The sequence below is a fragment of the Microbispora sp. NPDC049633 genome (assembly GCF_040675265.1).
GTDB classification, from domain to species: Bacteria; Actinomycetota; Actinomycetes; order Streptosporangiales; family Streptosporangiaceae; genus Microbispora; species Microbispora maris.
In genome coordinates this window covers 1-54,119 of record NZ_JBFAOO010000029.1, presented here as the reverse complement: position 1 = coordinate 54,119, position 54,119 = coordinate 1, and the positions used below count along the sequence as shown (strand labels likewise).

The following is a 54,119-nucleotide window of genomic DNA, read 5'->3' as shown; positions in this document are numbered from 1 at the left end:
AGCGGCCCTCCGCGACCAGGGCGAGCACCTCCCGCTCGCGCGCAGTGAGCCGGGCGAGCGGGTCGGCGCGCCCGCGCAGCAGCTGCCTGACCACCTCCGGGTCGATCACGGTGCCGCCGCCCGCGACCGTCGTCACCGCGCCGGCGAACTGCGCGACGTCGCCGATCCGGTCCTTCAGCAGGTAGCCGACGCCGCCGGCGCCCGCCTCGTCGAGCAGCTCGGCCGCGTAGGTCTGCTCGACGTACTGGCTGAGCACGAGCACCGGAAGGGACGGCCGCGCCGCCCGCAGCTCCAGCACGGCCCGCAGCCCCTCGTCGCTGAAGCCGGGGGGCATGCGCACATCCGCGATCACGACGTCCGGGTCCCGCTCGGCGACGGCCGCGATCAGCGCGGGCGCGTCGCCCACCGCGGCCACGACGTCGTGCCCGAAGCGCTCCAGCAGACCGGCCAGCCCTTCCCGGAGCAGCACCGAGTCTTCGGCGATCACCGCGCGCACGGGATCTCCGCTCTGACCGTGGTCGGGCCGCCGTGTGGGCTCTCGACTCCGAGCGTGCCCTCGACGGCCGCCACCCGGTCGGCGAGCCCGGTCAGGCCCGTGCCGCGCGCGGGGTCCGCTCCCCCGCGCCCGTCGTCGGCGACCTCCAGCACGAGCACGCCCCGGCGCAGCCGGCCGCGCACCACGCAGGAACCCGCGCCGCTGTGCTTGGCCACGTTCGCCAGCGTCTCGCAGACGACGTAGTAGGCCGCCGCCTCCACCCTGGCGGGCAGCCGCCCGTCCAGCGCGATGTCCACCCGGGCGGGCACCGGCGATCTTCCGGCGACTTCGCGCACGGCGGCCGGCAGCCCGCGGTCGGCGAGCACCTGCGGATGGACCCCGCGGATCAGCTCGCGCAGCTCCGCGAGCGCCTGTCCCGCCAGCTCGCGGGCCTCCTCCAGCCGCAGGGCCGCGGGCGAGCCCGGCGGAAGGTCGAGCCCGGCCAGGCCCAGCTTCATCGACAGGGCTACCAGCCGCTGCTGCGCGCCGTCGTGCAGGTCGCGCTCGATGCGGCGGCGCTCGGCCTCGAAGGCGTCCACGAGGCGCGCCCGGGACCGCGCGACCTCGCGCGTCTCGGCCTCCTGCGGCACGAGCATGGCCCGCGCCATCGCCGCCCGGGCGCCCGCCCAGGCGCTGACCGTGTACGCGGCCACGGGCACCAGCAGCAGTCCGGCCGCCGAGCCGATGAAGGTCTCCCCCAGCGTGGCCTCACCCTCGGGGCTGATCGGCTGCACGACCGGGGAAAGGATCAGCACGGCCGGTCCGGCGATCGCGACCACCGCCACCAGCAGGTCCACCCAGCCGAGCACGACCAGCGCCACGAGGGCGTGCCCCGCCTCCCGCCATCCCGGCCGGCGGCCGCCCGGCAGCCCGCGCACCGGCTGCCGGTCCGCGAGCCGCAGCCGCCACCGCTCGAACCAGGCCACGGGCACCAGCAGCGCGGCGACCACCAGGACGGCCACCAGCACGGCGGTCGTCGCGCCCGCGGCGCCGTCCACCGCCCGCGCCGACGACAGCACGGTGGCGAACGCGAACCCCGGAACGGCACCGGTCAGCAGGTACGCCAGGGAGCGCCAGGGCCAGACGGAGGTCAGGAAGCGGCCCGGCGGCCCGGCGAGCGCCTCCAGCGCGGTCCGGGGCGCGAGGGCGGCGGGGGCGACGGCGGGAACGGCGGGAACGAGGATGGGGGCGGCCACGGCACCGACGTTAACCGCTCGACGCGCCGGTGTCGGTAGTGCTGGGAATACCTCCGGTTCTCGCCCCAGCGCCAATGCCCGGCGGGCCCGCCGCCGGTTGGCTGAGCGACATGACACCACCCGACTTGACACCGCCCGGCATGACACCGCCCGGCGAGACACGGACAACCGGGCACGTGGTCCTGCTCGACTCGGTCCGCGTGGTTCACGGCACCGGGCCGGGCGCGGTGACCGCTCTCGACGGCGTGACCCTCGGCTTCGGCCGGGGGACCTTCACGGCCGTGATGGGGCCGTCGGGCTCCGGCAAGTCCACGCTGCTGCACTGCGCCGCCGGGCTCGACCGTCCGGCGGCCGGAACCGTGCTGATCGACGGCACCGACCTCGGCCCACTGGACGAGAGGGCGCTCACCCTGCTGCGCCGGGACCGGGTCGGCTTCGTCTTCCAGGAGTACAACCTGGTCGACGCGCTCACCGCCGAGGAGAACGTGGCGCTGCCCCTGCGCCTGGCCGGCCGCCGCCCCGCCCCCGCCTCGGTGCGCGCCGCGCTGGGTGAGGTCGGCCTGGCCCATCGGGCCGGGCATCGGCCCGCCGAGCTGTCCGGCGGCGAGCGGCAGCGGGTCGCCATCGCCCGCACGCTGATCGCCCGGTCGCCAGGAACAGAGCCCGTCGTGCTCTTCGCCGACGAGCCGACCGGCGCGCTCGACAGCGCCGCGTCGCGTGCGGTCATGGAACTCCTGCGCGGGCTCGTGGACACCCGCGGGCAGACCGTCGTCATGGTCACCCACGACCCCGCCGCCGCGGCGTACGCGGACCGGGTCGTGCTGCTGGCGGACGGCAGGCTCGCCGGGGAGCTGGGCCGGTCGAGCGCCGCCGAGATCGCCGCGCGCACGACCCTGCTGGAGGAGGCGTGCTGAGCCTCGACCTGCTGCGCTCCCTGCTGCGTGGCCGGTGGACGGGGCTCGTGGGCAGTCTCGTCGCGCTGTGCCTCGGCACCGTGATCCTCTCCGCGACCACGCTGCTGCTGGCCTCCGCCGGCCCGCGCGTGCCCGAGCGGTACGCCGCCGCGCCTCTGCTCGTACGCGTTCCCGGCACGCCCGGCGAGGAGAACGCCTTCAGGGAGAGCCGGCCCTGGTCCCCCGAGGCCGCCGGGTCGCTGGTCCGCGCGCTGACGTCCGTGCCCGGCGTCGCGGCGGCCGTGCCCGACCGCGCCTTCTACGCCCAGGCCGTCGTCGGCGGCAGGCCGACGGGCGGGCACGAGGCCCGGAGCTGGAGCGTCGCCGCGCTGGCGCCGTACCGGCTGGTGACCGGCCGGGCGCCGGTCCGCGCCGGAGAGGTGGTGCTCGACCGCGCGCTCGGGCTCGCACCGGGCTCGCCCGTCACACTGCTGACGGCGGGCGGACCGGCGCCGTACACGGTCACGGGCCTCACCGACGGTCCCGGGCCGTACGTGTCGGAGGGCGAGGCCGAACGGCTCGGGGGCGGTGTCCGGGTCGTCGGGCTGCTCGTCCGGCCGGGGGCCGATCTCGCCGTGGTGCGGGCCGCCGTGTCGCGTGCCGTACGCGGGGTCGCCGGCGAATCCGGCCAGGTGCTCGCGGGACCGGACCGGGCGGCGGCCGAATCCGCCGCCGACGCCCGGACGCGCTGGATCGGCATGCAGGTGCTCACCGCGATGGCGGTTCTCGGCGGTTTCGTGTCCGTGTTCCTGGTGGCGTCCACCTTCGCGTTCCGGGTGAACCAGCGGCGCCGTGAGTTCGGTCTGCTGCGGGCGGCCGGCGCGACCCCGCGTCAGATCCGCCTGGTCGTGTACGCCGAGGCGCTCGCCGTCGGCGTGGTCGCGGCCACGGCCGGGACCCTGCTGGGCGCGGCCGTCGCGCCCGCGGTGGGCGAGATGCTCGTCACGGCGGGCGTCGAGCCCTCCTCGTTCGGCGTGCGGTTCACGCCGTGGCCGCCCGCGGGGGCGGTCGCGGCCGGGATCGCGGCGGCCCTGCTCGGCGCGTGGTCGGCGGCACGCCGGGCCGCCCGGGTCCGGCCCCTGGAGGCGCTGCGCGAGCACGCGGCGGGCGGCGGGCCGATGACGCGGACGCGGTGGATCGCGGGGACGGTGGCCGTGGCCGGGGGCCTGGCCATGGCGGTGGCGAGCGGTTCCGCCCGGGAGGACGCGCTGGTGAACGACGTCCTGCTCGCCGCGATGGCGCTGATCGCCGGGCTCACGCTGCTCGCGCCGGTCGTCCTCCCGCCGCTCGTGCGGGCCCTCGCGTGGCCGATGGCCAGGTCGGCGGTGGGCCTGCTGGCGGGGCGCGGCGCGGCGACGGCCGTGCGGCGCACCGCCGCCACCGCGGCCCCGGTGCTGCTGACGGTCGGCTTCGCCGTGCTCGTCACCGGCATGGTGCGCACGACCGCCGCGGCGTACACCGTGGAGGGGGCCGCGGGCGGCGGTGCGACGGCGGTGCTCGTGCCCGACGCCGCTCCGGGCCTCCCGGACGCGGCGCTGCGGGCCGCCTCGGCCGCCTCGGCCCCGCTTCCCGCCACCGTGTGGGGCGACAGGCCGCTCGCCGCGCTGGGCGGCCTTGATCTGGGCGGCCTTGATCTGGGCGGCGACCTCGGTGGCCTCGACGGCGACGTGATGGCGGTCGCCGGGTGGGCCGCGCGGGAGCACGGCTGGCGGGCGGGAGACCGCGTGCCGATCACCTTCGAGGACGGCCGGACCGTGCACCTGCGGGTCGCGGCGGTCCTGGCCGAAGCTCCGGCGGAGGTGCTGGTCTCGCGGGACACGGTCCGCGCCCACGACCCGTCGGCGCTGACTCCCGAGGCGTACGTGTCCGGGCCGCCCGGGCGCGCCTTCCCCGGCCTGGGGGCGAAGACGGTGAGCGTCGCCGAACGCGCGGCCGGCGAGCAGGCGGAGGAGGACCGGCTCGTCTGGCTGTTCACGCTCCTGCTGGTCGGGGTCTCGGCCGGCTACGCCGGTCTCGCGATCGTCAACACGCAGGTCATGGCGGCGTCGGCGCGGGTCCGCGACGTCGTGGTCCTGCGCCTGACCGGCGCGACACGGCGGCAGGCGATCGCGGCGACCGCCGCCGAGGCGGCTCTGGTCACCGGGACGGGCACCGTGCTCGGCTTCGCGGTGGCCTTTCCCGCACTGCTGGGAATGCGCGCCGGACTGGCGGAGATGGCCGGGGGCGAGGTTCCCCTGGTCGTCCCCTGGCCGGCCGTGGCGGCGATCGTCGCCCTATGTCTCATCTTGGCGACCACATCCAGCACGATTTTCACATTTAGCACTTATGCCACTGAACGTAAAACGCAGGCAAGAGCGGATCAAAGGCCGTCTACCAGGGCAGATGCATGATCAGGCAAAGAGACCGTCAACCCTTCACCGGGAAATCGCAAGGGTTGTGATCCAAAGCGCCATGGTGACCCCAATTCCGGATATCGCTTATTAACCTTTTTTTCCTCAGCATTGCATTACGGACGACATGGGAGGGTTCATGGGGGGCGGGCGCATGCCCAACTTTTTACGCCCACGCTCGATCCAGGCGCGGACCGCCCTGATGAGCGCGATCGTCTCCCTGGTCGTCCTGACGGTGATCGGGACCGGTCTGGACATCGCCATCCGGAACCGGATCCACAGCCACCTCTTCATGGACACGCAGCGGGTGGCCACCGACTGGATCGCCTCGATGGGTCCCAACGGCATCCCCGCACCGTCGGCGACGCACGACGATCTCGTCCAGCTCGTCGACTCCGGCAACCGGGTGATCACCGCCAGCCGGGCGGCGAGTGGCAGGCCCCCGCTGACCTCCCCCTTCCCCACGGGGGAGGACCGCCTGCAGTACCGCATCGAGTGCCCGGACAAGGGGCGGTGCGTCGCGCTCACCGCCGTGCGGGTTCTGCCGGTGCAGTCCCGGCTGTTCTGGAACGGCGAGCCGCACGCCGTGTACGCGGGCAGGGCCGAGCCCGGTCTCCTGGCCACGCGGCGGCTGGAACTGTTCACCGCGATCGGAGTGCTGTTGATGGCCGCCGGATGGACCTGGGCGAGCTGGCGTGCCGCGGGGCGCACGCTGCGCCCGGTCAGAGAGATTCGCGAGAGGGTGACGGAAATCAGCGTGCGCGACCTCAGCCTGCGGGTCCCCCAGCCGCCCGGGCGTGACGAGATAGCCGAGCTCGCCCGGGCCTCCAACAACTTCCTCGAACGCCTCGACACCTCCGTGCGCCAGCAGCGGCACTTCGCCTCGATGGTCTCCCACGAGCTGCGGACCCCGCTCGCCGGGCTGCGCACGCAACTGGAGGAGGCCCTGCTCTACCGCGAGGAGACCGATCCGTACGAGACGATCCGGACTGCGGTGCGCACCACCGAGCGGTGCCAGGCGATCATCGACGAGATGCTCACGGTCGCCCGCGTCCGCACGGCCGCGACCGCCGAACCCGAGCCGATCGACCTCGGGGCGCTCGTGCGGGAGGAGGCCGCCGCCCGCACCGGCGGCGTGCCCGTGCGGACCGAGGTCAAGGACGAGGTGACCGTGCTCGGCAACCGGGTCCAGCTGTGCGGCGTGCTGACCAACCTGCTGGTCAACGGCCAGCGGCACGCGGACAGCGAGGTGGAGGTCACGGTCGAGCGGGCCGGCGACGAGGCGGTCGTCACCGTGCTCGACGACGGCGACGGCATCGCGCCGGAGGACCGCGAGCGGGTCTTCGAACCGTTCGTCCGGCTGAAGGACGGGCGCCGCCGCGACCCGAAGGGCACCGGGCTGGGCCTCGCCCTGTGCCGCGTCACGGCGGACGCCCATCACGGGACGCTGCGGGTCGAGGACTCCCCGCGCGGCGCCCGCTTCGTCCTGCGCCTGCCGCTGCCCGCGGGCTCCTGACCCCGGCCCCCTGACCCCGGCCCGGCGGGCCGGGCGTCGTCAGCCGGCGAGCCTCCCCGCCACCGGCACGGCGGCGAGGGTCAGCGCGAAGTCGCCGGCGCTGTCGGTGTACCAGCGGCAGACCGTGAAACCGGCCCGGGACAGCTCGTCGAGCACTCCCTCCCTGCGGAACTTGGCGCTGATCTCCGTCCGCATCTCCTCGCCCTCGGCGAAGGCCACCGTGAGGCCGAGCGCCCTGATCGGGACCTCCATCGGCCGGGTGGCCCGCAGCCGCATCTCGATCCAGTCGTGGTCCTCGTCCCACAGCGCGACGTGCTCGAACGCCTCCGGCTCGAAGCCGGCGTCCAGCTCCCGGTTGAGCACGTGCAGCACGTTGCGGTTGAAGGCGGCCGTCACCGCCTGCGGGTCGTCGTACGCCCTGACCAGGCGGACGGGGTCCTTCACCAGGTCGGTGCCGAGCAGCAGGGTGTCGCCCGGCCGCAGCGTGGCGCGCAGCTCCTTCAGGAACACCTCCCGCGCGGCGGGCGGGAGGTTGCCGATCGTGCCGCCGAGGAAGGCCACCAGCCGCCTGCCCGTCCTGGGCAGCAGCGCCAGGTGCTGCTCGAAGTCGGCGCGCACCGGCCGCACGTCCAGGCCCGGATAGCGTACGGCGAGCCGCTCGGCCGCGGCCGCCAGCGTGACGGCGTCGACGTCGACCGGCGTGTAGGCCCGCAGCGTCCCGGCGTTGGCCATCGCGTCGAGCAGGAGCACGGTCTTCTCGCTGGTGCCCGAACCCAGCTCGACGAGCGTGTCGGCGCGGCTGAGGCCCGCGACGTCGACGGCGCGGCGGCGCAGGATCTCCAGCTCCCGCCGGGTGGGGTAGTACTCCGCCAGCCGGGTGATCCGGGAGAACAGCTCGCTGCCCGCCTCGTCGTAGAACCACTTGGGGGGCAGCCACTTGGGTGACGAGGTGAGCCCGGCGCGTACGTCGTTCTCCAGAGCCTGGCGCAGGTAGTCGCCGCCGAGATGATCGGTAACCATGGTCGCCTCTCAATCGATGGGTGTCACCGAGACGCCGTCGGGGGACGCGAGCAGCAGGCTCCGGTCGGGCACGGCCCGCCAGCCCGGCCGGTCGTCCAGCGGTTCGCTGGCGACGAGCACCCCCTGCTCCAGGTGCGTGAACAACGTGTCGCCCCACGCGACGGCGGCCAGATGCGAACCTCCCGTGACGAGCAGGTTCAGCCGGGCCTCGCCGTCGCCCTCCGCCGCCGCGCGGACGACGTCGGCCAGGACGCCGGCGAGCGGCAGGCCGTCCCGCAACCGGGTGAACACGGCCGCGGCGAGCCACGCCGAGTCGCACACGCTCTCCGCGTCGGCCGCGAGGGGCCTGACCGCCTCGCGCCGGACCCGGCCGTTGTGGCTGAGCAGCCAGGGCCCGTCGGCGAACGGCGCGGTGGCGCTCTCCTCGATCGGCATGCCGGCCGTGGCCGACCTGACCGCCGCGATGATGCAGGACGACCGCGCCACCGCGGCGAGGCCGGGCATGTTGGCGTCCGCCCAGATGGGCACCGTACGGCGGTACCGCACGGGCCTGGGGCCGTCGTACCAGCCGAAGCCGAACCCGTCGGCGTTCACCGTGCCGTACTTCTGCATGCGCGGCGCGTACGACTGGCGCAGCAGCCCGTGCCCGGGGTCGCTGATCAACGAGGTCACCGGCCGCGCCGGGCCCAGCCACGCCGCGTGGCGGCACATCCCCTCAGTCCTCCGAGCGCGCGCAGCGGAACCCGGCGAAGATCTGCCGCCGGATCGGGTAGTCCCAGTTGCGGAAGGTCGTGCGCACCGCGGAGGGGTGGGTGGCCCACGACCCGCCGCGCAGCACCCGGTAGGTCTCCCCGAAGAAGACCTTGCTGTACTCCTCGTAGGGGAAGCAGCGGTAGCCGGGATAGGGCTGGAACCAGGAGTCCGTCCACTCCCACACGTCCCCCACCAGCTGCTCCACGCCATATGGACTCGCGCCGTCCGGGAACGCCCCGGCGGGCGCGGGCCGGGCGGCGCGGTGGCCGAGGTTGGCCCAGCGCCCGAGGTGGCCGGGGTCGGCCTCGCCCCAGGGGTACGTGCGGCCCCCGCACGCCTTCTCCCACTCGGCCTCGGTCGGCAGGCGCTTGCCCGCCCACCGGGCGTACGCGTCGGCCTCGTACCACGAGACGTGCTGCACCGGCTCGTCCGCCGGCACGGGCTCCTCCCGGCCGAAGCGGATCCGCCACCAGGTGTCCCCGTCCCGGGTCCAGAACAGCGGGGCCTCCACACCGGTCCGCTGGGCCCACTCCCAGCCCTGCGGCAGCCACCAGCGCGGGTCGCGGTAGCCGCCGTCCTCGACGAACTCCATGTACGCCCCGTTGGTGACGGGATGGCGATCGATCCAGTAGCCCGGCAGGTAGATCCGGTGAGCCGGCCGCTCGTTGTCGTACGCCCAGGCCACGGTGTCGGTGCCCATCGTGAAGACCCCGGCGGGGATGTGCACCTCAGGGTCACCGGCGGGCCGGCCCGGCGGCAGTTCCCCGTCGCGGACCAGGCCCGGCCGCCGGGACAGCTGGAGCGTGGCGAGCATCGTCTCGTCGTGTTGATGCTCGTGTTGGAGCACCAGCCCGAAGACGTAGCCGCCGGCCCGCAACGGGGCGGGATCGGTCAGGTCCACCAGGTCGAGGACGTCGAGCACCCGGCCGCGTACGCCGGAGATGTACTTCCTGGCCTCGGCCGGGCCGAGCAGCGGCAGCGAGGGCCGGTCCTTGCGCGGGTACTTGAACGCGTCGTAGAGATGGTCGATCTCCGGGCGCAGCGGCTCGATGCCGCCCACCTCCCGCAGCACCCACAGCTCCTCGTAGTTCCCGACGTGCGCGAGGTCCCAGACCAGCGGTGACATCAGGGGCGAGTGCTGGCGCACGAGCATGTCGTCGTCGGTGTCGGTGTAGGCGAGCGACCGCTCGCGTACGGCCTCGAGCTCGGCCGCGATCCGCTCCTTCAGGCCGGTCGGGCCGGCGTTGCCCAGGACGGCGTCGAGATCGGTCACGCGTACATCTCCTCCATCTGGTCGGCGGCCGGCGATCGGCCGGATTCGATGTGCCGGGAGGCGAACGCACGGACCCGGGCGACCAGCCGGGGCTCGGCCCCGAGGCGGGGCAGGGCCTCGGCGGCGGCGCGGAAGCAGACGGAGGCGGACCGGCGCAGCTCCGGGTCGGCGAGACCGAGCCGGGCGGCCTCCATCCACCGGTGCGCCACCGGCCGGGCCGCTTCGAGGGCGGCCCCGGCGGCCCGGTCGTCGATGACGAGCGCGTGGACGACGGCCACGCACACGGGCCACTCCGCGGCCCCCTGCGCGTCGAGGTAGCGCACCTCCAGCCAGCCCCGCGGGCGCACGGGCGGGAAGAGCGTGGTGGCGTGGTAGGCGAGATCGTCCTCACCGGGGGGACGCCCGGCCACGCGGGCGAAGTCGCGGAACGCCGAGCCGTCGAGGACCGGCACGAAGCCGCCGTCTTCCCGGACCAGCATGAGCCGGGCGTCGAGGAGATAACGCGCCCAGTCGTCCACCGGATCGCCTCCGCGCGGGACCGGCGCGGTCCTGCTCGGGTCGAGCCTGCTCCACACGGCCTGGCGGCCCGAGGCCCATCCGCCCGCGGGCGAGTTGGCGAAGGCCGCCACCAGCACCGGGCCGAGCACGTGGGCGCGTTCCCAGCGGACCCGGGGATCGTCGCCGAAGTCCAGGTTGATCTGGACGGACGCGGTCGAGCACATCATCGTGAGGCCGTGCGGGCGGCCGAGGAAGGCGGCCATCGCCTCATACCGGGGCTCTCGTAACTGCCGTAGGGGCGGACGGAGCGTGTCCAGGCCCCGGCCGCCCAGCCGCAGCCCGGCCCGGGCGAGCGCGAGCCGTACGGCGCCGACGTCGGCGGTGAGCTTCGCGATCGCGGCGGGCAGGACGTCCGGCGGGGCGGACAGTTCGAGCTGCCCGCCCGGTTCGAACGTCACCCGGCTGCCGCCGGGGAGCGTGGGGAGCGCGTCCGCGATCCGGGCGACGGGGACGTGGAGCGCGGGGTCCGCGGCGTCGAAAACCAGGAACTCCAGCTCGACGCCCAGCCGGTCGGAGGTGACTCCGCGGAAGCAGTCCCGGGCGTAGTTCTGCACGTCGGTCATTCGCCCCCCATCGGGCCGAGGTTTGCCGACTCGGTGATGCCGAGTCAACTTTCCCCGTAATCACCCCTTTCAACCTGAAACCCACTGAAACAGGGCGTTCACCCAGGTCACGCGGCGGTGGCCCAGTCCTCGTCACGCATTCGGATCACCGAGACGCCGACGATGCCGAAGACCACGAGCAGGATGACGGGGCCGCCGAGGCCCAGCACGAGGTTCCACGCGCTCGCGCCGAACAGCCAGACGAGGATGCCGACGAGCACGCCGGCCGGGAACCACCATCCGGCCCGGCCTCCCCAGGCGTACGCGACGGCCACGAGCACGAGGCCGAGGAACGACCCGATCATCCCGGGCATCTGCCAGGCGATGATCATCGCGGGCTGCGCCGCGTCCTGCATGAGCTTCTCCGCCTGGTCGACCGGCAGCATCCGGAACGCCACGATGTCGAAGAAGTCCGAGATCATCAGTGCCGAGAAGTTGATGAGGCCGAGGACCGCGACCACGCCCGCGATGTTGGCCAGCACCACGCCCTTCTTGCGGACGAGGTGGACGAGGCCGATCACACCGGGGACCCACAGGATCCACGCGTAGTGGAGGAGCGTCGCGCTGACGCCCACGGCGCCCGGGTTGTGCGCGTACACGAGAGGGTCCTCGACCCCGGGCTCGGACGGGTCGGCGGCCATGCCGAGGAGCAGGCAGAGCGGGGCGAGGATGAGGCTCGTGCCCGCCGCGACGCGGCGGAAGGAGTTCGCGTTGGCAATCATGCGGAGGACCGTACGGACCGGTCCCCCGCGGTGTCGTCAAAGCACGTTTTGACGACATGTCCGCCTACAGGTGGATATGTAGAACTAGATTTATGGAACGGTGCATTCCGGACGACCGTTACCCTCTGCGTCATGCTCCACCACCGTCCCCCCACTCTCGTCGACTGGCTCGTCGCGGTGGCCGTGGGCCTGTTCGCGATCGCCGAGGAGATCGGCGGGCGCTCCATGGGCCCCTCCCGCGAGGACCTCCCCATCTGGATCGCCGCCGGGGTCGTCACAGCCGCCGGCGTGCTGTTCCGGCGCCGCGTCCCCTTCGCGATCCTGTGCGTCTACTCCCTCGTCAACGTCCTGCTGTTCGCCCTCGCCCCCCAGATGGCGGCGGCCTGGCAGTTCTACACCGAGCTCGTGCTGCTGTTCACCCTGCTGTCGGAGGTGCGGCCGGACAGTGTGAAGGCCGTGACCGGCCTGGTCGCGAGTGGTGCGTACGTCGTCTCCATGCTGGCGGCCTCGTCCCCGCCGGCCGGGTGGGGCGACATCGCCGTGGCGGTGGTGATGTCCGCGATCGCGGCCGGAGCCGGTCTGGCCGTGCGGCGGCATCGCGCGCTCGCCGCGCAGGCCGCCGAACGCGGCGAACTGCTGGCCCGCGAGGCGGTGTCGGAGGAGCGCGCCCGCATCGCCCGCGAACTGCACGACATCGTCGCCCACAGCGTCAGCGTGATGACCATGCAGACCGGCGGCGTACGGCTCATGCTGCGCGAGGACCAGGAACGCGAGCGGCAGGTGCTCGCGTCGATCGAGGAGACGGGCCGCGGCGCGGTGGAGGAGCTGCGCCGGATGCTCGGCCTGCTGCGCGGGCCGCAGGCGGACGCGGGCCACCAGGCCGGCCTCGACCGGCTCGACGACCTGCTCGACCAGGTCAGGGCGGCGGGGCTCGAGGTGGCTCTGGAGACGCGGGGAGACCCGGTGCCGCTGCCCGCCGGGCTCGACCTCTCGGCCTACCGCATCGTGCAGGAGGCGCTGACCAACGCGCTCAAGCACGCGGGCCCGACCCGGGCGGCGGTCACGGTGGACTACCGCCCCGGGGAGCTGCACCTGGAGGTCGTCGACCACGGCCCACGCCAGGGCAGGACGCGGGCGCGCGGCCCCAGGCAGGAAAGCGGGCCGGAGGGCGGGCACGGGCTCATCGGCATGCGGGAGCGGGCCGCGCTGTTCCACGGCACGCTCACCGCGGGACCGCTCGCCTCGGGCGGGTTCGGCGTCCGGGCGGTGCTGCCCCTGTGAGTCACATCGGCATTCTCATCGCCGACGACCAGGCTATGGTCCGGGCCGGGCTGCGGCTGGTCATCGGCACCCAGCCGGACCTCGCCGTGCTGGGCGAGGCGTCCGACGGCGAACGCGCCGTGGAACTGGCCCGCAGCCTGCGGCCCGAGGTCGTGCTGCTCGACATCGCGATGCCCCGCCTCGACGGCCTGGAGGCCGCCCGGCGGATCCTGTCCGCGCCCGAGCCGCCGCGTGTGATCATGCTGACGACCTACGACACCGACGAGAACCTCGACCACGCCCTGCACGCCGGGGTCAGCGGCTTCCTGCTCAAGGTCTCGCCGCCCGAGCACCTGTTCGCGGCGATCCGCAGCGCCGCGCGCGGCGAGCTGCTGCTCGACCCCGCCGTCACGGGCAGGGTCGTGGACGCCTACCGCCGCGCGCAACCCGCCGCGCCGCCGCCGGAGACCGGGCTGACGCCCCGGGAGGAGGAGGTGCTGCGCCTGGTCGCGCGGGGGCTGTCGAACGGCGAGATCGCCGGCACACTGTCGATCAGCGAGGCGACGGTGAGCACGCACATGAACCGCCTGCTGGCCAAGCTCGGCCTGCGCGACCGCGCCCAGGCCGTGCGGTACGCCTACGAGTCGGGCATGGTCCGCCCAGGAGACCCCTCGTCCTGAACCGGTAGCGTTGGTGCACATGACAGCTATCGACTCCACCACCTCGGGTGCGTACGGGATCGGCCTCGCCACGATCGCCGCGGACGGCACCGTGCTGGACACCTGGTTCCCCTTCCCGGCGCTGGGCGAGCCCCCGGCCGTGGGCACCGAGCCGATCGCGGTCGAGGACCTCGGCGAGCACATGGCGGACCTGGTCGGCCCCGACCCCGCCCGGGGCGTCGAGGTCGTGGCCGTGCGCACCGGCATCGCCGACCTGTCTGCCCCGCCGGCCGACGCGCACGACGTGTACCTGCGACTGCACCTGCTATCCCACCGCCTGGTCCGGCCGCGTTCGATCAACCTCGACGGGGTCTTCGGGCTGCTCGCCAACGTGGTGTGGACCAACCACGGCCCGTGCAAGGTGGAGGACTTCGAGGAGGTGCGGCTGCGCCTGCGGGCCCGGGGCCCGGTGACCGTCTACGGCGTGGACAAGTTCCCCCGGATGGTCGACTACGTGCTGCCCTCCGGCGTGCGGGTCGCCGACGCCGACCGCGTACGGCTCGGCGCCCACCTCGCGAGCGGCACCACCGTCATGCACGAGGGCTTCGTCAACTACAACGCCGGCACGCTCGGCGCCTCGATGGTGGAGGGCCGCATCTCCGCCGGGGTGATCGTGGGCGACGGGTCCGACGTGGGCGGCGGCGCCTCGATCATGGGCACGCTGTCCGGCGGCGGCAAGGAGGTCATCTCGATCGGCGAGCGCTGCCTGCTCGGGGCCAACGCCGGCGTCGGCATCTCTCTGGGCGACGACTGCGTGGTGGAGGCCGGGCTGTACGTCACGGCGGGCACCAAGGTCAGGCTGCCGGACGGGACGGTCGCGAAGGCCAGGGAGCTGTCGGGCAAGTCGGGTCTGCTGCTGCGCCGCAACTCGACGACCGGCGCGGTCGAGGCGGTGTCCCGCGACAGCAGAGGCATCGAGCTCAACGCCGCTCTGCACGCCAACGACTAGGCCGCGACCAGACCCTGAATTGACCCTGAGTCTGCCCTGAACTTGGCCTTCGGCCCTGTAACCGGCGGGAGGGCGGCCCGTACGGTGAAGGCATGGGACGCATTCTCCTCATCGCCGCAGCCGTCATCGTCGGGTTCTTCCTTCTCGGTTCCGTCATCGGGCTCATCTTCGGCGCGCTGAAGTGGGTTCTGATCATCGGCGCGATCGCGCTGATCGTGTCGGTCGTGCTGAAGCTCACCCGGAGCAGCAGGTCCGGTCACTACAGCTGACCGGTCTCGTGACCGTAGGAAAAAAGGGGCGGGCCCCGCCGCGGATGCGGCGGGGCCCGCTGTCACTCGCGCCTCGTGTTACGAGAGGGGCGGGTAGGCGTTCTGCATGAGCTGCTGGAACTGGGCCGAGAACCAGTGGCCCGAGAGCGGGGCGCCGGCGAGAGCACCGGACGGGTTGTTGCCGTTCAGGTTGTTACCGCCGTAGGTCGGGTCACACATCCGGTCGAAGCCCTTGCCCTCGTCGTTCGGGATCTGAGAGCTGGAGCCGTCGGACTCACCCGGAGGCTTGATCCAGACGTAGGCGTCGAGACCGGCGGCGGGGGCGGCCTTCGGCCGCTCACCCATACCGGCGCCGGACTGGTTACACCAGTTGCCGGCATGGATGCGGCGGTCGACACGGGACTGGTTGATGAACGTGTCCACGTTGGTGGACGTGCTCGGCCCGGTCGGCCGGGCCGAGCCGCCCCAGCCGTTGCGGGAGGTGTCGATCAGCATGCCCAGCGTGTTCGGGAAGCCCTTCGCCACCAGAGCGTTGCGGAGAGCGACCGCGAAGCCCTGCTCGTCCACGTACCAGTTCCAGTCGAGCCACTTGGACTGGCGCACCGACTGGCCGTTCACCGAGGTGTTGATGGTGAAGTACGGCTCGATCGTCGCGCCGAAGTTGGCGGTGTTCACGATGAAACCGTCAATGCTGTTCACGCCGGCGGTGGTGCCGGTGGCGACCTGGTGGAAGAGGTTCACCATCGGCTGGAAGTTGTTGTCCCAGCCGAGCCAGGCGTGGTGCGCCGCGTCCACGTAGGTGTAGACGTTCTTGATCGCGTGCAGCTTGTTCAGCGCGTACTGCACACCCTGGACGTAGGCGCCCGAGGACTCGGCCTCCTGACACGCCTGGAACGCGCTCACGTTGGTGATCAGGTTCGGCAGCGAGTCGGGCTCGATGATCGTCACGATGCGGAGGTTGGAGTACTTCGAGTCCGCCATGATCCCGGCGATCACGTCGATGTACTCGCTCTTGTACCGCGCGAGACCGTTCTGTGCGATCTTCAGCTCGCCGTTGGAGGCCAGCGCCGAGCAGTCGCGGTTCGGCAGGTCGTAGATGACGACCTGGATCGTGAGAGGCGTGTCGCCGTTGGCCGCGTCCTGCTTGAGCGCCTCATCGAGGTGGTCACGCAGGCCCTTGCTGTTGTTGCCGGCCGAGCCGGAGGTGATCGCGGCGATGCGGTCCAGCCAGACCGCCGTGGAGATGTTGGCCACGCGCGAACCGCCCGGCTCGGACTTCGCGCTCGCCGACCAGTCGGGGTTCACGTACCCCGTGGCGCCGACGTACGGGTTGTCCACATGGGTCCCGGGCGGCGGCGGCGAGGTCGACGGAGAGGCCGACGGCGACACCTGCGGACTCGGCGACACCTGCGGGGAGGGGGAGACCTGCGGGCTCGGCGACACCTGCGGGGAGGGGGAGACCGGCGGAGTCGGCGACTGCTGGGGGCCGTTGCAGCTGACGCCGTTGATCTTGAAGTCGGTCGGCGTCGGGTTGCTGCCGGTCCAGGTGCCGTTGAAGCCGATGCTCGTCGAGCCGCCGCTGGACAGCTGCTTGTTCCAGTCCATCGGCGTCACCGTCACGGTGCTGCCCGACTGGGTCCAGTTGCCGGACCAGCCCTGGCCGACCTTCTGGCCGCTGTTGGGGAAGGTGAAGGTGAGCGTCCATCCGTTGAGCGCGTCGCCCAGGTTCTGGATGCTCAGGTTGGCGGACATGCCGCCCTGCCACTGACTGGCCGTGTAGTTGACCTTGCACGCGACCGCGGCACTCGCCGATGTGGCGGTGGCTACGGCCGCCGTGGAACCGAGGGCGAGCACGGCCGCCGCGACCAGGCCGCGGCGCACCGTGGAGCCCACGGCTCCCGGTCGGGGGGTGGATCTCATTGGGAAGGTCCTCCTGGCGATGATTGCTGCGCTTGGGAGCGCTCCCACGAACCATAGGCACCACCTCCGGCGCCGTACAGAGACCCGTCAAGGGCTGCCGGGTGGCGAGGTCGCGGCCCGCTGCGTGCCCTACGTCCGAGCAGGGATTCCGTCACGGTGTTACATCTGAGGGCACTTGCGTGTTTCGTGAAAGTTTCACCATTTCGCAGGTGAAACGCATGGCCAGAGGGCCGATGCGAGGGGACGAGGGTCGACGGGTAGCATCCGTGAGTCACACATATCGCGAATGGGGAACGTCATGACCGTCAAAGTGACCGTCACCGGCGCGGCCGGCCAGATCGGTTACGCGCTGCTCTTCCGCGTCGCCTCGGGCCAGCTCCTCGGGGCCGACACCCCGGTGAAGCTCAGCCTCCTGGAGATCCCGCAGGCCGTGAAGGCCGCCGAGGGCACCGCGATGGAGCTCGACGACTGCGCGTTCCCGCTGCTGCGCGGCATCGAGATCTCCGACGACCCGGCCAAGGCCTTCGACGGCGCCAACATCGCGCTGCTCGTCGGCGCCCGCCCGCGTACGAAGGGCATGGAGCGCGGCGACCTCCTGGAGGCCAACGGCGGCATCTTCGGCCCGCAGGGCAAGGCCATCAACGACCACGCCGCCGACGACATCCGCGTGCTGGTCGTGGGCAACCCGGCCAACACCAACGCGCTCATCGCGCAGTCGGCGGCTCCCGACGTGCCGGCCGAGCGGTTCACCGCGATGACCAGGCTCGACCACAACCGCGCGCTCTCGCAGCTCGCGACCAAGCTGAACGTCCCGGTGGCCGAGGTCAAGAAGATGACGATCTGGGGCAACCACTCCGCCACACAGTACCCGGACCTCTTCCACGCCGAGGTCGGCGGCAAGATCGCGGCCGAGCAGGTCGAGCAGGAGTGGCTGCGCGACACCTTCATCCCGACCGTCGCCAAGCGCGGCGCCGCCATCATCGAGGCGCGCGGCGCGTCCTCGGCCGCGTCCGCGGCCAACGCGGCGATCGACCACGTGTACGACTGGGTGAACGGCACGCCCGAGGGCGACTGGACCTCGGCCGCCATCCCCTCCGACGGCTCGTACGGCGTGCCGGAGGGCCTCATCTCCTCCTTCCCCGTGGTGTCCAGGAACGGCCGCTGGGAGATCGTCCAGGGCCTGGAGATCGACGCGTTCTCGCGCGAGCGGATCGACGCCTCGGTCGGCGAGCTGGTCGAGGAGCGGGACGCCGTGCGGGCGCTCGGCCTTATCCGATAGCTGTCACGCGAGGGGCGGGCCGGTCACCGGCCCGCCCCTCGCGTTTTCCGCGGGTTTCCCCGTGCGCCATGGCTCCGTCTGGGCAGTTGACGGGCATGGACGGGATGTACGACGTGGTGGTGCTCGGCCTGGGACCGGGCGGAGAGGGCGTCGCGGGACGGCTGGCGGAGGCCGGCCTCAGCGTGGCCGGGGTGGAGGCCCGCCTGATCGGGGGCGAATGCGCCTACTGGGGCTGCGTCCCCTCCAAGATGATGGTGCGGGCCGCGGGGCTGCTGGCCGAGGCACGTCGGGTGCCCGGCATGGCCGGTTCGGTCAGGGTGTCCCCGAAATGGGCCCCGGTGATCGACCGGATCACCGGTGAGGCCACGGACGGCTGGAGCGACGAGGCCAAGGCGGAGCACTTCGAGAGCGCGGGCGTCCACCTCGTCCGGGGCCGCGGCCGGATCACCGGGCCGCGCGAGGTGACCGTGGACGGCCGGGTGCTGCGGGCCCGGCGCGGGATCGTCCTCGCCACCGGGACCAGCCCCGACATCCCCCCGATCGAGGGCCTGGAGGGCACGCCGTACTGGACGAACCGCAACGCCGTCACCGCCCGGCAGGCGCCCGAGTCGCTGATCGTGCTGGGCGGCGGGGCGGTCGGCTGCGAACTCGCCCAGGTGTTCGCCCGGTTCGGCACGCGGGTGTCGGTCGTGGAGCCCGCCGACCGCCTGCTGCCGCAGGCGGAGCCCGAGGCGGGCGTGCTGCTGGCCCGGGTGTTCGCCGGTGAGGGCCTCGCGACCTACACCGGCGTCGGGGCCGAGAGGGTACGGCACGACGACGACGGCTTCACACTGACGCTGGAGGACGGCCGGACCCTCCGCGCCGCGCGTCTACTGGTCGCCACCGGCCGCAGAACCGACCTGGCCGCGATCGGCGCCGCGCAGGCCGGCCTCGACGAGAGCGCCCCTTTCGTCGCCGTGGACGATCGGATGCGGGCCGCCGACGGCGTGTGGGCGGTGGGCGACGTGACCGGCCGGGGAGCCTACACGCACGTCGCCGTCTACCAGGGCAGGATCGCGGCCCGCGACATCCTCGGGGAGGGCGGCCCCGCGGCCGACTACCGGGCGGTCCCCCGGGTCACGTTCACCGACCCGGAGGTGGGCTCGGTGGGCCTCACGGAGCGGGAGGCCCGGGAGGCCGGGCTCGACGTACGGGTGGGCTTCGCCCACGTCGACGAGTCGGCCCGCGGCTGGATCCACGGGGCCGGGCACGAGGGCTTCGTCAAGCTGGTCGAGGACGCGCGGAGCGGCGTGCTGGTCGGCGCCACGAGCGCCGGGCCGGTCGGCGGTGAGGTGCTCGGCGCGCTGGTGGTGGCGGTGCAGAACGAGATCCCCACGACGCGGCTGCGGCACATGATGTACGCCTATCCGACCTTCCACCGGGCCATCGAGGACGCGCTCGAGACGCTCGACGGCCAGGTGCCGGGCCTGTGAGCCCAGTGTCCCCGCCGCCCTGGCCGCCATCACCACGAGCGCCGCCACCTCGGAGACGACGGTAAGGCGCTGGGTGAGCCCGGGGGGCACCGTGCCGGGGTCGAGGTGCAGCATCCGGAAGGCGTACGGCAGGACCACGAGGAGCAGCGAGCCGAGCGCGACGGCGCACAGCACGCGCACCAGACGCGAGCGGGTGGCCCGGGCGACGAGCAGCCCGGCCACCGGCAAGCTCACAAAGGCCGCGAAGGCGGCATAGCGATGGATGCCGCCGGACAGGGACAGCGACAGCCCCGGCCGGTCGGTCGGGAACCCGGCGACCAGCAGCAGACAGGCGCCCCACACGCCCACCAGCAGCGCCGCCCGCCGGTCCAGCCGCGACAGCCGTACGGCGAGGACGGCCGAGCCCAGGGCGATCGCCGTCAGCGCGACCGGCAGCAGCCATCCGTGCGGCGCGAAGGCGTACTCGCTGATCATGTCGGTCAGCGGGTCGAGCCCCGCCACCAGATGTAACGCGAACATCGCCGCGGCGCCGATCGCCACCAGCACGTATCCCAAGACCATCCCCATGGCACTTCACTGTGGCCGCGGGGAGGGCGGCGGCCCATCGGAGATCCACCCGAGCCGCCCCTGAGGGAACCCCTAGGAGACGTCGGCGGAATCCGCGGGGGCCGTCTCGGGGGTGGAGGCGCGGAACCAGCGGCAGCCGTACCGGCCCATGGGGAAACGGGCCCGGCCGTCGTCGGAGATCTCGACCGTGCCGTCCACCAGAAGGTCGGTCAGCACCTTGGACGAGTCGAGCCCGTCCAGCGTGATCTCCACCTCCGCCTCGGTCTCGCCGAGGTTGTGCACGGCCACGACCGTCTCGCCGTCGCAGTCGGCCCGGTGGGCGAACACGGCGACCACGCCGGTGTCCAGCACCGTGTAGTCGCCCCACGCGAACTCCGGGCAGTCGCGGTAGTGCCGGATCAGCCGGGTGATCCAGGACAGCAGCGAGTCGGGGTCGCGCTCCTGCGCGCTGACGTTGACCTTCTCGGGACCGAAGTCCCCGGTGGGCATGGGGATCCGCACCTTGGAGGGGTCGGCGTCGCTGAAGCCGCCGTTGCGGTGGGGGGTCCACTGCATCGGCGTGCGGACGGCCTGGCGGCCCTCCAGCTCCAGGTTCTCCCCCATGCCGATCTCCTCGCCGTAGAAGAGCACCGGGGTGCCCGGCAGGGAGAACAGCAGGCTGTAGACCATCTTGATCCGGTCCATGTCGCCGCCCAGCATCGTGGGCACGCGTCGCCGCAGGCCCCGGCCGAACAGCTGCATGTTCTTGTCGGGGCCGAAAGCCGCGAAGACCTCCTCACGCTCGGCGTCGTTCAGCTTGTCGAGCGTGAGCTCGTCGTGGTTGCGGACGAACATGGCCCACTGCGAGTCCTTGGGCGGGGCCGGCCGCTCCCGCAGGGCGGCGGCCAGCGGACCGGCGTCCTGGCGGGCCAGCGACAGGTACGTCCGCTGCATGGTGATGAAGTCGAAGCACATGGTGATCTCGTCGCCGAGATCGTTGCCGAAGTACCGCACCAGGTCGTCGTAGGGCAGGTTCACCTCGCCGAGGAGGATGGCGCTGCCGTCACGACGGCTGAGGAAGGCCCGCAGGCAGGCGAAGAACTCGTGCGGGTCGGGCAGGTCGTCGCTGTCGGTGACCTGCTCGATGAGGAACGGCACGGCGTCCACCCGGAAGCCCGACAGGCCCAGCTCCATCCAGAAGCCGAGGATCCGGGAGATCTCGTCCTGCACCTCGGGGTTGGCGGTGTTCAGGTCGGGCTGGAACCGGTAGAACCGGTGGAAGTAGTACTGCTCGGTCTTCTCGTCGTACTCCCAGAGGCTGTCCTCCTCGTCGGGGAACACGATGCCGTTGGGATCGTCGGGCTCCGGCTTGTCCGACCAGATGTACCAGTCCCGGTAGCGGGAGTCCCGGCTGGAGCGCGCGTCCTTGAACCAGGGATGCTGGTCGGAGGTGTGGTTGACCACGAGATCGGCGATGACCCTGATGCCGCGGTCCCGGGCCACGCGCATGAACTCGACGAAGTCGCCGAGCGTGCCCAGGCGTGGATCGACGCTGTAGAAGTCGGTGATGTCGTAGCCGTCGTCCTTGTCGGGCGTCGGGAAGAACGGCATGAGCCAGATGCATGTCACGCCCATCCGGTCCAGATGGTCGATGCGCTGGATCGCCCCTCTGAAGTCACCGATCCCGTCGCCGTTGCCGTCGGCGAAGGTCTCGATGTCGAGGCAGTACACGACCGCGTTCTTCCACCACAGATCGGAGGTCATGCTCAATCTCATGACCGTTCCCGATGCCCGGTAAAAGAACGGCAAAACATCGGGCCCGCGCCGCCGCAGCGGCGCGGGCCGACGTGGTACCGCAGGCGCGGCCGGTCACGACCGCGATGTCACCATGAGTCACGTCCTAGAGCGGCGTGACCTGTTCGGCCTGCGGTCCCTTGTTGCCCTGAACGGTCACGTAGCTGACTCGTTGGTTCTGGTCCAGCGTCCGGTAACCGTTCGAGGTGATCGCCGAATAATGAACGAACACGTCAGCGGTGCCGTCGTCCGGAGCGATGAAACCGAAGCCCTTTTCGGCGTTGAACCACTTGACAGTGCCTTCAGACAACTGCTTCTCCTTCTTGGAAGCCACACCATGTTCCCAGGTCGGGAGCATGAGGCTGCGTGGCGGAATCGTTGCGCGACCGCGTGAGACGCTGGAAACGCGCGCATATCCGCCGCCGGGCTGACCCGGGTGCGCTTTTTACAAACCATGTTTTCAGGAATTGTCCACTGCGACACTCGCAGCCTGTCGGGAGAGTACCCACGATTACCCGGAGCTATGCCGGTGCCGCCATATACCACCGCGCGTGCCCGTCACCGCGCGTGAGCGAGTCGAGCCGCCGGGGCAACTCCTGCCGGGAGAACGGGTCGCCGGAGGCGTTACGAATGTGGATGCCCACGGCGTACATGTCCCGCACCTCCATCAGCGTGCTGTAGCCGGGCCACAGCCGCAGGTCCGAGCCGTACGCGCGGGCGAACTCGTCCACGTCGGCCGTCGACAGGCCGAAGCGGCGCTGCCCGTGGTAGGTGTGCACCAGGTCCCACTCGCGCGGGCCGACGGCCACGCCGTCCCAGTCGCACAGCACGACATGCCCGTCCTGGCACCGCAGCAGGTTGTCGATCCAGGCGTCGCCGTGCAGCAGCACCGGCGAGCCGGTGTCGAGGTCGCGCCAGCGTCCGGTGAGCTCCTCGATGCGGTCGCTCAGCCACGACCGCTGACCGGCGGTGAGCACCTCGGCCCGGTGCTCCACCGCGTGCCGCACCTCCGCGAGCGGATCGGTGAGCGTCCGCAGCCCCACCGGCGGCACCGGCTCCCGGTGCAGGCTGCGCAGCACCCGGCCGAGCTGCCGGGTCGTCGGGCGGCCGCGGGAGGGGACGTACCGCCAGAAGGTGACCGCCCGGCCGTCGTGGACGATCGGCTGGTGGGCGATCTCGTCGGCCGGCCGCACGGTGGGAAAGCCCCGGTCTGCGAGCCAGCGGGCGACCGCCACGACCACCGGCAGCCGGGTCAGCGCGTCCGGCGCGGTCGCGATCCGCACCACCATCTCCCCGCCGCGCGCGTCCGCGCGCAGCTTGAAGACCGCGTTGCTGCGCAGCCGCAGGAGCTGCGCGCCCCGCGCGTCCACCCCGATCGTCGCGCAGACATCGCGCAGGACCCTGAACGCCTCCTCGGCCAGCGGCGCCGGCTCCATCGTCCTCATGGCGGCTTCACGCGTTCTCGGCGGCAGAGGAATCGGTCGCGGGGAACAGCCCGCTGAGGGCGAGCGTGGGCACCGACTCCGCCAGCACCCGCCGCAGACGCCGTACGGCGGGCAACGCGGGGTCGGCGTCCGCCAGCAGAGCCCTGGCCCGCGTGACGACGATCGAGGTGCGGTGCTCGGCGGGGACCTGCCGCAGCGCGTCCTCGGCGATCCGGCAGGCCTCCTCGTGGTCGCCGTTCCTGGCCAGGTGGCTCGCCTGGTCGAGCAGGATCAGCGCCGGGTCGATGGTCTGGAAGCCCGGAGGGAACCCGTCGATGCCCTGCACCTGCTGGGCGTCCCCCAGCTCGATCAGCGTGCCGGTGCGGTAGAACTTCATCCGCTTTTCCGTGAAGACGAAGGCCAGGTCGTCCTGGCTCATGCCGCGCATGCGGGCGAAGATCTGCTCCGCCTCGGCGAGCGCGATCCTGGCGGCCTTGCCGTCCCCCATCCTGGCGAGCGCGCGGGCCTCGGCCGCCGCCGCCAGCGCCGCCGGCGAGCTGGGGGCCGATCCCGCCAGCATCCGCGCCTCGCGGGCCAGCCGCACGGTCTCGTTCAGGTCGCCGTAGTAGTACAGGAGCATGGTCTGCTGGGCCCGCACCAGCGCCCGCAGCCGCAGGTCGCCGACGTCGTCGGAGGCGGCGCGGGCGGTGCCGTACCACGCGTGGGCCTGGCGGGTGTCGCCCAACTTCATCAGCGCGTCGGCGGCGAGCAGCGTGAGCATCGTGGTCGCGGTGAGCAGGCGGCGCTGCACCAAGGACGGCTGGCGGGCGGCGCTCAGCCGGCGCACGTCGGAGATCTCCAGCATGACCCGGCAGAGCATCGGCGTCGGCGGGGTCGTCATGTACTCCCTGCGGTAGCGCAGCACCTGCTCGTCCAGCCGGTCGAGCTGGTCCTCGCTCACCGTGCCCGTGGCCAGCGTGCGGTCGAGGTCGTGGCGCAGGCCCTCGACCTCCGCGAAGAACCTGCCGTTGGGCGTGCCCATCAGCATCGCCTGGTGGAACAGCGCCCGGCGCTCCGGGTCGTCGGGGACCGGGTCCTCGGCCCGGGCCTGCTCGCCGGCCTGACCGGGCCCGACCACGACGATCTTCTGTGCGCCCGCGTCCTCGCAGTAGTCGGCGGCCAGGCCGAGCCGTACGGCGTTGGCCCGGTAGAGCCGGGCCAGCAGGTCGATGGTCTGGGGACGCGGACGGGCCCGGTTGTTCTCCCAGGCGTTCAGCAGGTCGATGCTCGCCCGCGGGTGACCGAGGTCCTGCTGCTCACACAGGTGCTCCAGCTCCTCGATGGCCTGCCGGGCCGACCACCCGCGGCCGAGCCTGTGGGCCTTCAGCAGGCTGACGCCGCAGCACCCGTGGATCGCCTGGACGGTCTGCCAGAGCGTCCACTGCCGTACCTGTGCCTGTTCGCGCCAGCGACGCGCGCAAGCGGGTGAGTGCTCTCCGCGGGCCATGTGCACGCCCTCCACTGGTGAAGCGGTCCCCGTTTACGGTTGTTTCCCCACGGTAAACGCGCAGGCACACAACCTCCCGCGACTGTTATGCCTTCGTGTTCGGGAACCCGTGTGTGTTCCACGGAATCCGGGTGAGTTCCCTGGTTATTGCACGATTTCGGGGAATGCACACGATTGCCGGTAGGTCGTTGCGGGTTCACCCTTTCCGGTGATAGGTCCTGACGTTCCCCGGAGGCTGAGGATGACGACGGTAGACCGCAGCGAGGCGATGGACCACCTGGAGCGGCTCGCCGCCCAGCTCGAGGCCCACTCCTTCCAGGTGCGCCTGACGGCGCCGGCCGGCCTCTATCCGCGACTGCGTGTCATCAACCCCATGGAACCCACGATGGCCGAGGACGTGCTGGCGTCCAACGCCAGCGACGGCGAGTGGTGGTACTGGCTGTCGTGGGCCGGCCGGATCGGGCACGCCTCCGACGTGGTCACCGCCGCCGAGCGCATCGCCAGCGTCCTCCACGTCATCCGCCGCTGACCGTCGCGGCGAGGGTCAGGCGAACTTCGACTTCGGGCGGTCCTGGAGGACGCCGTCGACGTACACGTCCACCTTCTCGTCGTAGAAGGCGACCAGTCCGGCGATCTTCTGGGACTCCGCGAGCGGCGTGGGATAGGACCAGACCAGGTCCCTGCCGGACTCGTCCTCGCCGACCGACCAGTACACCGCGCGGCCCTTGTACGGGCAGTGGGTCACGGTCTCGGACGGGCGCAGCAGGTCGAGCCGCACATCGGTCTTGGGCAGGTAGTAGCGCGGCGGCAGGCCGGTCTCGAACAGGATGCGCGGGCCGCGCGAGTCGGCGACGGTGACGCCGTTCACCTCCACCCGGACGTGGCGCGAGCTGGCCAGGACGTCCACGCGGGTGTACGGGTCGCGGGCGTGGACGAAGACCTCCTCGTCCTCCTCGAACCAGTTGTCCATCGCGTTCCAGTCGAAGCGGACGTGGCCCCGGATCTCCTCCAGCGGGGCGTCGTTCCCGTACACCAGGGCCGCGCCGGGCCGGCCGGCCACGTCGTGGACCACCGCGTCTCCCCTGCTGGGCGAGTGCCGCGTCTCTCCGGTGGCCTTCAGCTCCTCCACGCGGACGTCGTCCGCCGGGAAGTAGTACGTCGGGTAGTAGGGCGCCTCCCAGACCAGCAGGGCCCGGGTGGTGTCGGCCACCGGGCGGCCCTCGGCGTAGACACGCACGCGCTTGGCCGTCGTCTCCACCCGGACGCGGCCCCGTTTCGTCGGCTCCATGCCTGCGCCAACCAAGGGGCCGATCGTCCTTATTCCCCGGCCTCACAATCGCCATTTCCGGGTGTGCGGGCCCGGGTCGGCCCGCGCTATCGACAGCGAGCGAACAGGTCGCTTACCCTCGGCTGGGTGGGTCTTCGCCTTTACGATACGCATCGCCGCGCCGTCCGCGATTTCGTCCCTCGAATTCCCGGAGTGGTGTCGATTTATCTCTGCGGTCCCACCGTCGTCGTGCCGCCTCATGTGGGACAGCTCAGATCGCAGGTCAATTTCGACATCCTGCACCGCTGGCTGAAATGCGGCGGATATGAGGTCCTGCTCTGCCGGAACGTCACCGACATCGAGGACAAGATAATTCACAGGTCCATCGCCGAGGGGGTCCCCTGGTGGCGGATCACCGATCCCGTCCACCGCGCCTTCGTCCGCACGTACACCGCTCTGGGATGCCTTCCGCCCAGCGTGGAGCCGCGGGCGACGGGACACATCCCCGAGATGATCGAGATGGTCGAGCAGCTCGTCGCGTCCGGGCACGCCTACGAGTCCGACGGCGACGTGTATTTCTCGGTCGGCTCCTACCCGAACTACGGGTCCCTTTCCCGGCAGCAGGCCGAGCGCCTGCGAGCGGCCGAGGAGAACGAGCGGGGAAAACGGGATCCGCGCGATTTCGCACTGTGGAAGAGCGCGAAATCCGGCGAGCCGGTGTGGCACTCACCCTGGGGCGAGGGGCGCCCGGGGTGGCATCTGGAATGTTCCGCGATGGCCCGCAGATATCTGGGCGCGGAATTCGACATCCACGGCGGCGGAGCCAATCTGATATTTCCGCACCACGAGAACGAGATGGCGCAGTCGCGGGCCGCCGGGGATTCCTTCGCGCGTTTCTGGCTGCACAACGGGCCGGTCACGCACAGGGGCGAGAAGATACGCAAACACCCGCGCAACCCGCTGGCCGTCCCGGCCCTGCTCGACCGCGTACGGCCGGTCGAACTCCGCTATTACCTGGCGGCGGCCCATTACCGGTCGCCGATGGAATTCAGCCCGGACGCCCTGGACGAGGCGGCGGCGGCCTACCGGCGCGTCGAGCGGTTCGTGCTGCGGGTCGGCTCCGACGCCGCCGCACCCCTCCCCCCGCAGTTCAGCGAGGCGATGGACAACGACCTGAACGTGCCGCAGGCCCTGGCGGCCGTCCACGGCTCGGTGGCCGAGGGCAACGCCGCGCTGGCAGCAGGAGATCGCGAACGGGCGGCCGGCAAATGCCGGTCGGCCCGGGCCATGCTGAATGTCCTCGGCCTCGATCCGCTCAGCGATACCTGGCACCGGGAAACGCATCTGCAGGAGGTCGCGGGGGCCGTACTCCGGGTGGTCCGTAATCTCGCCGCCGTCAGCGCCCGGCAGGGGGATCACGAGCGCGCGCGGGTCATGGAGCAGCACATTGAGATGGCGCTCGCCAAACGACGCCAAATCGAGCACCCCGCGCTTATCAGATAGATCTTGATGGCCCGGCCGGCGGGTGAGCGCTCACATCCCGGCCGGGCCGGCCTTCACGGCTTGGACCGTTCCCTTTCCCCTCGTGCCGTCTATTGACCCGTCTCACGATGCGTACAACCCTGGGGCTCACTTGCCCCGGTTCGTGTGAAGAGACTCTCCGTTGACCAACCATCTGTGCGCACGCCGACGGCTGCTCGTGGCGCCGGCGGCCGTGCTGGCGCTCGCTTTTCCCCCGACCGGCGCCGCGGCGGCCGAGCCCGCCTACGCCGGCACGTGCACGGTCTCCCAGACGACGCTCGTCTACACGGCGATGCCGGGGGTGGCCAACGAGGTGACCGTCCAGGCGCCCGGGCTCACCGGCTACTCCCTGCCGGTCCGGGACGAGGCGGGCCCGGTCAAGGGCTGCAGCCCCGACCCCCGCGACGGCGAGGCCGTCCTGGTGGGCAACGTGATCAAGAAGATCAAGGTCGTGGCCGGCGACGGGGACGACGTCGTCGTCATCGCGGCGGACATCAATGTCCCCCTGCCCACCGTGGTGTACGGCGGCGACGGCGACGAGCTCAGGGGCGGGCGCGGCAGGGACGACCTGAGCGGCAACGCCGGAAACGACGAGCTGAACGGGGGCAGCGGCGGCGACGACCTCGACGGCGGGGCCGGCACCGACGACTGCAACGGCGGCCCCGGCGCGGACAGGACCACGGCCTGCGAGTAGCTCCCACGGCCGCCTGCGACGCGCGGGTGACCGAGAAGCGCACGTTACAAGAACAAGAACTGACGTCCGGAGGATAATTCTGGCCAATTCGTGGGAATCATGACGGCACCAGCTGACGGACACCGCCGAAAGGAGGGCCCCGATGAAGAAGGTGCAGATCGTGCCGCGACCGCGGCCACCGAGAACTCCCGCCCCGATCGACCTGCGCACCCCCTCGGGAAGGGTCCTCCCCTACTAGTCCGCCGGTGTCCCCGGGTCAGCTCCCGGCCAGCTCGTAGCAGCGGGCGAAGCCCTCCAGCACCGCGGGCCAGGAGCACCGGACCGGCTCGGTCTCCCGGTTGTGCTCGGCGATCGACTGACGCAGACCGGAATCCCGGGCCAGCCGTACGACCGAGGCGACGAGGTCGTCGAACGTGCGGCCCAGCAGGCCCTCCTTGCCCGGCCTGACGAAGTCGGCCACGCCGCTCTGCGCCCGCGCGACCACCGGCACCCCGGCCGCGCGGGCCTCCAGCGCGGCCAGGCCGAACGACTCGCGCGGCGCCGGGGCCACGAACACGTCGGCCTCGGCCAGCAAGTCCTTGATCTGCTCCCGGCTGTACCTGCCGGGCAGTGACACCCAGCCCATCCGGTGCGCCCGCAGGTAGCGCTCCATGCGCCCGCGGGCCGGGCCGTCGCCCACGATCGTCGCGCGCATCGCGACGGTGCCCGGCACCCTGTCGCGGGCCGTCTCCAGCAGCTTGAGCAGGCGCAACGGCTGCTTGCGCGGCGCCAGCCTGCCCACCGCCACCACGTGCACCGTCTCTTTCGCCGGCTCGTCACGGGCGTCCCGTACGGCGCCGGGCTCGGGCCGCCACGAGGCCACGTCCAGCCCGTTGGAGACGACCTGCACCGGCACGCGCGGCCCGGCCACGGCGCGGATGGGGCGCGCGGCGGCCTCGCTCACGGCGGTGAGGACCAGGCCCCAGCGCCGCCACTCGAAGGCCGCCTGCAGCGCCCGGTACACCCCCCGGGTGACCGGATCCCACATGCTGTGCACGGTCGCGACCACCGGGAGCCCGGCCCGGACCGCCGCGCGCACCCCCATCCACGCGAACGGCGAGACCGCCCCCGTGTGGACGTGCACCACGTCGAACCGCCCACTCGTCATGAGCCGGAGCAGGTGGGCCGTGCCGCGCGGGTGGACCGGCAGGTCGAACGGGAGGTTCGCGACAACGCGGTGCACGCCGGGCAGCCGTTCCCCCGGAGTCGCCGTCACCACCTCGACCGTGTGGCCCGCCTCGCGCTGGGCCCTGACGAGGTCGGCGACCTGCACCTCGATTCCCCCGAGCCGCGGCAGGTAGCAGTCGCTGACGTGAAGAATCCTCACCGGGCCAGCCTGGCAGAGTGCGCCACGCCCATCAAACCGCTCGCGGGGAGGGCGGCGCGGTCCGGGCCGGGCCACGTGGGATCATGTCGGGAACTGGCCGCTACGGCAGCCGCGGTGGCAGCCGCGACGGCACGGACGAGTGGAGCACGCGATGACGACGTTCCGTGGGGCGCGATGAGGACGGCGGTGTTCTTCCACGCCCATCCCGACGACGAGGCGCTGCTGACCGCCGGGACCATGGCCATGCTGGCGGACGAGGGGCACCGCGTGGTGCTCGTCGTCGCCACGGCCGGCGAGCGCGGCCTCGCCGAACTCCCCCACGGCGAGGAACTGGGCAGAGCCCGGACGGAGGAACTGCACCGCTCGGCCGCCGCCCTGGGCTGCGCCCGGGTCGTGCTGCTCGGCTACGGCGACTCCGGCCTGGCGATCGACGGCGGCGTCGCCGACGATCGCCCGGACAACGCGTTCATCGACGCCGACATCGAGGAGGCGGCCCAGCGGCTGGCCTCGGTGCTCAAGGAGGAGACGGCCGACCTGCTCACCATCTACGACCCGGCGGGCGGCTACGGCCACCCCGACCACGTGCAGGTCTACCGGGTGGGCAGCCGGGCCGCCGAGATCGCCGGGACGCCCATCGTGCTGGAGGCGACGGTCGACCGCGACCTGCTGCTCAAGGGCGTACGGCTGGCCTCCCGGTTCTACCCGGCGATCGACGTGCGGAGCTTCGAACGGGCCTACTCGCCCCGGGACGCGATCACCCACCGGGTGAACGTGCGCGGACACGCCAAGGCCAAGCGGGCGGCGATGGCGGCCCACGCCAGCCAGGCCACCGGCGGCGACGGCGACCGCACGCTGGGCGCGATGCTGAGGATCCCCGGATTCGCCTACCGCTACGTCTTCGGCACCGAGTGGTACGTGCGCCGCGGCCTGCCCCGGGGCACCCGCCTGCGGCACCCGTTCGACAACCCCTAAGGGTGGTGATCCTCCGTCAGGAGGAGCCGACCGCCCGCACGGACCGGCAGACTGGGAAGGACCGACACCGGACTGGGGGCATACGCGGGTGAACAGGAAGTGGCTGCAGATCGCGCTGTCCGCGGTGTCGCTCGGGCTGGCCGGGGCGCTGGTGCTCTATCTCCCGCAGATCGTGCACACGCTGACCGGCGCCACCGTGAGCTGGCGGGAGATCGGCCACCAGTTCGGCGGTCTCGGATGGCAGACGATCGCGCTGATGAGCGCCTTGTGGCTGGCGAGCCTGTGGGCGTACACGTTCGTGATGACCTCCGCGCTGCCCGGCCTGACGCACACGCAGGCGCTCACGCTCAACGCGGCCGGGAGCGCGGTCAGCAACCTGCTGCCGTTCGGCGGGGCGGCGGGCGTGGCCCTGACGTTCGGCATGACCCGCGGCTGGGGCTTCGCCAACCGGCCGATCGTCGTCTACACACTGGTCACCGGCATCTGGAACTCGCTGTTCCGCTTCATCCTGCCCGCCGTGGGGATCCTGGGCCTGCTGATCGCGGGCAAGGCCACCAACCCCACGGTCGCCAAGGCGGGCTGGGTCGGCGCGGTGTCGATCCTCGCCCTGGTGGCCGTGGTGGCCGCCGCCCTCTACTGGGACCGCGCCGCCGCCGTGCTCGGCCGCGCCCTGGACGGGCTCGTACGGCTCGCGCCCCGGCGGTTCCGCCCGGCGGAGCACGCCGCGTCGGCGGCGATCGAACGGCTGCGCCGGGACACGGCCGACATCATCCACAGCCGGTGGGCGGGCCTGTCGCTCGGGATGATCGCCTTCCTCGTCCTCCAGTGCCTGATCATGGCCGCCTGCCTGGTGGCCACCGGCTCGTACCCGGGACCCGCCGAGACCGTCGCCGTCTTCGCGCTGAGCCGCGTCCTCACCACCGCCCTCGTCACGCCCAGCGGGGCGGGGATCATGGAGGGCGGCGTCGCCACGCTGCTGATCGGGGCGTTCGGCCAGCCCGCCGGCGGGGCCACCGCCGCGGCCGTGCTGTTCGGCTTCTGGACCTACACCATCGAGATCCCGTGGGGCGGGCTCGCGCTCGGCGGATGGGCGCTGCTGCGCCGGCGGGACGGCCGCGCCGAGGGCGCCGGACCGGCGCCCTCTCCGCGCCGCACGCGCGTCCCCTGACTGTCTGCGGATCCCCCTCGTGATCTCCTAAACTCACTGGCGGAAGGTGAGGGTGTCCGGGTCGGTTAAAACCTTGTGCCCGCTTCGCGGACGCGCATACGGTGGCGCCTGACATGCGACGGCAACCCGAGACACGACGGCAACCTGCGGCGGCCTGCGGGCACGGCGCACGACAGCGGAGGAGCGCCCGATGAGCCCGGTGACGTTCCGGGTCCTCGGGCCGGTGGGGGCGCACGACGACACCGACGAGCTCGACCTCGGCGGGCTGCGGCAGCGTGCGGTGCTGGCCCGCCTGCTCGTGGCGCGTGGTCAGGTCGTGCCCGTGGACACCCTGCTTTTCGACCTGTGGGACGACGACGCCGGCAAGGGCGCCCAGTCGGGGTTACAGGTCTACATCTCCCGGCTGCGCCGGGTGCTTGAGCCGAACCGCCCGCGCGGCGGGCCCAACCGGCTGCTCGTGACCGTCGCGTCGGGGTACGCCCTGCGCGCCGCTCCCGAACAGGTGGACGCGCTGAGCTTCGAGGCCATGGTCCGCTCGGCCGGCGAGCGGCTGGACGAGAGCCCGCAGGCCGCCCGGGCCCGGCTGGACGCGGCGCTCGCGCTGTGGCACGGCACGCCCTACTCGGACTTCGCCGACCAGCACTGGGCGGAGGCGGAGGTGGCGCGGCTCAGCGAGCTGCGCCTGGTCGCCAGGGAGCGGCACGCCGACGCCGGGCTGCGGATGGGCCTGCACGCCGAGACCGTGCCCGACCTCGAGGCGCTGACCACCGAGCACGCCCTGCGCGAGGAGGGCTGGCGGCTGCTCGCCCTCGGCCTGTACCGGTGCGGGCGGCAGGGCGACGCGCTCGCCGCGCTGCGCCGCGCCCGCACGATCCTGTCCGACGAGCTGGGCATCGACCCCGGTCCGGCGCTGCGCAAGCTGGAGTCGGACATCCTCGCCCAGGACCCCGGGCTCGACCTCGTGCTCCCCGCGCCCCGGCGGCCCGTCGAGATCAGCGCCACCTGGCCCCCGAGACCGGTCGCGACCGGCGACGCGCCGCCGCTGGAGCCCGAGCCGTTCGTCGGCCGCGACGCCGAACTGGCCGTGCTCGCCGCCGCCGCGCCGCGCGCCCAGGGGGGCCGGTTCACCGTCGCCGTCATCAGCGGCGATCCCGGCGCGGGGAAGACGACGCTGGTGCGGCGGCTGTTCGAACGGCTGGAGCACGAGGGCTGGATCGGGGCGACCGGCGGCTGCCCCGACAGCACGGCGACCCCGCCCGGCTGGGCCTGGGTCGAGGTGCTGCGCGCCCTCGTCGCCCGCAGGGGCGCGGGCGAGTACGCCGCGCTGCTGGCGCCGCTGCTCGACGACGCCGCCCCCGACACCGCCGACGACGAGGCGTCGGGCGGCTTCCGGCTGCACCGGGCCGTCGGCGGCTACCTGTCGGCCGTGGCGCGCGAGGCCCCGCTGCTGATCCTCGTCGAGGACCTGCACTGGGCCGACGACCAGACGCTGGCGCTGCTGCGCGCGCTGCCGAGCCTGCTCGCGGCCAGCCGCGTGCTGGTCGTGGTGACCTGCCGGGACGGCGAGCTGAACGACCAGCAGCAGGACGTGCTGGCCGCACTGGCCCGCCTCGACCCCGTACGCGTCGGGCTCGGCGGCCTCGACGACGCCGCGGTGGCGGAGCTCGTCCGGGCGACCTGCGTGCGCGAGGTCGACGACGAGGTCGTCACCACGATCGTCGAGCGGGCCGGGGGCAACCCGTTCTTCGTGAAGGAGACGGCCCGGCTGTTCGAGGCCGAGGCCGACATCTCCGAGGTGCCCTCGGGCGTGCGCGACGTGTTGCGGCGGCGGATCGCCCGGCTGCCGGAGCGGGCCCAGCAGGTGCTGCTGCAGGCCGCCGTGATCGGCCGGGACGTGGACGTCGACGTGCTGGTCGACGTGTCCGGCGACGAGGACGCCGTGGTGGACGCGGTGGAGGCGGCGTTGCTGGCCGGGCTGGTGACCGAGCCGGGGCCCGGTCTGCTGAGGTTCGACCACGACCTGGTCAGGGACACGCTCTACTCCGACGCCTCACGGCTGCGCCGCTCGCGCCTGCACGCGGCGGTGGCCTCGGTGATCGAGCAGCGCAGCCCGAACGACGTGGCCGCGCTGGCCCACCACTACGACGCGGCGGGCACGGTGGAGACGGCGGCGAAAGCCGTACGGTACGCGGGGCTGGCGGCCGAGCAGGCCGAGCGCAGGTTCGCCCACCGCGAGGCCGCCACGCTCTGGCAGCAGGCCATCGCCGCCTTCGACCGTGCTCACACGAACCGTGCTCACACAGGCCGTGCTGCCGCGGACCGGGGGCCGGTACGCGATCGGCTGGAGCTTCAGCTGCGGCTGATCAGGGCGCTGGCGCTGTGTGGGGACATGACCGCCGCCCGCGCGCACCGGGGCGAGGCGATGTCGGTCGCGCTGCCGCTCGGCGACCTGGAGCTGACCGCCCGGGTCGCGGCGGCGCTCGCGGTGCCGCACAAGGGCATCGCCCGCGACTTCACGCGCACGGCCTGGGAGATCGTCGACGTCACCGAGAAGGCGCTCGTCGAGCTGCCGGAGGGCGAGCAGTCCCTGCGGGCCAGCCTGCTCGCCACGCTGGCCCTGGAGCTGGAGGGGTCGGCCACCGAGCGCGGTTACCAGGCGTCGCTGGAGGCGGAGGAGCTGGCCAGGGCGAGCGGCGACCCCGCCCTGCTGGCGATGGCGCTGAGCGGCCGGCTGCGGCAGTCGTACACGCTGACGCAGGTCGACGAGCGCGAGATCATCGGCCGTGAGCTGCTGCGGGTCGGGACGGAGTCGGGCCAGATCGCGGTGCAGACGCTCGCGCACCTCGTGCTGCTGGAGTGCTCGGCGGCCCGCGGCGACTTCGCCGAGGCCGACGAGCACCTCGCCCAGGCCGAGAGCCTCGGCCGGCGGTACGACCTGCCCGCTCCCGCGGCCGTCGGCGCGTGGTACGCCGGGCAGCGCCTGATGATCACCGGTGACTACGCGGGGGCCGAGCGGGCCTACCGGAACGCCGCGCGGCTGACCGCGCGGGCCGGCATGCTCGAAGGCCGCCAGGACCTGCCGCTGATCGCCACGTTCTGCCTGCACCTGGTGGACGGCCGGGCCGCCGAGATGACCGAGCCGCTGGGCGAGGCCCATCAGCGCGGCGCCAAGTGGACCCTCGACGCCTACGCCGTGGCGCTCGCCTCGGCCGGCCACGTCCGGGACGCGCGGGTGGTGGCCGCGAGCAGGGAACCGGTCCGCACCGACTTCCTCTACGAGCTCGCCCTCATCTGGCGGGCCCTCGCCGGGATGCTCCTGGACGACGAGGACCGGATGCGGGAGGCGTACGAGAAGCTGGCGCCGTTCCGCGACCGGATCGCCGGGGCCGGCACCGGCGTGGTCGCCCTGTGGCCGGTGGCCAGGACGCTCGGCGACCTCGCCGTACGGCTCGGCCTGCCCGCCCGCGACCACTACGAGAAGGCGCTGGCGGTGGCCGAACGGGTCGGCGTCCCCCGCTGGGTCGCCGAGGCCCGCGAGGCTCTCGCCGGCGTGTGATGAATGGGAGGCCGTGTGATTAGGAGGCAGAGTCCGCGAAGGCCCCTGTAGCATCGCGAACCCGTCGCCTCTCGTCCCCTCATGTGTACGGCGGACGGATTGACCACCGGTTGACATCCGCTTGCAAACGGCGCGATCGGGCGCGTTAAGGTGAGGCTTGCCTAATCGATGGCGACGACCGGCGGTGAGAGCACGTGCGGATCCCTGACCCTACGGCGGCCTCCGTGTTCGGCCTGCCTCTGTGGCTGGTCGTCACGGTCGGCGCGGTCGCCCTTTTCGGCGCGTTCCAGGTGTACTACTGGGTCGGCCGCAGGCTCGGCGAGGCGCTCTACCGCTCGCGCGTCGGCCGCAGGATCGGCCGGGAGCGGATCGAGCGCGTGGAGAACGTGGTGCGCCGGTGGGGCGCGCTCGCCGTGTACGGCTGCTTCTGGGTGCCGGGCCTGCGGCACACGCTGCCGTGGGTGGCCGGGGCGCTGCGGGTGGACTACCGCTGGTATCTGGTGGCGAGCGCCCTCGGCTGCCTGACCTGGGTGCCGGTGACCTCGTTCGGCCTCTACTCGCTCCTGTGGGCCTGGCTGTCGCTCGCGGCCCGGTCCCCCGCGCTGGCCGGCGCCGTCGCCGCCGTCGTGGCCGTGGCCGTCGCCCTCCTCCTGCGGCGCCGCCGCAGGAAGGGCCGGAGCGGTGACGCACCCGCCGCGTCCGAAGCCGTGCGATCATGACGGGATGCGTAACGGGGTACTGATCGCGCTGGCCGCCGCCCTCGTCACGGCAGGGACCGCCACCGCCACCGCCACCGCCGCGCCCGCGCGCGCCGCGACGGCCGCCGCGTCCGGCCGGGGGCCCTCGGTCACGGCCCGGGAGGCCTACCTGGTGGACACCACGGACGGAACGGTCCAGTTCGCCAAGCGCGAGACGCGCCGGGTGCCGGTCGCGAGCCTGACCAAGGTCATGACCGCCTACGTGGTCCGGCGGCAGGCCCGGCTGGACGACGTGGTGACCATCACCAAGGCCGACGTGAAGCACGCGCTGTCCGGCGGGGCCACGACGGCGGGGCTGCGGGCGGGCGAGCGGCTCACGGTGCGTGACCTGCTCTACGGGCTCATGCTCCCCTCGGGGGCGGACGCCGCCCACGCCCTCGCCGAGCGGTACGGCCCGGGGACGGCGAAGTTCGTCGCCAAGATGAACGACGCGGCACGCCGCCTCGGCCTGCGCGACACCCGCTACGCCAACCCCGACGGGCTGCCGTCGAAGGGATACTCCACGGCCCGCGACCAGGCGGCGCTGACCATGGCCGCGCTGCGCGACCCCGTGATCGCGACCGTCGCCAGGACGCCCACGCGGGTGGTCCGCAAGTCGGCCCTCCACCGCGGGCACGTGTGGCGCAACACCAACGACCTGCTCGACGACGGCGCGGTGGGGCTGAAGACCGGCTTCACCGACCAGGCGGGCTACTGCCTGTCGTTCGCCGCCGTCCGGGACGGGCGCACGTACGTGGGGGTCGTGCTGGGCGAGCGCAGCGACAAGGCCAGGTTCGCCACCGCGCGCAAGCTGCTCGACTGGGCCAACGGAGGCGCCGGCGGGGGAGCCGGCGACGAAGCGGTCGCGGGGGCGGGGGTCACGCTCCCCTGAGCAGGCCGTGGCAGGCGATGGCCGCGGCGGCCACCACGTTCAGGGAGTCGACGCCGAGGTCCATCGCCCGCGTGCTCATCGGGATGCACACCGGCTGGTCGGCCTCGTGCAGCCAGTGGGACGACAGCCCGTCGCCCTCCGAGCCGAGCATCAGCGCGACCCGGCCGGACAGCGGGGCCTTGTCCAGCGGCACGGCCGACTGGTCCGGCGTCAGCGCCAGCAGGCGGAACCCGGCCGTCCTGAGCTCCGCCAGGCCGCCGTGCCAGTCGGTCATCCGGGCGTACGGGATCGCGAACACCGCCCCTATCGACACCTTGACGGCCCTGCGGTAGAGGGGGTCGGCGCAGCGCGGCGACAGCACGATCGCGCCGACGCCGAGCGCCGCCGCGCAGCGGAAGATCGCCCCGACGTTGCCGTGGTCGACGAGGTCCTCCAGGACGAGAATCCGCGGCCCCGCGTCCGCGAGGAGTTCGCCGACCGGCGGAAGCGGAGTGCGCTCCATCGCGGCGAGCGCGCCCCGGTGGACCTGGAAACCGGTGACTCCCTCCATCACCTCGTCGGAGACCAGATAGACGGTGGCCTCCCCGATGACGTCGGCGAGCACGTCGAGCCACTTGGCCGTGGTCAGCACCGAGCGCACCGGATGGCCCGCGCCGATGGCCCGCCTGATGACCTTCTCGCCTTCGGCGACGAACAGACCGCGCTCGCTCTCGACGCTCTTGCGCAGATCGACGTCGCGCAGCCGCACGTAGTCCGCCAGGCGCGGATCGGCGGCGTCCTCGACCGGGATGACCACGGGCCAAGGGTACGGCCTGCGCCGGACCCTCCTGCACGCACCAGGCACATGTCGTGACTTTTGCCAGTATCGTTCCGTAAACCTGTTACGGCCAGTGGACACCGGAGAGAGCACCGTGGGCGGACGGCACCGCACAGACGAACTCGATGGCGGCTCAGACCCCCAGTTCGAGCCCCCGCCGCGGCGGCGGGCCGGGCGGGGGACGGTGCTCGTCCCGCTGGCCGGCGCGGTCGCCCTGGCCGTGCTCCTCGGCGTCGCGGCGTACGTGGTGGTGAACAAGGGCCCGGGCTGCGCGGGTGAGAGGGTCAAGCTCTCCGTCGTCGCCTCGCCCGACATCCACCCGGCCGTCCAGAAGATCGCCACCAGGTTCGGCAAGTCGGGCCGGGCCGTCGACGGCAAGTGCGTCGCCGTCACGGTCAAGGCCGCCGAGCCCGCCGACGTCGCCAACGCGATGGCGGGCACCGGCCCCACCAGCGGCAAGCTGGACCCCGACCTGTGGATCCCCGACTCCAGCCTGTGGCTGAGCGGCGTCAAGAACGCGCCCGAGCCCGCCGGGAACGCCGCCAGCACGCCCGTCGTGCTGGCCGCGTCCAAGGCCGGCGCGGACAAGCTCCAGTCGGCCTTCAGCCCGAGCTGGACCGGCCTGATGAGCGCGGCGAACGCCGCCAACCCCGACGGCCTGGCGCGGAAGGTGCGCGTGCTCGCGCTCGACCCCACGCAGAACGCCGCCGGTCTCGGCGCGCTGCTGGCCGGGGCCGCCGTGCTCAAGCAGGGAGGCGGCGGCGAGGAGACGCTCGTCGGCGTGCTGCGCCGGCTGTCGGAGTCGACCGTGTCCACGCCCGACAGCATGTTCGCCACGCTGACCAAGGCCGCCGCCCGCATCCCGGTGGGCGTGACGTCCGAGCAGGCCGTGTGGTCGTACAACACGACGACGACCCCCTCGAACCCGGCGGTCGCGCTGTATCCCGCCGAGGGCACGATCAGCCTCGACTACCCGATCATCGTCACGGCGAAGGACTCCGCGACGCGCAAGGCCGCCCAGGCCCTGGCGACCGAGATGACCTCGCCCAGCGGCAGGAAGACGGTCCAGGACTACGGCTTCCGCACGCCCGACGGCGCGGGCGGCGGCCTGCTGAAGCCCGACAACGGCGTGAACGCCAAGAAGCCGGCGGCGATCCCGCTGCCGGACACCGCGACCGTCACCCGCCTGTCCCAGGCCTGGCACCAGATCAAGCTCGGCACCAGGCTGCTCTCCCTCATCGACATCTCCGGGACCATGGCGCTGCCCGCCGACAAGACCGGCGTCACCCGGATGCGCGCCATCAGCGACCTCACCGTCGAGGGCCTGAAGCTCTTCCCGGACAAGGCCGAGATGGGCCTGTGGACCTTCTCCGACAACCTGCGCGGCCCGGGCGTCGACTGGAAGCCCGTCGTGCAGATCGGGCCGCTGGCCCAGCAGATCAACGGGGTGACCCGTCGCGAGACGATCGCTCAGGCGCTGCGGCAGGTGAAGGCCATCCCCACGGGCAACACCGGCCTGAACGACACCCTGTGGGCCGCGTACCAGAAGATGACCAAGGAGTACGAGCCCGACAAGGTCAACACGATCCTGCTGTTCACCGACGGGGTCGGCAACGACGACCCGAACGGCGGCCTCTCCAACAGCGAGATCCTGCAGAAGCTGAAGGGCGCCTTCGACCCGAAGCGGCCGGTGAGCCTACTGATCATCTCGTTCAACACGCAGAAGGACGAGGACCGGACGCAGATGACCTCCATCGCGAAGGCGACCGGCGGCGCCGCCTACTTCCCGCAGACGGTCCTGGAGATCCGCAACATCTTCCTCAAGGGCATCGCCCGGCGACTTCAGTAACAGGAGTCGCTCAGGCACCCGTTTTCGCAGGTCATGCCCGTTGGGCATGACCGCGCGACCCGTAAACGACGCCAGCGGGGACGGCGTCCCACTCGTGTGGGGACCGGCGAGACCAGGTTCCGTCACACGGGGAGGAATGTTCGTTGCCCGTATGGCCCGGCGTCGGGCGAGCCGACGACCACCGACTGCTGGAGGCGCTGCGGCGCGGGGGCGGCACCGACGCCCAGGCCCCGGCCGCGCTGTACGACGCGTACGCCGACCGGCTGAGCGACTACGCGTACGCGCTGCTGGGTGACCTGGATGCCGCGGCCCGGGCGGCGCACGACGCGCTCGTGGCCGCCTCCTGCTCGGCGGACCGGTTGAAGGAGCCGGCCCGGCTGCGGGCCTGGCTCTACGCGCTGACCCGGTTCCACAGCGCGACCCGGAGAGGGAAGGACGGCGCCGGACCGGTCATCACCGTGGAGGAGTCCGCGGATCCCCCGCTCGCCGCGCTGGTCGGGGAGGCGCTGGGGGAGCTCGGCGACCACGAGCGCGAGGCGCTCGAACTCGCCCTGCGGCACGGCCTGACGGCGGCCGAGATCGGTTCGGTCCTCGGACTCGCCGCCCGGCAGGTGTCGGCCCGGCTCACCCGGGCCCGCGACCACCTGGAGAACGCCGCCGCAGCCCTCGTGCTGGCCAGGACCGGCCGGGCCCACTGCCCCGGGCTGTCCGCGCTGGTCGACCACGGTGTGGGCGCCAGCTGGCAGGACGGCCCCCTCCCCGCTCCCCTGCGCAAACGCCTGAGCAGGCACATCGCGGGCTGCGAGATCTGCCGCGAGGGCCGGGGCAGGCACGTGTCGGCCGGGCGGCTGCTCGACATGATCCCCGTCGCCTTCCCCCCGCTCTCGCTGCGCAACCGGGTGATCGAGTCCGCGCTCCGCGCCGACCCGCGCGACGGCGCCACCGCTGTCCTCGACCGGCGTGGCTTTCCCGCGGCCGCGCAGCCGGCGGTTCGGGCACGGCGCGGACGGGCCCGCTCCCGTCCGCTGCGGACCGCGCCCGTCATGCTCGCCGCCGTCTGCGTGTTCGGCACGGCGGGCGGGCTCGCCCTGGTCTCCGGGCAGGCGCCGGCCGAGCGCCTCGAGGCGATACGCGTACCCCCGACGGCCGTCCCCGGGAACCTGACCCCCGGCGATCCGGCCCCCGGCGACCTGGTGCTCGGTCCCGAGGAGAGCGATCCGCCCCCCGGCGATCAGGCCACCCCGGCACCCTCCGACGACATGACGGCCCCACAGGACGATCCCCCCCGATCGGCCGCGACCGCCCCGCCCCACACCACCGCACCCTCGGGGCGGTCGCGGCCGTCTCCCACCCGTACGCCGCGCGCGCCCAGGCCGGCCCTGACGGCGCTGTGCCCCGGAGACCTGGGCACGGCCGCGGGCACGTCGATCACGCTGGCCGCGCGCGACGCCGTGATCGAGTGGACGGCCGGCGCATCGGGCGGGATCGCGGTCTCGCCCCGGCACGGCAGGCTCCGCGCGGGGGCGAGCGGCCGGGTCGTGCTCACCGTCGTCGATCCGGGGGTCGCGGGCACTGGCGTGGTGACCTTCCAGTCCTCGGCGGGCCGGCCCTCCTGCCGGATCACCTGGGACGGCCGGGAGGGGACCGGCGAGGCCGACCCGGTGCCCGACCCGACCTCGGGCGCCACCTCCGGTCCCACGGCCGACCCCCCGGGCAGGTCCGACGGCAGCCCTCCTCCGGCGGTCGACACCGCGGCGAGTCCCTCACCGTGACGCATCCGTCACAAAATCACCACTTGTTACACCCTTGTTGGAAGATTGGCACCCGCCAGTAACAATCCGGAGTAGCCAGGTGTCAGCGGAAGTTCGAAAGGGGAGAAACGACGCGACCGAGGATTTGAGGGGGCACTGTGGCCCAAGCATGGCTGCCCGGCGCAAGCCGACTTCCCTCCCCCGGGGACTCCGGAGCGATGCTCGGAGGAGCCCCGAGGACCGTCTGGTTCATCTGGCCCGCCGATCCCCAAGGGGTCTCGGCCAGGTCCGTCGCCCAGCGGCTGATCCAGCTCCACCGGCCCTCCCACCTGGTGTGGAACCCGGTGACCGGGGAGATCGTCCAGTCGTTGCCGCCCACCAGGGCGGCCGGCGGGCTCACCGCGGACCGCGGCAGGAACGGACGGGTCTGCGTGCAGATCCAAGTCATCGGCTCGGCGAGGGAACCGTTCACCGACACCAAGCTCGACGGCCTGGACGACATCCTGGCCTGGCTCGACTCCTGGGAGGTGCCGCGCCGCTGGCCGGCCGGGCCTCCGCTGCCCTACCCGCACTCCGTGGCCGCCGAGCGCAGCAAGCGGCTGTGGGCGCGGGGCGGGCACTTCGGCCACTCCCAGGTGCCCGGCAGCAGGGAGGGCGACCCGGGGTCGATCGACATCGCCCGCATCATCGGCGAGGAGGCGCTCAACCTGGAAGTCCCCCTGCCCGCACGCGAGTTCAGGCTCCTTCAGGAGGTATGAGCTCCCGTATCACCGCGCACCCGCGCCGCACGTCGGCGCGGGAGGCCGAGCCGTAACCCAGCACGAGGCCGTGCACCCGAGGCGGCCCGTGGTGGTGCGGTTCGGTCGTGTCCAGGAGCACGCCGCGTTCCCCGGCCCGCCGCACGAGGCCGGGGACCACGCCGGCGGGCAGGGCGACCAGGACGTGGAGCCCGGCCGTGTCACCCCGCACGTACGGCCCGAGCGCCTCGACGATGGCCGCCCTCCTGCGGGCGTACTCCAGCCGCATCCTGCGCAGGTGCCGGTCGAGGTCGCCGCGTTCCAGCAGGGTCGCCACGGCCCGCTGCACCGGCCCGGACGTGCGGTCGGCCAGGCGCACCCGGCGTTCGGCGACGGCGTCGAGCAGGCCGGCGGGGGCGACCAGCCAGCCGAGCCCGACGTCGGGCCCGAGCGACTTCGACAGCGTGCCGAGCAGCACCACCCGCCCGGGATCGAGCCCGTAGAGCGCGGGCAGCGGCGCGACGTCGTAGCGGAACTCGGCGTCGTAGTCGTCCTCGACGACGATCGCGCCGGTCCTGCGCGCCCAGGCGAGCAGCTTCTCCCTGCGCGGGATCGGCAGCCTGCCGCCCACCGGGAACTGGTGCGCGGGCGTGGTGTAGAGCACGCGCAGGTCGTCGGGGAGCGCCTCGACGATCACGCCCTGCTCGTCCACGGGGCAGGGCACGACCTCGGCGCCCCGGGAGGCGAAGATCCGCCGGGCCGCCCGCCAGCCGGGTTCCTCCACTCCGGCCCGGGTCCCCGGGCCGAGCAGCGTGGCCGCGATCAGGTCCAGGCCGTTGCCGGTGCCCCTGGTGACCATGACGTTCCCGGCGCCCACCGGCACGGCCCTGGCCCTGCGCAGGTGCTCGGCCAGCAGTTCGCGCAGCTCCGGGTGACCGTAGGGGTCGGGGAACGCGTTCAGCGGGAGCTCGCCGGCCGAGCGCCACGCCCGCCGCCAGGCCGCCGTGTCGTACCCCAGCACCCACGGCCGCCCCGGCCGCAGGTCCACCACCCCCGGCGGCGCCTCCTCCCGGTGGACGCCCCGGCCCGCGTGGACGGCCCGGCCCTCGGCCTTCTCGTACGGCAGCGCCTCGTCGGCCACGTACGTGCCCGAGCCGTGCCGCCCGTCCAGCCATCCCTCGGCGTACAACTGCTGGTACGCGTCGGTGACGACGGTCCTGCTGACACCGAGCAGGGTGGCGAGCCCCCGGGTCGACGGCAGCCGCTCCCCCGCCCTGAGCCCGCCGGTGCGCATCGCCTCCCGCAACTGGGCGGCCACCTGGACGGCGAGCGGCACCCCGGAGTCGCGGTCCACCCGCAGCGGCACGTCGATTGTCGGACGCAAGTGGTCTCCCCGTATGGGTCGTGAGTGGACGTGTTCCGCCGGTCCACTTCGCCCTAACGTAACGGACATGCTCTCCACAACCGCCCGTACCACCCTCAACCGCTCGAAGGAACGGGCGCGGACCGACCGCGCCGACCTGCACGCGATCCTGGACGCCGGCCTGATCTGTCACTTCGGCGTGCTGGCCGGCGGGTCCCCGATGGTCGTCCCCACCGGCTACGGGCGGATCGGCGACACGCTCTACCTCCACGGCTCCACCGGCGCGACCTCGCTGCGCGCCGCGCTCGGCAGCCCGGTCTGCGTGACCGTGACCCACCTCGACGGCATCGTGCTGGCGCGCTCCGCGTTCCACCACTCGGTGAACTACCGCTCCGCCATGGTCTACGGCCTCGCCCGGCTGGTGGACGACCCCGAGGAACAACTCGCCGGCCTGCGGGCCATCACCGAGCAGCTCGCGCCCGGGCAGTGGGACGCCGTACGCCTGCCGGACCGCAAGGAGATGGCCGCCACCGCCGTCGTCGCCCTGTCGCTGGAGGAGGCGTCGGTGAAGGTGCGCCAGGGACCGCCGAAGGACGACGAGGAGGACTACGACCTGCCGGTCTGGGCGGGCGTGCTGCCGCTCACCGTGGCCTGGGGCGCCCCGGAGCCCGACCCGCGCCTCGCCCCCGGCATCCCCGTTCCCGCTCACGTCCTAGACCGATAAGCCGCATTTGTAAGCGGATTGCAAGCGGTTTCAACGACACTGTGGCCGACCTTATCGATCTGGGAGGCCTCATGAGTTCCGCCGAGCACTGGAATGTGCCCGGTTACAGGGTGACGCGGGAGCTGGGCACGGGAGGCGGCGGCCGCGTCGTCCTCGCCGTTCACGAGCAGTCGGGCGCGACGGTCGCGATCAAGTACCTGTCGGAGGACCTGCGCCGGGACGAGGGGTTCGTCGCCCGCTTCCGGCAGGAGGCCCGCCTGCTCGTCGAGCTGGACGACCCGCACGTGGTGCGGCTCTACGAATACCTGGAGACCGGGCAGGGCGCCGCGATCGTCATGGAACTGGTCGAGGGCCCCACCCTGCGCGCGCTGCTGCGCGAGCAGGGCCCGACCGGTCCCGAGGCCGCGCTCGCCGTCCTCAAGGGCTCCCTTCTCGGCCTGGCCGCCGCACACGGGACCGGCGTCGTCCACCGCGACTACAAGCCCGAGAACGTGCTGGTCGCCACCGACGGGACGAGCAAGCTCGCCGACTTCGGCATCGCCGTGCGGGCCGGCGGGGCCCCCGCCCCCGCCGGCACCCCGCCGTACATGGCCCCCGAGCAGTGGACGGGCGCGGCCGCATCACCGGCGTCCGACGTGTACGCCGCCACAGCGGTCTTCTTCGAGTGCCTGACCGGGCACCGGCCGTACCGGGCGACCGAGCACGTCGTGCTGCGGCACATGCACATGACCGCGCCCGTGCCGGTCGAGGAGATCCCCGAGCCGCTGCGGCAGCTGGTCGCGCGCGGCATGGCGAAGGACCCCACCCTGCGGCCGGAGAGCGCCGCCGCGTTCGTCGCCGAGCTGGAGGAGGCCGCCACGGAGGCGTACGGCCCGGCGTGGGAGGAGCGTGGCCGCCGCAGGCTGGCCGCGCTCGCCGCCGCCCTGGCCGCGGCGTTCCCGCTGAACCGGGTGCGGTCCACCGAGACCGGCACCTCGCTGTTCACCACGGCGCTGCGGTCGGTGCGGAGCAGGGGCGTCCTGCTCACCGCCGGGGCCGTGCTCATGGTGGTCGCGGCCGGCGGCATCGGCGCGTACGCCCTCGGCTCGGCCGGGACCCGCACCGTCGCGGCGTCGCAGGACACGGGCCCGGGGGACACGGGCGTGCCCGCCGGGGCGTCCGCGTCGCCGGTCGCCCCGCAGGAGAGCCCTTCCGAAGCTCCCTCCGCGGCGCCGGAGGAGAGCCCGGACGAGACCTCTTCGGAGTCCCCCTCGCAATCCCCGTCGGCGGCGCCCGAGCAGGCGACCACGCAGACGCCCTCGGCCAAGCCGTCTCCCCTGGCGTCTCCCAAGGCGTCTCCGAAGACCTCGCCGAAGCCGTCTCCGGCCCCCTCGCCCAAGCCGTCTCCCAAGCCGTCTCCCAAGCCGTCGCCCTCTCCCGCGCCGCTCAAGGTCTCGGACCTGGACGTCGGCGGGCTCTCGTACAAGGCCGGGGCCGGTAAGGACGAGGCGACCGGCACCGGAACGGTCACCGTCAGGACCAGCGGACCGGGCAAGGTGACGCTGACCGTGCGCTTCACCGCGAACGGCACGGTGACCGCGACCCGCACGCTCACCCTCAGCGGCGCGACCTCCTACACCCGCACCGTCTCCGGCGACCTCGGCCGCGTCTGCTCGGGCACCTGGGGCATGAGCGTGACCACCGGCCCGGCCGCGCCGGGCGGCGCCCAGGTCGCTACGGCCAAGGCTCCGGCGTGCCCGACCTCCGTCACCTCGGTGAAGGTCGGCACACCGGCCGTGTCCTCGGCCGGGGTCGCGACGGCGACCGTGACGGTCGCCACCGACGGCACCGGCCCGGTCGACCTCACCGGCCGGTTCTCCGCGCCCTCCGCGGGCGGCGGCACGACGACGGTCCACCTGTCCGGAGCGAGGACCTACACGCGGACGCTTTCGTACACCTTCTCCCGCCGCCCCTGCGGTGAGAAGGTCACCTTCGGCGCCTCGACCGACCCAGCGGCCCCGAACGGCGCGGCGTCGAGTTCGGTCACGGTGACCTGCCCCGCCTCGGTCAGCCAGGTACGTGTGCAGAGCCTGTCCATCAGCGGGACGACGGCCACGGCCACCATCGCCGTCACCACGGGCAACACCTCCGCCGTACGGCTGGACGTCGCCTGGATGACGGGCGGCTCCAGGGCGGCCACCACGACCTACAGCCTCTCGGGCAAGACCAGCTACACGGTCACCGCCTTGTACACCTACTCCCGCTGGCCGTGCGACTCCTACGCGGTCACCGCGTCGACCTCACCGGCCGCGGCGGGCGGCGCCTCCACGCTCACCAGGAACACGGATTCCTGCATCAAATGACGCGGACAATCCTGACAATCCCCTCTGACTAAATAGTGACTTTTCATCGTAATCGTGAGGTCATCACTAAGCTACGGTCTCGTCATTCGGCGGGGGCCCAGGCGATGAGGAGACAGACCGTGATGCACGGCCAGACGGGCGCCTGGCGCGTCCCCGGGTACACGGAGATTCGTGAGCTCGGCACGGGGGGCGCCGGGCGCGTGGTGCTCGCGCGGCACGATGCCGACGACCTCCCGGTGGCGATCAAGTACCTGTCCGACGAGATGATGGCGGACCTCCACTTCGTCGCCCGGTTCCGGCACGAGGCGCGGCTGCTCGCGGCGATGGACCCCCACCCGCACGCGGTGCGCTTCTACGAGTACGTCGAGACCGCGCGCGGGGCGGCCATCGTCATGGAACTCGTCGACGGCGTCTCGCTGCGCGCGATGCTCCGCTCGGAGGGCCCGACCGGTCCAGAGGCCGCGCTCACCGTGCTGAAGGGCTCGCTGCTCGCCCTGGCCGCGGCGCACTCCATCGGCATCGTCCACCGGGACTACAAGCCCGAGAACGTCATGGTCGAGGCCGACGGCATCAGCAAGCTCGTCGACTTCGGCATCGCGGCGCAGGCCGGCGAAGGGGTCAGGGCGGCGGGGACGCCGCCGTACATGGCCCCGGAGCAGTGGGCGGGCGGAAAGGCCGGACCGGCGACCGACGTCTACGCCGCCACCGTCGTCTTCTTCGAGTGCCTCACCGGCGGCCGGCCCTTCCGCGCGCAGAACATGGCCGCGCTGGCCCGCCAGCACCAGGCGACCCCTCCGCCGGTCGACGAGGTGCCGCCCCCGCTGCGCGACCTCGTCGAGCGCGGCATGGCCAAGCGGCCCGAGGACCGGTACGCGTCGGCCGAGGAGTTCCTGCGGGAGCTCGAGACCGTCGCCGCCGGCGCGTACGGCCCGGCCTGGGAGGAGCGCGGACGGCGGCGGCTCGCCGCGCTCGCCGGACTGCTCGTGCCGTTCTTCCCGCTCAAGGAGAAGGCCCCGGAGACCGGCACCGCAGTGGCCGAGACGAAGCTCGGCGGCCTGCTGGCCCAGACCCGCATGAAGATCGGGCTGACCCTGGCCGGGATGGTCGTGATCGCGGGCGGGACGGTGGCGCTGGTGCAGACCGTGAGCGGCACCACCCTGCAGGCGGGGACGACGATCGAGACGCCGAGTTCGCCCGCGGTCGATCCCTCGTCGATCGAGGTCGAGGACGATTCGGACGAGCCCCCGGCGGAGGAACCCTCCGAGGAGCCCACCGAGGAGCCGGAGAAGCCGACCGCGACGCCGACGACCAGCCGGCCCAGGCCGCGCGCGTCGCAGCCGCCGGCCGTGCCCACCGCGACCCAGCGGCCGACCCGCAGGCCCAGCCCCTCGCCGAAGCCCAAGCCCAAGCCGACCGCGAAGCCCACGCAGAAGCCGAAGCCCTCGCCCGAGCCCGTGCCCTCGGAGGAGCCCACGGTCACGGTGGACCCGCCCAAGAACACCCCGACCAAGCGGCCCGAATCCACCCCGACCAGCAAGCCGCCCACGCAGCCGACCACCCAGCCCTCGCCGACGCAGAGCAACTCCGAGCCGACCGCGTCTCCGATTGATGAGCCCACGCCGCGGTGACGCTCGGGTGGGTGGTGACGACCGGTCTCGTTCCCGCCACACTGGCCATGGACGCGTGCGCGGGCGACATCGAAGGCGGCGGTAGATGCGTGAAGGCGTGACGGTCGCGGGGCACCGGCTCACCGGCCGCACCCGGAGCAGCGAGGTCGGCACCTGGGCGGACGCGATCTCCCCCGGCGGACGGCCGTCCGGTGTGCTGCGATTCGATCCACGGGCCGTCGCGACGGCCCAGGCGCGCGAACGGATCGTCGTGGCCGTCGGCGCCGACGTGCGTCTCCAGCAGGGCGGCCCGATCGGCCTGCTGCCCGTGATCGACCTGGTGGCCGCGCGGGACGAGGTCTGGCTCATCACGGCCGGGGCGACGGCCGTCGCCGACGTGATGGCCGCCGGCCGGCTGGACGCGGGCGGCGCGGCGACCGTTCTCCTGGAGACCGCGCAGGCCCTGCTCGCCGTGCACGCCGCCGGGCTGGCCCACGGCGCGCTGCACCCCGGGACCGTCGTCGTCGGGGAGGACGGCGCGGTGCTGCTGGCCGAGCGCGGCCTGCTGCGGGCGATCCGGGGCGAGCACGCGTCCGCGGAGCAGGACGTCGCGGCCTGGGCCGCCCTCGCCGGCACGCTGGCCGCCGCGTGCGCCCAGGACCGTGCCGCGGCGGTGCTGCGGTGGGCGTCCGCCGCCGCCCCGGCCCAGGGGCTGGCCGCCATGCGGGACACCCTGCTCGCCGAGCGTGAGGCGTTCCCGGGGATGGGACGGGACGGACTGGCCCATGCCACACGCGGCCTCCACGCGCCCGTGTCCCCCGAACTCCCCGTCGGCGCCGCGGTGGCCGGCTCTCCCGGCGGGGAGGCCGTGACCCTGCTCGACCTGTCCGGCACGGTGGACGACCCCGGCGACGTGATGATGCGGTTCGGGCCGGGAGTGCCGACCGAGACCACGGCGGCGCAGATCTGGCGGTCCGGGCAGACCGCCGCCGCCGTCACGGCCACCCAGGCCCGTGAGGCGGCTCCCCGCAGGCGCCGGAGGCGTTCGACGGCATGGGCGGGCACCGCGCTGCTGGCGATCCTGATCGCCGCGGTGATCCTGTGGCTGCGCCAACCGCCCGCCGCGTCGCTCGCGGTGAGCGAGGTCGACGTCAAGGCGCCCAAGAAGACGGTGCGCTGCGACGGCAGGGCCGACTTCACGGGCGTCGTCACGACCAACGGCGAGGCCGGGACGATCCGCTACCTCTGGATCCGCAGCGACGACCGCAAGCCGCTGGAGCAGGAGCAGCGGATCTCCTCGGGAGACACCTCGGTGAACCTTCCCCTGCACTGGAAGGTGACCGGATCGGGCTCGTTCAAGGGCACGGCCACGCTGCGGGTCCTGTCCCCCACGACGACCGGGAAGCCGATCCAGGACAAGGCAAGTTTCACCTACAAATGCTGATTTCATTAGTGTGGCGCGCATGACGACGACCCCCGCCGGCTGGTATCCGGACCCGTACGGCTCCCCTCTCCTCCGTTGGTGGGACGGCAGCCAGTGGACCGACGCCACCCACGCGCCCGAGCAGGAGGCCGGGGCCCCGCCCCAGCCGCAGTTACAGCCCCAGCCACAGGCACAGGCACAGCCGCAGTTCCAGCAGGCCCAGTTCCAGCAGCCACAGTTCCAGCAGGCCCAGTCTCAGCAAACTCAGTTCCAGCAGCCGGGGGGACCGTGGGGTCCCCCGAACCAGACGGCGCAGCTTCCCACGCCCGACTTCGGGGCACCGCGACGTCAAACGCCGGTCTGGCCGTGGATCGTGGGCGGCGTCGCCGCGGTCGTCGTGCTCGCGCTCGTCATCGGCGGCGCGGTCATCTTCCTGCGCGACCGCGCCGGCTCGATCGTCGCCCGGCCCGAGATCACCGCGACGGCGCCGCAGCTCGACCAGACCGTGCCGCCCCAGCAGGAGCCGCAGCAGTCCACGCCGCCGCTTCCCCAGCTCCCCCAGCCGTCCGGCGACCGCATCCAGGACCCGGCGACCGGCCTGTCGTACGCGTACCCGGGCAAGGAGTGGCAGGTACCGGAGTCGAAGAGCGTCAACGACCCGTCCGACCCGAGGATGCCGCTGTGGACGAGCGGCTGCCAGATGACCTCCCAGGCGAACTACGACGGCAGGGGCGGCGACTGGGTGGGCAGCATCTATACCGCCGAGGTGCCCCAGATCTTCCCCTACAGCGGCCCGCAGAGCTTCGGGCAGCTCTCCCAGACGCTGCTGCTCGCCTACGACCCGCTCTTCTACGGCATCCAGCACGAGCGCAAGGTCCTGCGCAGCGAGGCGACGACCGTGAGCGGCAAGCAGGGCTGGGTGATCGAGTTCGAGATGGACTTCAGCAAGGTCTCCGAGGCCAACGGCCTGAAGTGGAAGAAGGAGAAGGGCGCGATCGTCCTCGTGGACCGCGGCCAGAACGCCCGCCCCGCGATGCTGTACATCTCGGTGCCGGACAACCTGGACCAGTCGGTCATCAAGCGTGTGCAGGACTCGCTCCAATCTCAGTGACGCCCCATTAGGCATGAGCATTACTCTTGAGCCATGACTGACCCGCTGGTCTGGATCGACTGTGAGATGACCGGGCTCGACCTCGGCCGCGACGCGCTGATCGAGGTGGCCTGCATAGTCACCGACAGCGAGCTGAACCAGCTGGATGAGGGCGTGGACGTCGTCATCAAGCCCCCCGCCGAGACGCTGGAGCAGATGTCCGAGGTCGTGCGGGAGATGCACACGGCCTCGGGCCTGCTGCGGGCCCTCGCGACCGGGGTGACCCTGGCGGAGGCCGAGGCCGTCGTGCTCGACTACATCCGCTCCCACGTGCCCGAGGCCAAGAAGGCGCCGCTGTGCGGCAACTCCATCGCGACCGACCGCTCCTTCATCGCCAGGGACATGCCGCTGGTGGACGCGTTCCTGCACTACCGGATGGTCGACGTGTCGTCGATCAAGGAGCTGGCCCGCCGCTGGTACCCCCGGGTCTACTTCGCCTCGCCGGAGAAGCAGGGCGGGCACCGCGCGCTCGCCGACATCACCGAGAGCATCCGGGAGCTGCGCTACTACCGCGCCGCGGTCTTCGTGCCGCAGCCCGGCCCCGACTCCGCCACCGCCCGCGAGGTCGCGGAGGCCGTCTCCGGGCCCTGACCTCCGCACGCGGCGTTATTGGGGCGCGGAGGACTCCAAAATGCCGCTACACTTTCTTCGTACGCCTCGAACGGCGGACATGGTGGGTGTAGCTCAGCTGGCAGAGCGCCAGGTTGTGGTCCTGGATGTCGTGGGTTCAAGTCCCATCACTCACCCCATATGGCGAGCGGCCGGTCCCAACGGACCGGCCGCTCGTTTTTTCATGCCCGTTTTCGTATCTTCGTATCCTCCGGGTGTATACCTTCAGCGTATAGTCTCGGATCATGACTGTTCCCCTCGCGTTGCTCGGCCTGCTGGAGCGGGAGCCGAGCCACGGATACGACCTGAAACGCGACTACGACACCTTCTTCGGCCGGGGCAAACCGCTGCCCTTCGGGCAGGTGTACTCCACGCTCGGCCGCCTGGCCAGGGACGGCAAGGTCATGGGGCAGAGTGAGCCGGGCGACGGGCCGGAGCGCAAGCGCTACGCCATCACCCCGCTGGGCCGGCAGGAGGTCGCCACCTGGCTGGCCGAGCCGGTCGCGGCCGAGCCGTACCTGCAGACGGTGCTGTTCACCAAGGTCGTGCTGGCGTTGATGCTGGGCCGTGACGCGGCCGGCTACCTGGACGCGCAGCGCGCCACGCACATGCGGCGCATGCGGGAGCTGGCGGAGGTCAAGCGTGGCGGCTCCCTGACCGACGCCCTGCTGGCCGACCACGCCATGTTCCACCTGGAGGCGGACCTGCGGTGGATCGACGTCACCCAGGCCCGCCTGGGGGCGCTGGCCGAGACGGTGCGTGCGTCGTGATCATCGAGGCTCGGGGGGTCAGCCGCTCCTACGGCAGCACGCCCGCGTTGCGGGAGGCGAACCTGTCGGTGGCCGCGGGCGAGGTGCTGGCCGTCATGGGGCCCAGCGGCTCGGGCAAGTCGACGCTGCTGCACTGCCTGGCCGGCATCTTCACGCCGGACAGCGGCGAGGTCTGGTTCGACGGCCGCCGCCTGGACACGCTGGACGACGCCCGCCGCAGCGAGCTGCGGCGCACCGCCTTCGGCTTCGTCTTCCAGTTCGGCCAGCTCGTGCCCGAGCTGACCGCCACCGACAACGTGATGCTGCCGCTGTTGCTTGGCCGCACCAGGAGGAAGCACGCCGAGCGGCGGGCGGCCGAATGGCTGGAGCGGCTGGAGCTGGGTGACCTGGGCGGCCGGCGCACCGGGGAGCTGTCCGGCGGGCAGGCGCAGCGCGTGGCGATCGCCAGGGCGCTGGTCACCCGGCCGCGGGTGGTCTTCGCCGACGAGCCGACGGGCGCGCTGGACTCGCTCACCGGCGAGCACGTGATGGACCTGCTGGTGGGCCTGGCCCGCGAGGAGGGCGTCACCGTGATCGTGGTGACCCACGACGCCCGGGTGGCCGCCTGCGCCGACCGTGAGGTCATGGTGCGCGACGGCCGGGTCTCCGATCCGTACGTCACCGGGGCCGTCCGATGATCCGGCTGGGCCTGCGGCTGTCGCTGAGCAGCGGCAGGGAGGCGGCGGCCAGGCTGGGGCTGATCGTCGCCGGGGTGGCGGCCGGTGTAGCGGTGCTGCTGTCCACGCTGTCGCTGTTCAACGCGTTCCAGGCCACCGGCGACCGTCCCTGCTGGGAGTGCGTGAACGGCTCGGCGCCCAGCGGCTGGGCCCTCGACGCGACGACCGACGGCGCGCTGTGGAGCTACCACGAGGACTTCTACAGGAGCCGGACGATCAAGAGGCTCGACGCCGCCGCGCTCGGCGCCAGGGCGCCGGTCATGCCCGGCCTGTCCCGCATGCCCGGCCCTGGGAAGTACTACGCCTCGCCCGCGCTGGCCGCGCTGCTCGACTCGGCACCGCGCGAGGAACTGGCCACCCGCTTCCCCGGCACGCGCGCCGGGCTGGTCGGCGACGCGGCGCTGTCCGGGCCCGACGAGCTGGTCATCGTGGTGGGACGGACACCGGACGAGGTCGCCGCCATGCCCGGCGCCAGGCAGATCGACGTGATCGACGCGGACTCCACTGTGCCCGCGGCCGACGACGGCGCTGACGTCTACCGGTTCGGCTTCGCCGTCGCCGCCGTCGGGCTGATCGTCCCGCTGCTGGTGCTCGTGGGCACCGCCACCCGGCTGGCCGCGGCTCGCCGAGAGGCCCGCTTCGCCGCGATCCGCCTGGTCGGCGCCACCACACGGCAGATCAACGTGCTCGCGGCGGTGGACGCCGCGCTGGGCGCGCTGGCCGGTGCGCTGGCCGGTCTCGCGATCTTCCAGCTCGTACGGCCGGCCGTGGCCGACCTGCGGATCACCGGCGCCCGGTTCTTCCCCGAGCTGGTCGCCCCGCACCTCTGGCAGTACGCGGCCGTGCTCGGCGGCGTGCCGGTCGCGGCGGCCTGCGCCGCCCTGTGGTCGCTGCGCCGGGTGCGGATCTCGCCGCTCGGCGTGGCGAGGAAGACCGCCGCGTCCCCGCCGAGAGCGTGGCGGGTGATTCCCCTGCTGGCGGGGCTGGGGCTGTTCGCGGGCCCGGTGTACCGGAACGGCAAGCCCGACGAACTGCTCGCCGTCGTCGTGCTCGCGCTGATCATGATCGGATTGATGCTGGCCGGCCCCTGGCTGACCATGGTCGCCGCGCGCCTGGCCGCCCGGCTGACCCGGGGCGGGGCGACGCTGCTGGCCACGCGGCGCCTGGCGGCCGATCCGAAGACCGCCTTCAGGTCGGTGAGCGGGCTGGTGCTGGCGGTGTTCATCGGGACGACGATCGCGGCTCTCGTGCCGGCGGTCGTGGCCGGCCAGCAGAAGGTCGCCGGAGGCACGCTCAACGACGTGCTGGGCGCCACGTTCATCCGGCCGGGCGTCTCCGGCCTGTCCCGACGGGCGGGGACGGACACCCGGCCGGGCGTCTCCGGCCTGTCCCGACGGGCGGGGACGGACACCCGGCCGGGCGTCTCCGGCC

At 72.8% G+C, this 54,119-nt stretch carries 45 protein-coding genes, 1 tRNA gene and 1 pseudogene; 30 read left to right on the top strand and 17 right to left on the bottom strand.

The window, feature by feature from the left end; genetic code table 11:
- On the bottom strand, positions 1-496 hold a 496-nt coding region (locus AB0J39_RS10690), incomplete at its 3' end, for a response regulator transcription factor (protein WP_363463166.1).
- Positions 484-1,731, bottom strand: a complete 1,248-nt coding sequence (locus tag AB0J39_RS10685; protein WP_363463165.1) for a histidine kinase — start codon at positions 1,729-1,731, stop codon at positions 484-486. The genes AB0J39_RS10690 and AB0J39_RS10685, both read right to left, overlap by 13 nt.
- A 140-nt stretch (positions 1,732-1,871) precedes the next feature.
- Between AB0J39_RS10685 and AB0J39_RS10680 the strand changes: the two genes are divergently transcribed.
- From AB0J39_RS10680 to AB0J39_RS10670, 3 genes are all read left to right on the top strand, one after another.
- Positions 1,872-2,645 (top strand): ABC transporter ATP-binding protein, encoded by a 774-nt coding sequence (locus tag AB0J39_RS10680; protein ID WP_363463164.1) that lies wholly within the window; start codon positions 1,872-1,874, stop codon positions 2,643-2,645.
- On the top strand, positions 2,639-5,074 hold the full coding sequence (locus AB0J39_RS10675) for an ABC transporter permease (RefSeq protein WP_363463163.1): 2,436 nt from the start codon (positions 2,639-2,641) through the stop codon (positions 5,072-5,074). Before AB0J39_RS10680 ends, AB0J39_RS10675 begins: the two co-directional genes overlap by 7 nt.
- Before the next feature lie 202 nt (positions 5,075-5,276).
- On the top strand, positions 5,277-6,590 hold the full coding sequence (locus tag AB0J39_RS10670) for a HAMP domain-containing sensor histidine kinase (protein ID WP_363463162.1): 1,314 nt from the start codon (positions 5,277-5,279) through the stop codon (positions 6,588-6,590).
- Between the two features lie 39 nt (positions 6,591-6,629).
- Here the strand turns inward: AB0J39_RS10670 and egtD are convergent, their stop codons facing one another.
- The 5 genes from egtD to AB0J39_RS10645 all read right to left on the bottom strand — a co-directional run bounded on the left by egtD (position 6,630) and on the right by AB0J39_RS10645 (position 11,518).
- Positions 6,630-7,610, bottom strand: coding sequence for an L-histidine N(alpha)-methyltransferase (gene egtD, locus AB0J39_RS10665; protein WP_363463161.1), 981 nt, complete (start codon positions 7,608-7,610; stop codon positions 6,630-6,632).
- Between the two features lie 9 nt (positions 7,611-7,619).
- The gene (gene egtC, locus AB0J39_RS10660; protein WP_363463160.1) at positions 7,620-8,321 is read right to left on the bottom strand and encodes an ergothioneine biosynthesis protein EgtC; all 702 of its coding nucleotides are present in this window, start codon (positions 8,319-8,321) and stop codon (positions 7,620-7,622) included.
- A gap of 4 nt (positions 8,322-8,325) precedes the next feature.
- Entirely contained in the window at positions 8,326-9,636 is a 1,311-nt protein-coding gene (gene egtB / locus AB0J39_RS10655) for an ergothioneine biosynthesis protein EgtB (RefSeq protein ID WP_363463159.1), read from the bottom strand.
- Positions 9,633-10,757: an ergothioneine biosynthesis glutamate--cysteine ligase EgtA gene (gene egtA, locus AB0J39_RS10650; protein ID WP_363463158.1), complete on the bottom strand. Its 1,125-nt coding sequence runs from the start codon at positions 10,755-10,757 to the stop codon at positions 9,633-9,635. Before egtA ends, egtB begins: the two co-directional genes overlap by 4 nt.
- Positions 10,758-10,864: 107 nt before the next feature.
- Positions 10,865-11,518 carry a hypothetical protein gene (locus AB0J39_RS10645; RefSeq protein WP_363463157.1) on the bottom strand — a complete coding sequence of 218 codons (654 nt, stop codon included), beginning with the start codon at positions 11,516-11,518 and terminating at the stop codon, positions 10,865-10,867.
- Positions 11,519-11,650: 132 nt separating this feature from the next.
- Between AB0J39_RS10645 and AB0J39_RS10640 the strand changes: the two genes are divergently transcribed.
- From AB0J39_RS10640 to AB0J39_RS10625, 4 genes are all read left to right on the top strand, one after another.
- Positions 11,651-12,799: a sensor histidine kinase gene (locus AB0J39_RS10640; protein WP_363463156.1), complete on the top strand. Its 1,149-nt coding sequence runs from the start codon at positions 11,651-11,653 to the stop codon at positions 12,797-12,799.
- A complete protein-coding gene (locus tag AB0J39_RS10635; RefSeq protein ID WP_363463155.1) occupies positions 12,796-13,458 on the top strand; it encodes a response regulator transcription factor in 663 nt (220 codons plus the stop codon). The genes AB0J39_RS10640 and AB0J39_RS10635 overlap by 4 nt, the downstream gene beginning before the upstream one ends.
- A 19-nt stretch (positions 13,459-13,477) precedes the next feature.
- The gene (gene dapD / locus AB0J39_RS10630) at positions 13,478-14,446 is read left to right on the top strand and encodes a 2,3,4,5-tetrahydropyridine-2,6-dicarboxylate N-succinyltransferase (RefSeq protein ID WP_363463154.1); all 969 of its coding nucleotides are present in this window, start codon (positions 13,478-13,480) and stop codon (positions 14,444-14,446) included.
- Positions 14,447-14,538: 92 nt separating this feature from the next.
- Complete coding sequence (locus AB0J39_RS10625; protein ID WP_346229018.1) at positions 14,539-14,715, top strand: hypothetical protein; 177 nt, start codon at positions 14,539-14,541, stop codon at positions 14,713-14,715.
- Between the two features lie 78 nt (positions 14,716-14,793).
- Here the strand turns inward: AB0J39_RS10625 and AB0J39_RS10620 are convergent, their stop codons facing one another.
- The gene (locus AB0J39_RS10620) at positions 14,794-16,635 is read right to left on the bottom strand and encodes a glycoside hydrolase family 6 protein (protein ID WP_363463153.1); all 1,842 of its coding nucleotides are present in this window, start codon (positions 16,633-16,635) and stop codon (positions 14,794-14,796) included.
- A 298-nt stretch (positions 16,636-16,933) separates the two neighbouring features.
- On the opposite strand from AB0J39_RS10620, the gene AB0J39_RS10615 reads away from it, so the two are divergent.
- A complete protein-coding gene (locus AB0J39_RS10615; RefSeq protein WP_363463152.1) occupies positions 16,934-17,914 on the top strand; it encodes a malate dehydrogenase in 981 nt (326 codons plus the stop codon).
- Between the two features lie 68 nt (positions 17,915-17,982).
- Positions 17,983-19,386, top strand: coding sequence for an NAD(P)/FAD-dependent oxidoreductase (locus AB0J39_RS10610; RefSeq protein WP_363463151.1), 1,404 nt, complete (start codon positions 17,983-17,985; stop codon positions 19,384-19,386).
- An 81-nt stretch (positions 19,387-19,467) separates the two neighbouring features.
- On the opposite strand, the pseudogene AB0J39_RS10605 reads toward AB0J39_RS10610, so the two are convergent.
- The 5 genes and pseudogenes from AB0J39_RS10605 to AB0J39_RS10585 form a co-directional block, all read right to left on the bottom strand.
- Positions 19,468-19,905: pseudogene (locus AB0J39_RS10605) on the bottom strand (DUF998 domain-containing protein); the annotation flags it as partial.
- Between the two features lie 120 nt (positions 19,906-20,025).
- A complete protein-coding gene (locus AB0J39_RS10600; RefSeq protein WP_363463150.1) occupies positions 20,026-21,696 on the bottom strand; it encodes an alpha-amylase family protein in 1,671 nt (556 codons plus the stop codon).
- 136 nt (positions 21,697-21,832) lie between these two features.
- Positions 21,833-22,036 (bottom strand): cold-shock protein, encoded by a 204-nt coding sequence (locus tag AB0J39_RS10595; protein ID WP_030511616.1) that lies wholly within the window; start codon positions 22,034-22,036, stop codon positions 21,833-21,835.
- A gap of 211 nt (positions 22,037-22,247) precedes the next feature.
- The gene (locus tag AB0J39_RS10590) at positions 22,248-23,171 is read right to left on the bottom strand and encodes an aminoglycoside phosphotransferase family protein (RefSeq protein ID WP_363463149.1); all 924 of its coding nucleotides are present in this window, start codon (positions 23,169-23,171) and stop codon (positions 22,248-22,250) included.
- 7 nt (positions 23,172-23,178) lie between these two features.
- On the bottom strand, positions 23,179-24,657 hold the full coding sequence (locus AB0J39_RS10585) for an XRE family transcriptional regulator (protein WP_363463148.1): 1,479 nt from the start codon (positions 24,655-24,657) through the stop codon (positions 23,179-23,181).
- 241 nt (positions 24,658-24,898) lie between these two features.
- Between AB0J39_RS10585 and AB0J39_RS10580 the strand changes: the two genes are divergently transcribed.
- On the top strand, positions 24,899-25,186 hold the full coding sequence (locus AB0J39_RS10580; RefSeq protein WP_079315904.1) for a hypothetical protein: 288 nt from the start codon (positions 24,899-24,901) through the stop codon (positions 25,184-25,186).
- Positions 25,187-25,201: 15 nt separating this feature from the next.
- On the opposite strand, the gene AB0J39_RS10575 is transcribed toward AB0J39_RS10580, so the two are convergent.
- The gene (locus AB0J39_RS10575; RefSeq protein ID WP_363463147.1) at positions 25,202-25,945 is read right to left on the bottom strand and encodes a DUF427 domain-containing protein; all 744 of its coding nucleotides are present in this window, start codon (positions 25,943-25,945) and stop codon (positions 25,202-25,204) included.
- Between the two features lie 126 nt (positions 25,946-26,071).
- Here AB0J39_RS10575 and cysS point away from each other — a divergent pair, with 126 nt between their 5' ends.
- Entirely contained in the window at positions 26,072-27,427 is a 1,356-nt protein-coding gene (gene cysS / locus AB0J39_RS10570; protein ID WP_363463167.1) for a cysteine--tRNA ligase, read from the top strand.
- 160 nt (positions 27,428-27,587) lie between these two features.
- On the top strand, positions 27,588-28,139 hold the full coding sequence (locus AB0J39_RS10565) for a hypothetical protein (protein ID WP_363463146.1): 552 nt from the start codon (positions 27,588-27,590) through the stop codon (positions 28,137-28,139).
- A 256-nt stretch (positions 28,140-28,395) separates the two neighbouring features.
- On the opposite strand, the gene AB0J39_RS10560 is transcribed toward AB0J39_RS10565, so the two are convergent.
- Complete coding sequence (locus AB0J39_RS10560) at positions 28,396-29,505, bottom strand: glycosyltransferase family 4 protein (protein ID WP_363463145.1); 1,110 nt, start codon at positions 29,503-29,505, stop codon at positions 28,396-28,398.
- Positions 29,506-29,679: 174 nt separating this feature from the next.
- Between AB0J39_RS10560 and AB0J39_RS10555 the strand changes: the two genes are divergently transcribed.
- From AB0J39_RS10555 to AB0J39_RS10535, 5 genes are all read left to right on the top strand, one after another.
- The gene (locus AB0J39_RS10555) at positions 29,680-30,477 is read left to right on the top strand and encodes a PIG-L family deacetylase (RefSeq protein WP_363463144.1); all 798 of its coding nucleotides are present in this window, start codon (positions 29,680-29,682) and stop codon (positions 30,475-30,477) included.
- A gap of 88 nt (positions 30,478-30,565) precedes the next feature.
- Positions 30,566-31,645, top strand: a complete 1,080-nt coding sequence (locus tag AB0J39_RS10550; protein WP_363463143.1) for a lysylphosphatidylglycerol synthase domain-containing protein — start codon at positions 30,566-30,568, stop codon at positions 31,643-31,645.
- 190 nt (positions 31,646-31,835) lie between these two features.
- Positions 31,836-35,201, top strand: a complete 3,366-nt coding sequence (locus AB0J39_RS10545; RefSeq protein WP_363463142.1) for a BTAD domain-containing putative transcriptional regulator — start codon at positions 31,836-31,838, stop codon at positions 35,199-35,201.
- 224 nt (positions 35,202-35,425) lie between these two features.
- Positions 35,426-35,920, top strand: a complete 495-nt coding sequence (locus AB0J39_RS10540) for a VTT domain-containing protein (protein WP_363463141.1) — start codon at positions 35,426-35,428, stop codon at positions 35,918-35,920.
- A 4-nt stretch (positions 35,921-35,924) separates the two neighbouring features.
- On the top strand, positions 35,925-36,830 hold the full coding sequence (locus AB0J39_RS10535) for a D-alanyl-D-alanine carboxypeptidase family protein (protein ID WP_363463140.1): 906 nt from the start codon (positions 35,925-35,927) through the stop codon (positions 36,828-36,830).
- Here the strand turns inward: AB0J39_RS10535 and AB0J39_RS10530 are convergent.
- Complete coding sequence (locus AB0J39_RS10530; RefSeq protein ID WP_363463139.1) at positions 36,817-37,626, bottom strand: RNA methyltransferase; 810 nt, start codon at positions 37,624-37,626, stop codon at positions 36,817-36,819. The genes AB0J39_RS10535 and AB0J39_RS10530 overlap by 14 nt on opposite strands.
- Positions 37,627-37,720: 94 nt before the next feature.
- Between AB0J39_RS10530 and AB0J39_RS10525 the strand changes: the two genes are divergently transcribed.
- From AB0J39_RS10525 to AB0J39_RS10515, 3 genes are all read left to right on the top strand, one after another.
- Complete coding sequence (locus AB0J39_RS10525) at positions 37,721-39,496, top strand: substrate-binding and VWA domain-containing protein (RefSeq protein WP_363463138.1); 1,776 nt, start codon at positions 37,721-37,723, stop codon at positions 39,494-39,496.
- 143 nt (positions 39,497-39,639) lie between these two features.
- Positions 39,640-41,268, top strand: coding sequence for a sigma factor-like helix-turn-helix DNA-binding protein (locus AB0J39_RS10520; RefSeq protein WP_363463137.1), 1,629 nt, complete (start codon positions 39,640-39,642; stop codon positions 41,266-41,268).
- Between the two features lie 197 nt (positions 41,269-41,465).
- Entirely contained in the window at positions 41,466-42,005 is a 540-nt protein-coding gene (locus AB0J39_RS10515) for a hypothetical protein (RefSeq protein WP_363463136.1), read from the top strand.
- Here the strand turns inward: AB0J39_RS10515 and AB0J39_RS10510 are convergent.
- Positions 41,983-43,368, bottom strand: coding sequence for a PLP-dependent aminotransferase family protein (locus AB0J39_RS10510; RefSeq protein ID WP_363463135.1), 1,386 nt, complete (start codon positions 43,366-43,368; stop codon positions 41,983-41,985). The two genes, AB0J39_RS10515 and AB0J39_RS10510, sit on opposite strands and share 23 nt — an antisense overlap.
- A gap of 67 nt (positions 43,369-43,435) precedes the next feature.
- On the opposite strand from AB0J39_RS10510, the gene AB0J39_RS10505 reads away from it, so the two are divergent.
- The 10 genes from AB0J39_RS10505 to AB0J39_RS10460 all read left to right on the top strand — a co-directional run.
- On the top strand, positions 43,436-44,071 hold the full coding sequence (locus AB0J39_RS10505) for a pyridoxamine 5'-phosphate oxidase family protein (RefSeq protein WP_363463134.1): 636 nt from the start codon (positions 43,436-43,438) through the stop codon (positions 44,069-44,071).
- Positions 44,072-44,142: 71 nt separating this feature from the next.
- Complete coding sequence (locus tag AB0J39_RS10500) at positions 44,143-46,413, top strand: protein kinase (RefSeq protein WP_363463133.1); 2,271 nt, start codon at positions 44,143-44,145, stop codon at positions 46,411-46,413.
- A 122-nt stretch (positions 46,414-46,535) separates the two neighbouring features.
- A complete protein-coding gene (locus AB0J39_RS10495; protein ID WP_363463132.1) occupies positions 46,536-48,041 on the top strand; it encodes a protein kinase in 1,506 nt (501 codons plus the stop codon).
- An 85-nt stretch (positions 48,042-48,126) separates the two neighbouring features.
- A complete protein-coding gene (locus AB0J39_RS10490; protein ID WP_363463131.1) occupies positions 48,127-49,464 on the top strand; it encodes a hypothetical protein in 1,338 nt (445 codons plus the stop codon).
- A gap of 19 nt (positions 49,465-49,483) precedes the next feature.
- Entirely contained in the window at positions 49,484-50,554 is a 1,071-nt protein-coding gene (locus AB0J39_RS10485; RefSeq protein WP_363463130.1) for a DUF2510 domain-containing protein, read from the top strand.
- 33 nt (positions 50,555-50,587) lie between these two features.
- On the top strand, positions 50,588-51,184 hold the full coding sequence (gene orn, locus AB0J39_RS10480; RefSeq protein ID WP_169986634.1) for an oligoribonuclease: 597 nt from the start codon (positions 50,588-50,590) through the stop codon (positions 51,182-51,184).
- Positions 51,185-51,266: 82 nt separating this feature from the next.
- Positions 51,267-51,342 (top strand) — tRNA-His (locus tag AB0J39_RS10475).
- 105 nt (positions 51,343-51,447) lie between these two features.
- Positions 51,448-51,972, top strand: a complete 525-nt coding sequence (locus AB0J39_RS10470; protein WP_363463129.1) for a PadR family transcriptional regulator — start codon at positions 51,448-51,450, stop codon at positions 51,970-51,972.
- A complete protein-coding gene (locus tag AB0J39_RS10465) occupies positions 51,969-52,649 on the top strand; it encodes an ABC transporter ATP-binding protein (protein WP_363463128.1) in 681 nt (226 codons plus the stop codon). Before AB0J39_RS10470 ends, AB0J39_RS10465 begins: the two co-directional genes overlap by 4 nt.
- A partial coding sequence (locus tag AB0J39_RS10460; RefSeq protein WP_363463127.1) for an FtsX-like permease family protein occupies positions 52,646-54,119 on the top strand: 1,474 nt, incomplete at its 3' end. The genes AB0J39_RS10465 and AB0J39_RS10460, both read left to right, overlap by 4 nt.

Coding starts and splice junctions, on each gene's coding strand:
- AB0J39_RS10680 (WP_363463164.1), top strand. CDS start 1,872: ATGACACCGCCCGGCGAGACACGGACAACCGGGCACGTGGTCCTGCTC.
- AB0J39_RS10670 (WP_363463162.1), top strand. CDS start 5,277: ATGAGCGCGATCGTCTCCCTGGTCGTCCTGACGGTGATCGGGACCGGT.
- egtD (WP_363463161.1), bottom strand. CDS start 7,610: ATGGTTACCGATCATCTCGGCGGCGACTACCTGCGCCAGGCTCTGGAG.
- egtC (WP_363463160.1), bottom strand. CDS start 8,321: ATGTGCCGCCACGCGGCGTGGCTGGGCCCGGCGCGGCCGGTGACCTCG.
- egtA (WP_363463158.1), bottom strand. CDS start 10,757: ATGACCGACGTGCAGAACTACGCCCGGGACTGCTTCCGCGGAGTCACC.
- AB0J39_RS10645 (WP_363463157.1), bottom strand. CDS start 11,518: ATGATTGCCAACGCGAACTCCTTCCGCCGCGTCGCGGCGGGCACGAGC.
- AB0J39_RS10640 (WP_363463156.1), top strand. CDS start 11,651: ATGCTCCACCACCGTCCCCCCACTCTCGTCGACTGGCTCGTCGCGGTG.
- dapD (WP_363463154.1), top strand. CDS start 13,478: ATGACAGCTATCGACTCCACCACCTCGGGTGCGTACGGGATCGGCCTC.
- AB0J39_RS10625 (WP_346229018.1), top strand. CDS start 14,539: ATGGGACGCATTCTCCTCATCGCCGCAGCCGTCATCGTCGGGTTCTTC.
- AB0J39_RS10620 (WP_363463153.1), bottom strand. CDS start 16,635: ATGAGATCCACCCCCCGACCGGGAGCCGTGGGCTCCACGGTGCGCCGC.
- AB0J39_RS10615 (WP_363463152.1), top strand. CDS start 16,934: ATGACCGTCAAAGTGACCGTCACCGGCGCGGCCGGCCAGATCGGTTAC.
- AB0J39_RS10610 (WP_363463151.1), top strand. CDS start 17,983: ATGGCTCCGTCTGGGCAGTTGACGGGCATGGACGGGATGTACGACGTG.
- AB0J39_RS10600 (WP_363463150.1), bottom strand. CDS start 21,696: ATGACCTCCGATCTGTGGTGGAAGAACGCGGTCGTGTACTGCCTCGAC.
- AB0J39_RS10590 (WP_363463149.1), bottom strand. CDS start 23,171: ATGAGGACGATGGAGCCGGCGCCGCTGGCCGAGGAGGCGTTCAGGGTC.
- AB0J39_RS10585 (WP_363463148.1), bottom strand. CDS start 24,657: ATGGCCCGCGGAGAGCACTCACCCGCTTGCGCGCGTCGCTGGCGCGAA.
- AB0J39_RS10580 (WP_079315904.1), top strand. CDS start 24,899: ATGACGACGGTAGACCGCAGCGAGGCGATGGACCACCTGGAGCGGCTC.
- AB0J39_RS10575 (WP_363463147.1), bottom strand. CDS start 25,945: ATGGAGCCGACGAAACGGGGCCGCGTCCGGGTGGAGACGACGGCCAAG.
- AB0J39_RS10555 (WP_363463144.1), top strand. CDS start 29,680: ATGAGGACGGCGGTGTTCTTCCACGCCCATCCCGACGACGAGGCGCTG.
- AB0J39_RS10545 (WP_363463142.1), top strand. CDS start 31,836: ATGAGCCCGGTGACGTTCCGGGTCCTCGGGCCGGTGGGGGCGCACGAC.
- AB0J39_RS10535 (WP_363463140.1), top strand. CDS start 35,925: ATGCGTAACGGGGTACTGATCGCGCTGGCCGCCGCCCTCGTCACGGCA.
- AB0J39_RS10515 (WP_363463136.1), top strand. CDS start 41,466: ATGCTCGGAGGAGCCCCGAGGACCGTCTGGTTCATCTGGCCCGCCGAT.
- AB0J39_RS10505 (WP_363463134.1), top strand. CDS start 43,436: ATGCTCTCCACAACCGCCCGTACCACCCTCAACCGCTCGAAGGAACGG.
- AB0J39_RS10500 (WP_363463133.1), top strand. CDS start 44,143: ATGAGTTCCGCCGAGCACTGGAATGTGCCCGGTTACAGGGTGACGCGG.
- AB0J39_RS10495 (WP_363463132.1), top strand. CDS start 46,536: ATGCACGGCCAGACGGGCGCCTGGCGCGTCCCCGGGTACACGGAGATT.
- AB0J39_RS10490 (WP_363463131.1), top strand. CDS start 48,127: ATGCGTGAAGGCGTGACGGTCGCGGGGCACCGGCTCACCGGCCGCACC.
- AB0J39_RS10485 (WP_363463130.1), top strand. CDS start 49,484: ATGACGACGACCCCCGCCGGCTGGTATCCGGACCCGTACGGCTCCCCT.
- orn (WP_169986634.1), top strand. CDS start 50,588: ATGACTGACCCGCTGGTCTGGATCGACTGTGAGATGACCGGGCTCGAC.
- AB0J39_RS10470 (WP_363463129.1), top strand. CDS start 51,448: ATGACTGTTCCCCTCGCGTTGCTCGGCCTGCTGGAGCGGGAGCCGAGC.